The organism is Desulfatibacillum aliphaticivorans DSM 15576 (assembly GCF_000429905.1).
In the GTDB taxonomy this organism is placed as follows: domain Bacteria; phylum Desulfobacterota; class Desulfobacteria; order Desulfobacterales; family Desulfatibacillaceae; genus Desulfatibacillum; species Desulfatibacillum aliphaticivorans.
The window spans coordinates 199,894-257,564 of the sequence record NZ_KE386982.1; the positions used below are offsets into that span (position 1 = coordinate 199,894).

Consider the following 57,671-nt stretch of genomic DNA (forward strand, 5'->3'; position numbering starts at 1 on the left):
CCCGATCCGAATTTCAGGTGGTGGGGGAGGCGGATAACGGGCTGGCGGCCATTGAGATGACCCGGAAGTGCAAGCCCGACCTCATCCTGCTGGACTTGTCCATGCCCAAGATGAACGGGCTGGCCACCATGCGCCAGTTGAAAAAGGAGCACCCGGAGGTCAAAATCCTGGTCATCACCATGCACGCTTCCCAGGACTACCTTATCCCCGCGCTCAAGGAAGGGGCGGACGGTTACCTGCTGAAGGGCGACGATCCCCAGGAGTTGTTCATGGCCATCCGGGCTATCATGGACGGCAAGGCTTATTTAAGCTCCGACCTCTCCGGGCAGTTGATCCACAGCGTGATCAACCCGGACACAAGAGAGGCCGCGGACCCCCTGGCAAGCCTGACTCAAAGGGAAAAAGAGGTTTTTCAACTGGTGGCCGAGGGCAACACCAACCAGCAAATCGCGGACCTGCTCTTCATCTCTCCCAAGACCGTGGACAAGCACCGGACCAACCTCATGAAAAAGCTGGACCTGCACAGCGCCAGGGAAGTATCCAACTTCGCCCTTAAAAACGGAATTATCCTCAATACATGACCCCCTGGTTTTATGCAGGGTCCCATAACGGTATTATGCAAACGCCCCCGACAAACGTTTCCCCCGAAGAATTCGAAAAGCTCATGGACTGCCTGCCCATGGCCTGCCGAATGTTTGAATTGAAACCCGACGGCCGCCTGTTTTTCGTCAAAGCCAACCCTGCCGCGGACGACCTTTTCCAGCGCAAGCACGCCTCCATCAGCGGGCTGCCCATGGAAGAGGCCTTTCCCGAGCTTAAAGAGTCCGTCATTCCCAGATCGTATAAGGAAGTTTTGGAAACGGGGAACAACTGGAGGTATCAGGGGGGATTCTTCCGGCAGAACGGGGCCTTTTTGGGATTGTTCAACGTCAATGTTTTCCGCATTAGCTCCAATCGGCTGGCGTCGTTCTCTTCACCCCATGACGGCCAGGAAACCGAAATCATCTTTCATCAAAAAAAGATGGATGTGGAAAAAATCAATATTTCCTATCCGAATGTTGAGCCCAAAAAAATCCTATCCGGCGACCTGCATGTGGACGCCATCCAAAACCTGCGCGCTCCCAGGATACCCGTCTTTGACGATCAGGCGGACGATGAACTGAACGGCCTGGATTTTGACTTCACCGATTTGTTCACCATCAACGAACTGGAAAAAATTCAGGACGCCTTCACCAACGTCACTAACGTGGCCTCCATCATCACCCTGCCCGACGGCCAGCCCATCACCCGGACCAGCAATTTTTGCCTGCTGTGCGACCTGATCCGGCAAACTCCCAAGGGCATGGCAAATTGCGTCCAGTCCGACGCCCTTATCGGCAAGCCCAATCCCCACGGCCCAACCCTTCGGCCCTGCCTGAGCGCAGGGCTCTGGGACGGCGGCGCAAGCATCATCATCGCCGGAAAGCACGTGGCCAACTGGCTGGTGGGGCAGGTGCGCCTTTCCCCCAAACCCAACACGGACAGGCTCATGCACTACGCCGAGGAAGTGGGGGCGGACCCCACGCAGCTTGTGGAGGCCTATGAATCCGTGCCGGTCATGCCCTTCGCTGAGTTCTACCGCGTCTGCCACTCCCTGTTTTTGTTCGCCAACCTCATCTCCGACATGGCCTATCAGAACCTGCGCCTGGTGCGGGCCCATATGATGCAGGAACAAACCGCCAAAGCCCTCCAGGCCTCGGAATCCCGGCTGCAAAACCTGTCGTCCAAGCTCATTCTCACTCAGGAGGAGGAGCGGCGCCAACTGGCCATCGAACTGCACGACGGCATCGGCCAGTCCCTCACCGCCGTCAAGTTCAGCGTGGACAACATCCTGTTGAATATAGACAACCCGGACCTGAATATCCGGGACATCACCAAGACAGCCAGCCAGATCATCAAGGCCAGCATCGCCGACGTACGGCGCATGCAGGTGGAGCTGCGTCCCAGAATCCTGGACGAACTGGGCATCATCGCCACCATCAACTGGTTCTGCCGGGAGTTCAAGTCCATCTACACCCACATCAATCTGAACATCAACGTGGACGTGGAGGAGGAGCAGGTCTCGCCTCAGCTTAAGCCGGCGGTGTTTCGGATCATCCAGGAGGCGTTCAACAACGCGGCCAAGTATTTTGAAGGGGATGAGATTTCCTTGTCGTTCACGGAAAAGGGCGGACGCCTGCATTTGGAGATTAAGGATAACGGCATCGGTTTCGACCTGGACGAGGTGCTGTCCTCACGGGAGCTGAACCGCGGCCTGGGACTCGATTCCATGCGGGAGCGAGCGGAACTCTGCAACGGCGTCCTGGAGATCATCAGCTCCGAAGGCCAGGGCGCAACCATCAAAGCCTCCTGGCCGGCGGCGTAGACTTGCTCCCAACCAGTCGCAGTTTTATAGAGGGTAGTTTTTGAAGAGATTTCTGCGATTGGAAAAGTGGCGCCATTATTTTAACGTGTTCTGCAAAGACCTCCTGATTATGATCTCAAAGCCAGAAAGCAAAATTAAAAAAGACCTTGCAATATTATGACGAAAAAAGTATTTAAATACCACTATTATTGGTTACTCACTTGTTTTTCATAAAGTTCTCTCAATTGGCCTTTCAAAGCATTTACATGCTGTAGCGTTTTTTCTCTCCTAAACGGGAGAATGGCAATATGTATGTTCTTGCGGGGTAAATCCCCTTCGCTTTGCCGCGTTCTACGTTAAATATGAAGAAGAGAGTCGCCACGGGGCCAACAAGAACCAGGTTCATAAGTTAGAATTATACATCAATAAATGAGGCGAAAATTAGCATAAATTGTAATTACGTTAGAACCGTTACGAGTGGTTTGATGTTGTTATAACAGTGTATCGGGGAGGCTTCATACCTATGAAAGATGAAGATGTAGGTGGTGAAACTAAAGTATACGGTGATTTAGTTGCAGGGATAGTTCTTTTGGGCATAGCTGTCTTGGCACATATTGCATTTTCTTATATCAGTGTGCCTTATGCCCATGTCATCCTGTTAGCATTATACTTTTCGGGGCTGTCTTGTACTTTTTACGGCCTGATTATTGTTATTCCCTTTAATACTCTCGGGGAGATAGTCAGAAAGAAGTGTCTAAATTGGTTCGGCGGGATAACTAAGCACATAATTTTGCCCGTAATTTTGACGATTGTATTTACGTTTTTTTTAGGTCCCAAAATATGGGATTGGTACAAAGGAAGGAATTTAATAAAAAAATCCCAGGATGTTTTAGTTGAGTTAGTCCTTCATGATGAGAACTATAATGTAAAAAAAGCTGCGGCTGTTTCCATCCTTGAGACAAATGAGCCCAAGCTGGTTGCAAGTTTGACTTCCGCCATAGTTAGGGAGCCAAATTTGTCAAGGTTTATTCAAAAGATTATTGTGAAAAAGAATGATCCCATAAAAATGGATGAACGTCAGATTGAAAGGGAACTTACCAAGATCCACACCGATAATACATTAAAAACAAAGGATATCGTTTATAAGATTTCCAAAATTGATACGGAAGTTGCCAGCAACTTGAGAAAAGTTAAGAAATGGATAGAGGAAGGGAATTTAACAAAATCTGAATATGAATTGATAACAGAAATTGGATTTACTGAAAACCTTGACAGTTCAATAGCAAAACTTGAGTCAGTTCGGATCATGTTTTCGGATGATAAATACCAAGCAAACAGTTTTGAGGATTCGATTAGGATATTCAACAGGGTTTTGACTGAATTCAACAATGAAACATTGATATCGAATGATGAGTCTAAAAAGAATGCATTAGGATTGTTAACTGATTTTGAAGAAAAAACAACAAAGTGTTCTGATGGCCTATTAACTGGTTCAGATAAGTATTGCAGAAATGAAATCGATATGTTCAATGCTTTAATACTAGCTTTGGCAAAATCCCAGGATCACAAGTTTGCCAAGCAACATTTGGTATTAATTGCAAGTAATACTAATACTGCAAATTCAATACGATGTGAAGCTATAAGGGGGCTGGGAATTATAGGAGATGAAGAGGATTTGGAACACCTTTTACAGTATTGTTCCAGCGATGATCCAGATATTAGAGAGGTGGCCATTTTGTCGATAGGGTTGTTGCTAGCAAATCAGAAATCGGAAGAGAGGGCGGAGCGATACGCAGACTATGGCGGGGGGAAGAAGAACAGTGGAAATGTGTCAAATTAAATAATAACAGTTATATATTAAGGTGTTGCTGCCTATCCCCTCGCACGCAAAGCGCCATTGAAAAGTTCTTTGCGGAGCTTTCTTTCAAGAAAGCGACTCGCCGAAGGCAGTCTTTTTGTATTTCATCGCCGAAGGCAAGTCCTTTGCAGTTTGCCGCCGGAGGCTGCTGTTTCGCAGTTTTTCCTCCGGCGGATGTCTTGTATTATTTAGGGATGATCGTCGCCGATGTCGGTATGGCATTGGCCGCAGAACATTTTTCCCCGGGTGTTTTCCACGTCGCCGCCCCTGTCGTGGCAGGCGCGGCATTCCTGAACTTCCTCGGGCAGGGGATGGATTACGGTGAACACGCCGTCGGCCTGTCGATTCAACTGGATGACCGTGTTTTGGGGGACGTCTCTCAAAAACTCAATGTTTTGGGGGACGTCTCTCAAAAACTCAATAACTTTCTTTCTTGCTCAGTACTTCTGAAAAAACAACAAATGGCTTTTCGGTCGGGGCCTTCGTCCGCCAGGCGCCTGGGGTTTTGATAACCTTTTCAGGTCGCACCTTTTGTTGCTTACGCAATCCAGGCATCAAACTGCGATGCCTGGGCCACCCGTTGGAGGGCGAAATGCTCGCCCAGCCTGTTCATAGACATGTCAGCCAGGAGGCAACAATTTTCATCGTAGCTGCGCCCCCCTGTGGGCGCCGATGGAACGCGCAAAGCGCGTTCATGGCAGGCGCCGGGGGCCTGCACTACATTAACCCAAAAGGGCGGATACTTCCATGTGAAGCGCAAGACGGTTAAGAAGAGGCTACGGGTCACTTTGGCCAGGATTAAGAAAGCGCTGCGTGCACGAATGCACGACCCCATTGGCGAAACCGGCGCCTGGATACGGAAAGTGGTGCTGGGGTATTATCGGTTCCACGCAATATCGGCAACATGAAGGCAATGTGTCTGCTGCATGATGAAATCGCCCGTTTCTGGTTGAAGACTCTGCGGCGGCGCGGTCAAAAGCGCCTGATAAACTGGGCGCGATTCGGACCCATCGCCAAAATGTGGATTCCTGCACCAAAAGTCTATCATCCGTACCCTAACGTACGCTTTTACGCCAAACACCCGGGGTAGGAGCCCGGTGCGGTAGTTCCGCTCGCCGGGATCTGTGCGGGGGGACGCCCGAAAGGGCGTTCTCTACCGCGACCTTTGGAAGGAAGTTTCGAAGAATACTCCATGGGAAGGTTGCAGGATACAGTGAATGAGTTTAGATCCGAATTGCCAGATATAGAACGGCTTTTATTTAGTATGCGGCCAAGTAGGAAAGAGCGAACAGCGAAAGAAGGATACGTATATAAGACAGATGCTCTATTAAAAAAGATTTCGAATATTTGTGAAAATGGGAAATTTCATTTTGCTGGAGGAAAGGAAGCCTCCACCAAGGATTTAGCCGCATTTCTATACAAGATTAATTTTTTAACAGCAAGAAAAGAAACTCCTGTTGGACCCAATAGAAAATATTTCGAGGAGAGCCGCTATTTGTCGGTAAACTTTATGGATTTTGGATTTGATTGGGAAGTCCATCCTGCATATAGATGGGCTTTACAGCCTGAAGGAATTACTCGTATTTTTAGATCATTAGAGTTAGATGTAAATGAAAAGTGATGGCGAAAAACTGCATGGGGGAAAGTGCGCTTTCCCCAAATCAAGGTTTTACCGAACTCCCCCAATAGACTCTTTCTTTCATATTTGTTTACTTTTTTTTACTTAACTTGGCGATCAAGTCCTTGGCGCCCATGATGGTGAGCACGTGGTGGGGTTCGATGCTGGTGGTGGGCTCGGGGGGGGTCAGGGTCAGGCCGGTTTGGGTGTCCCGGACGGCCAGGACCTGGCAGTTGTAACGGTTGCGAAAGTCCAGCTCTATGAGGTTTTTGTAGTGCATCTCTTGAAGCGGGCTCATTTCGATGATGGACAAATCCTTGCCGATGGGCAGATAGTCCATAATATGCACGCCCTGGAGGCTGGCGGCGATGCGTTCGCCCATGTCCCGCTCCAGGAAGACCACCTTGTGCACGCCGATGCGCTCCAGGATCTTTACATGGTCGTCGGACACGGCTTTGGCCACGATGTTCTTGACGTTCAAGTCCAGAAGGTGCATGGCCACCAGGATGCTGGCGTCCAGCTTGGAGCCCAGGCTCAGGACCACGGCGTCCATCTGGGACATGTTCAATTCCCGCAGCACGGTTTTATCCGTGGCGTCGGCCACCACCGCTTTGGAGACGTAGGTTTTAATCCGGTCGATAATGGCTTCCTGCTGGTCCATGGCCAGGACTTCGTTGCCGTTTTTCGTCAAGGATTTGGCCACATGAAATCCAAAGCTGTTCATTCCGATAACCGCGATTTGCGCCATTTTTTCATCCTCATTTTTGCCGTATATTTAGAGGGTTGACTCTCAAACGTCAAACGTAGATTTGACCCCATCTACATCTATCCGATCATGATTTTTTCTTCCGGGAACTGCATGCGCACCGGCTCCCGGCGGCTTTCCATGGCGTAGACCAGGGTGAATGGCCCCAAGCGGCCTATGAACATGGCGAAGATAACCAGCAGCCTGCCCGTGGGAGTCAGGCTCGGGGTGACCCCGGTGGTCAGTCCCACGGTGCCGAAGGCGGAAACGCTTTCAAAAAGCAATTCCAAAAACAGCCCGCGGCTGTGCGTATGGGCGGCGCCTCCCAACTCGGTGATGAGCAGAAGCATGGTGATAAGCCCCACCAGGGCGCCGGACAACAAAATCAGCACCAAAGCCCTTTCCAGATCCGCGCGGGACAAGGACCTGCCCGCCCAGGATGCTTTTTGCATTCCCTGAAGACGGGAGCGCACGGCGATCACCAGCACGGAAGCCGCCGTAACCTTGATTCCGCCCGCCGTAGATCCCGGCGCTCCGCCTATAAACATAAGCATGATCAGCAAAAACAGGCTGGCGTTGGCAAGCTCGGGGATTTCCATGGTGTTGAACCCGGCGGTGCGGGCTGTAACGGACTGGAACAAAGACCGCATAATGCTTTGATGCAGGGAAAGCCCCTGGAGATTGTGGTTATGCTCTATGGCCCACAAGGCGAGGGCGCCAAAGAAAATCAGAAACAACGTCGCGGTCAGGACGATTCGGGAATGAAAGCTCAGGCGCCTGCCGGGTCTGAATCGGCTTCTGGCGCAGACCCAAAAGTCGATCATGACGAAAAAGCCGATGCCGCCGCAGATGATCAAGGCCATGATTACCCCGTTGATCAGTGGATCGCCCACATAGCCAGAGAGGCTGTCCGGAAACAGGGAGAACCCCGCATTGCAGAACGCTGACACCGAATGGAAGATCGCCAGCCACAGGGCCTTGCCGGGCGAAAAATCCACGGCCCAGCGGGCGAATAGAATGACGGCCGCCGTCAGTTCAAAAAGAAAGGTCCAGGCCAGGGTGATTTTTATCATGCCGCCCATGCTGATATGCCTGGCCGGCAAAAAAGCGCCGCTCACGCCGTCGCTCAGGGTGAGGGAGAGCCGCTTGCCCAGCATAAACAAAATGGAGGAGGTCAGGATCATTATCCCCAGGCCGCCGGCCTGGATCAGAATCAGGATAACAGCCTGGCCGAATCCGGTGAAGTGGGTTCCCGTGTCCACCACGGTCAGACCCGTCACGCAGACGGCCGAAGTAGCCGTGAACAAGGCGTCAAGCAAGTTCAGGCTTTCCCCCCGTGAGGAGATGGGAAGCATGAGGAGCAGGGCTCCGAGGACAATCAGGCCCATAAACCCCATGACCGCAAGTTGGTTGGCGTTGGGCCTGAATGGATGAACGCTTTTTTCGGGATTGGATTGCATGGCGCATGCAACCGGCCGCGCTGCTAATGGTCGGTCAAGATCTCCGTAATCAGAATGTGGGGCCGCCTGACCGGCGGCTCAGTTTCAGTTTCAGCCGCACCCGCCGCCTCCACTCCCGCCTCGGTTTCCGCCGCGGCTTCTGTCGGGATTGATAATGACCCGGTTGCTTTCATGAACCAGCACCACGGCGGGGAGTACCAAACGCCCACCGGGACGCCTTGGCTGTTGAATATCCGGGCGGCCTCCAGCCTCTTTGCAGGGTCGGCTGTGATGGACATGGTTTCAACCCATTCCTGCAGCAGGCCGGGCGTCATGTTCACCGGCGCCCAGGATATGGCGTGGAAATCTCCTAATTGTCAGGCGCTCATTACCGCAGCGTTTTCGGCAAGTTGAATTTGGACCGTTTATCCGGGCGGACAACCACCGTCATTTTTTCCGGATCCACTAACACCATGCCGCGCCGCCATTCGGAGTAGAAAACCCCCACAATATTTTTTTGGGCGTCCAGGACATTGGAGCCCACATAGCGGCAGGCGTTCGGAGCGCCCAGGTTCACCAGATAGACTATGGACTTCAGTTTTTCGGATGTCATGTCCGTCGCCGTCCAGGCGGAGGAGTCCAGGGTGTATTTTTTGTCCACTCCCAGCACGGCTTTGGGCTGGGCGCCCGACCCCTTGGTGTAATACTTGTAATCGGGGTTGACTTTGAATTCCTTGAAACTTTGCGTCACGGCGTCGCTGGGCCTGATGCTTCCGTAAGTGGAATTGGCGGCGCAGGAAGCCGTCAGGCAAAGCATAGCCGCCAAAGCCGCCGCCCAAAGCACACGATTCAGTTGGTTCATTTTTTCCCCTCCTCGGAAGCCTCCGCCTTTTCTTCCGCCTGGGCGAAGGGCATTTCCAGAGTAATTTCACCGCCGTCAAAACAGGATTTAAGATTGGGATAGCGTTTTTCAAAAACCCGGAGCATGGGGATGTTGTCCCGAATGACCGTGGCCACAAATCCCTTGTATCCGTTTTCCCGGGCGATGCGTTCCAGCACTTCTATGATGTAGGATGCGATTCCCTGCTTCTGGTAGGACTCGCTGGTGACAAAAGCCACTTCCGCGAAACCGTTTTCCGATTCCGCATAAGAGCCGATGGCGATAATCTCCTTGTATCCGCCTTTGGGTCCCAGGCCGATAATGGACATGTTTTTGCGATAGTCCACAGCGGCCCATTGCTTTTGAACCACCTCGTGGGAGAAAGTCTTTTTGTTATGGAAGAAGCGGTAATAGATGGTTTCTTCCTTCAGGGAATAGAAAAAGTTCCGGTAGTCGATTTCGTCCGAAGGCAATAATGGCCTGAATTCCACCACCTTTCCGTTGGGCAGCAGGCGGCTGGACTTGTATTGCTCCAGAAACAGGAGGTCGTCCTCCGGCGGAGGAAGCTGGTCGGCGAAGATGTAACGCCGCTCCTTGGCCATTTCAATAAGCTCCTTGCGGAACTTGGGGTGGGCGATCTGGGCCAGTTCCATGACCCTCTGGTAAATGCTTTGCCCCTGGAGTTCTGCAATGCCGTATTCGGTCACCACAAAATTGACGTCGCCGCGGGTGGTGGCCACGCCGGCGCCCTCGGAAAGCTGAGGCACAATCCTGGAAACCTTGCCGCCCTTGGCCGTGGAGGGCAGGGCTACAATGGAAAATCCGCCGTTGGACATGGCGCTGCCCCTGAGGAAATCAACCTGGTCGCCGATGCCGCTGTAAAATATCCGGCCGGCCGAGTCGCTGCAGACCTGGCCCGTGAGGTCCACTTCCAGGGCCGAGGAAATGGATACCAGGTTGTCGTTCCGGGCGATGACCACGGGATCGTTTACGAACTCCGAGCCCCGGAAGTAAAATAAAGGATTGTTGTCCACCTGGCGATAGAGCTTTTCCGACCCCATGCACAGGGAGGCCACGATTTTATCGGGCAGATAATTTTTTTTGCGGTTGGTGATGGCGCCTTGCTCGATCAAGGGCAGAAAAGCGTCCGTGATGACCTGGGTGTGAATGCCCAGATCCTTTTTGTCTTTCAAATGGCTTAAAATGGCGTTGGGAAGGCGGCCGAAGCCTATCTGCAGCGTGGCGCCGTCCTCCACAAGCTGGGAAACGTACATGCCGATGCGGCGCGCCACTTCCGAATCCTTGATGTTGGCGCCCCAGTTGACCAGGGGTTCATCCTGCAGGACCATGTAGTCGATGTCGTTGACATGAATGAAGCAGTCTCCCCAGGTGCGCGGCATTTGGTGGTTTATCTGGGCGATGACCATGTGGGCGTTTTTCGCCCCGGACCTGGTGACGTCCACGGAAACCCCCAGGCTGCAATACCCGTATCTGTCCGGGGGGGAAACCTGGATAAGAGCCACGTCAATGCCCAGCCGCTGGCTTTCGAACAAGCGGGGAATCTGGGACAAATAGGCGGGCACATAGTCGATTTTGCCTTCATACGTGGCTTTTCGCATGCTTTCGCTCACGAAAAAGGCTTTGACGGAAAAGCGCCTTAGGAAACTGGGGTCGTCCACATACAGGGACAAGGTCAGGGACAGCATTTGGTGAATGCTCACGTCCTGTATGGAGGGATCGGCCACCATGGCGTGGATGAGCGCCTGGGGCTCTCCGCAGCCCGTGCCGATAAAAACACGGCTTCCCCGTTTGATATGACTGACGGCTTCGGCCGGCGAAACCACCTTTCTTTGGTAGTTTTGCTCGGTCAGCCATTTGAAGTGATCCATCATGGTTTTTTGCCTCCACACGTTTAATAACGCAGCCCGCCCCTTATTTTCTCCAGTATGCAAGGCCGGTTTGTCCGGCAAAAAAGGCTCGTTGGAAAAACACGGCTATGGCCTCATCATACCCGGAAACTTTTTTCAATGCCAGCATATTGTTTTCTGAGCTTGGGCTTTTCTATCTTGCCCGTGGGGTTGCGCGGCACGTCTCCGAAAAAGAATCTCCTGGGTCGTTTGTACCTGGGCAGTTCCTGACAATATTCGGCCAGTTGCTCTTTGGTCAACTCCCTGCCCGGCTTTAATTTGACGACAGCGGCGGGCAGCTCGCCCAGACGCAGGCTGGGAACCCCGATGACGGCGGCGTCCGCCACGTCAGGGTGGGCCTGGAGAAAATCTTCGATTTCCACGGGATAGATGTTCTCGCCCCCGGTGATGATCACATCCTTTTTTCGGTCCACAAGCCAGATGAACCCGTCTTCGTCCACTTTGGCCACGTCGCCCGTGGCCAGCCAGCCGTTGATGAGGGTTTCTTGGGTGGCCTGGGCGTTCTTGTAATACTCCTGCATCATTCCGGGGCCGCGCACCATGAGTTCGCCCGGGCTTCCCTGGGGAACCGGGTTCCTTTCCGCGTCCACGATGGCATACTCCCAGTCAAAACCCGGCTTGCCGATGGAGCCCACCTTATGGAGATTACCCAGGCCAAGATGCACGCAGCCGGGCCCGGTGGACTCGGTAAGGCCGTAATTGGTGTCGTATTGATGATGGGGGAACACGTTGAGCCATTCCTTGATCAAGCTGGGGGGCACGGGCTGAGCGCCGATGTGCATAAGCCGCCACTGGTCAAGCTCATAGTTTTTCAGCTTCACCTCGCCGGACTCGATGGCGAACAAGATGTCCAAGGCCCAGGGAACCAGCAGCCAGACAATGGTGACCTTTTCTTCGGAAACCGCCTCCAGGATCCATTCGCTGGTCACGCCTTTGAGTATCACCGCCTTGGCGCCCACTATAAAGTTGCCGAACCAGTGCATCTTGGCGCCCGTATGGTACAAGGGCGGGATGCACAAGAAATTGTCTTCGTGGGTCTGGTTGTGGTGGCGGTTTTCCAGGTAGCAGGCGAATTCCAGGTTGCGATGGTTCAAAAGGGTCGCCTTGGGCGTGCCTGTTGTGCCGGACGTGAAATAGATGGCTGCGTCATCCCGCAGGAAAAGGTCCACCTTGGGGGCGCGCGCCTGGGCTTTTTCCACAAAAAGGGAGGCGTGGATCGCAAAGTCCGGGCAGGCCTCTTTGGGGCCGTAAAAAATGTAGGTCCCAACCGTCTTGTCCAGGCTTCCCTTGATTTTTGCGATGCGCTCCACAAACTCAGGGCCGAAGATGAACACCTTGGCCTCGGCGATGTCGCAGCATAAGGCGATGTCCTCGCCGGTGAACCTGAAGTTCAAAGGAACGGCCACGGCGCCGGACGAAAGAATGCCGAAATAGACAGGCAGCCATTCCAGACAATTGGTCATGAGCTGGACGACCTTGTCCCCTTTGGAAACGCCGGCCATGGCTAAGGCGCACGCCAGGGTGTCGGCGTCCTCCTTAAAATGATTCCATGTGATTTCCCGGCGGCTCCGTTTTTCCGGCTCCCTTTCCACCAGAGCCGTTTCTTTCCCGTACATTCGGGCGTTTCTGGCGAGTATTTCAGTTATGATCACAACGATATTCCTTTCATGAATGGCGCAAAAAGCGCCGTGTTGTTGGTTAGATACATGGAAAGGAGCATGGGGTCAAGTATGACGAATCTCAGTAGATTTTTCGCTTGGAAAAGCCGGAGCCCAAAACGTTGAAGGTGTTTTCCACAATAAAAATGGCGTCGGGGTCCGCACAAAAGACGATTTCCTCCAGCCTTTTCAGCCTCACATTGTTGGTGATGGTCATCAGGATGTCTTTTTCCTGCCCGGTGTAGGCGCCCTTGCCTTTCAGATAGGTGGCCCCAATGCCGAGGCTCATGACGGTTTCGGCGATTTGCGGGTTTTGCTCCGAAATAATGAAAACCAGCTTTCTCTGGTTGAAGAGGGAAAGCACATAGTCCAGAACCACGGACGTCACAAAGACGACGATGAGGCTGGCGATGACCTGGTCGATGTCCAGAAATATGGAGGCCGCGCTGAACAGCACCAGGTTGAATGCAAAATAAAACTTGCCGATGCCCAGGTTGAATTTTTGGTTCAGAATGACGGCCATGATGTCCAGTCCGCCGTTGGAGCCAAGGCTGCGCAGCACCAATCCGCATCCTGCGCCGTTAATGCCTCCGCAGGCAATGGCCGCATAAATCTGCTGCTTGATATGAAAATCCCAGGGCATATACTCAAAAGCCAGGGTGGCGACCACAACCGCGTATATCGTATAAAATATGAACCTGCGGCTGACGTACAGCCAGCCAAGAATGAACAAGGGGATGTTCAACAAGAAGTATCCGTAGCCGGGGGATAGCAGGCCCGTTGCGTAATCGAACAAAAGGGCTGTGCCGAAAATGCCCCCGGAGACGAAATTGTGCGGCACGGCAATGGCCTTCAATCCCATGGCCACCACCAGACTGCCTACGGTAATCAGCAGGACGTTCCAGGCCCATGCATACGCGCCTCCGCCATCCTGCGTCGCGCACTCCAACTGCTGCTTTATTGTCATGACGCCAAACTCCGGATGTATCAGGCGATAGTTTTGGCCAGCTCACGAACGTGGGCCATGGCTTGTTTTATATCAATGGTCAGGACCCTGCGGTCCTCCATAACCAGTTTTCCATGGATGATGGAATGGCGCACGTCGCCTCCTCTTGCTGAATACACGACATGGGACATGGGATTGTACATGGGCACGAGATGGGGCCGGTTGACGTCAAGAATAATGATGTCCGCCAGCTTTCCTTGTTCCATGACTCCGCACAGTCCGTCCATCCCTAAAGCGGAAGCGCCGTTTTTTGTGGCCATTGTCAAAACCGTCTTTGCGTCCATGACCGTCGGATCCAAGGCCGCCGCCTTGTGGATTTTCGCCGCTGCATCCATTTCCGCCATCATGTCCAGATTGTTGTTGCTGGCGCATCCGTCCGTGCCCAGGGAAACGCATACTCCCGCTTCCAGGAGGGCCGGAACCGGCGCAATGCCGGAAGCCAGCTTCATATTGCTTTCCGGGTTGTGCACCGCCTTCACCTTATTGTCCGCCAGCAGGCTGATATCGTTGTCGGTCAGAACCACGCAGTGGTCGGCCATAAGCCTGGGGCATAAAAAACCGATCTTGGCCAGATGCTCCATGGGCGTGCATCCGTATTTCTCCTTTATCTGTGCAACCTCATTTTCCGATTCGGATGCGTGAATCACCAAAGGCGCGTTCCATTCCTCGGCAATTTCCCGGGCCTTCTTTAATAAATCCGGAGCGCAAAGATAAGGGGAATGAGGCTCCACCGCAATGCGGACCCGGTCGTGCCCCTTGTATTCCTCCAACAAGTCCCGGGTGTAGGCGAATCCGTTTTCCAGAGGGCCGTAATTGGGGGAGGGGAAGTCGTACAACACTTCGCCCACAACAGCCCGCATTCCCGAGTCATGGGCGGCCTTTGCCACGGCGCCCTCAAACAGGTACATGTCGCAAAAGCTGGTGGTCCCGGATAGAATCATTTCGGCGCAGGCCAGTAAAGCGCCTTTGTAAACCATGTCTTCGGTCAGCTTGGCTTCCGCAGGAAAAATATGATCGTTCAGCCACGTCATGAGAGGCAGGTCGTCAGCAAGCCCCCTGAAGCAGGTCATGGAGGCGTGGGTATGGGCGTTGATGAGGCCCGGCATAATGATTCCGCCTTCCGCATCCAGAACTTTTGCCGCTTGAATTTCGCCGGTTTGATCGTCAGGCCCGATCCAGGCGATGAGGGAGTCTTTGACGGCGACCGCGCCTTTATCCACAACGGCGCCATGGTCATTCATGGTCAGTACGATTCCATTTTTTATAAGAATATCCGCGTTCATGGCACTTTTCCTTAAAGGCATATTTTTCGCATCTGTTAGAGATTTTGCAGGACCTGGTTGATTATCGCCCCCACCCGGGGGGAGGCGGCGTCCGCCACGGCTACGATTTCATCGATGGATGCCGGGGTGAGCATGCCGGGAACATTGACGTTGGTGATGATGGCAAAGCCCAGGACTTTCATGCCTCCGTGCACTGCGGCGATTACCTCGTTGACGGTGGAAAGGCCCACGGCGTCCGCTCCGATGGCGCGTAAAAAGCGCATTTCCGCGGGAGTTTCCAAAGAGGGGCCCTTCAAACCCACGTAGACTCCTCGGCGCAACGGAATATCCAGCTTTTCCGAAGCGCTTTGCGCCTTTTGGATAAGCCCGTTATCATAAGCCTCAAACATTTCGGGAAAACGAACCCCCCAGGCGTCGACATTTTCGCCCACCAACGGGTTTTCCCCCGACAGATTGATGTGGTCCTCCACAATCATTATGTCTCCGGGAGTGAACTCCGGATTGAGGCCGCCCACCGCACTGGCGAAGATCAGGGTTTTCACCCCCAGTTCCTGCATGACCCGGATGGGAAAGGTAATTTGCTTGGCGGAATATCCCTCATACAAATGGAAACGCCCCTGGAGGGCGACAAAGGCATGGTCCCCTGCGGTCCCGCATAAAAGGCGCCCCTCGTGGCTCTGGACCGTGGACACGGGAAAATTGGGAATGTCGGCGTAGTCCAGGCTTGTCTCCGCTTTCAGGGTTTGCACGCTGGCCCCAAGGCCCGTCCCGAAGATGAATCCTAAAGCCGGGGCGCGGCCGAAACGCTCCCGAATCCAGGCCGCCGCCTGTTCCGCTTGCTCTTTGTAAACCGTCATGCATAAACCTCCGTTATGTGGTAAGGTCTCCCTCTGACGGGAAACAAAACACCATTACCCAAAACAGCCGGAAAATCAACAACGCATCCACTGTAAAAAGCAATCCTTCAATAGGCCCTCGCACTCTTCTTGGCGGCGTCTCAGTCTGGTTGTGCATGCATTTTGCATAAATCATATCGCCCCCAAAGGGCCTAACTCAAAAGGCGGAAGGAGCGGGCTTGTGACCAGGTTTCAAAGATTTTTTACGCTTGTTGTCGTCATGCTTTTATTTCAACCGTTTGCGTGCAATCGGAAAAATGCTGTAGAGACTCCCTTGCGAATCGGCGTGCTTTTTCCCATGAGCGGCTCGTTGGAAGAGGCGGGGCTTCCCAATCTTCAGGCTATTCGCCTAGCCGTTGAAAAGATCAACTCCGGCGGCGGCGTCCGTTCCATGGGCGGGCGCCCTCTGGAGTTGGTTTACGGCGACACCCGGGGGCAAAGCCTGATAGCCGCCCGGGAGGCCGAACGCCTGATTACTGAAGAAGGGGTTTTGGCCATTATAGGAGCCTATCAAAGCAGCGCGGCCGATGCGGCGGCCAAGGTTTGCGAGAGGCTGGGCGCGCCCATAATTGTCAGCTCCGGCATGGCGGATATTATTACGGATCGAGGGTTCCATTACACCTTTAGGCTTATGGCGAAGGCGGAGCATTTCGGCCGGGATATGGTGTCATTTCTCTTGGATTTTTCTTGCTTGATAAACCATCCCATAAACAAAGCGGCGCTATTGTATGAAAACACGGCTTATGGCACATCCTCCGCGTTGGCCTTGAAAAAACGCCTGATGAGCACGGAGCTGGAAATTGCCGGGGAAGTGAGCTACCGCGCCGCCGGGGCGGTGGATATGACACAAGAGGTCGGAAAGGCGCTGGACGCCAAACCGGACGCCATCCTGACGGCCATGTACGACCACGACAGCCTGTTGGCCGCTCGGGCCATGGAGGCGAGGGGGATGGACATTCCCCTTGTCAATATGGGGGCTACAATGATTTCCCGCCAATTTATCGAAGAGTTGGGGCCTGCCGTGGAAAAATATTTCGGCATGACGGATTACTCCAAGCTGGCCCCGTACGCCAAGGATATCAATCAGGAGTTTAAGGACCGATTCCACAAGGAACTGCCCGGAGAATGCGCATTGGCCTATCAAAGCGTTTGGGTCATTAAGGACGCCCTGGAGCGAACCGGAACAGCGGATAAGAAGCAAATTCGGGACGCCCTGGCCGCGACTTATATGCTCCCCGGACCTGACATGATCTTATCAGTTCCGGCGCTCTTTTTTGAACCCAGCGGGCAGGTCGCCCACTCCGGCTCCTTTGTCGTGCAGGTGCAGGATGGCGAGACGGCGCCTGTCTGGCCGCCGGAATATACGCCGTTGGGAATACGGTGGAAAGGAAGTCGTCACTTTTTTACAAGCAACAAGGAGACGCCGGGCGGCGTTCACTAAAGGAGTTTTGATTACTATGCAATTCAGGCAAAGGACGAAACGGCATTTACCATGGATCGTGGTCGTTGCGGTTTTCGTGGCATGTATGTCGGCATTGCTTTTTCCTGACCCCTCACCCCCCCGTCCTGCAACGGCGCGGGTGGGAGTTCTTTTTCCCCTTACCGGCCCCTCCGCCGAGACAGGGATGGTATGCCGCGATGCGGCCGCCTATGCGGCGGAAACGATAAATGCAGCCGGAGGCGTTCAATCCTTGGGAGGATGCACTCTGGAACTGGTGTACGGAGACACCCGGAGCGACCCCCGGACAGGCGCCCGGGAGGTGGAGAGGCTCATAACCCAGGAGGGCGTGTGCGCCGTCATCGGGGTGTACCACAGCAATGTGGGCCAGAGGGTTACGGAGGCGGCCGAAAGATTGGAAACGCCTGTATTGCTGAGTTCGGGAATTGCCGACGGCCTGACCGAGAGGGGGTTTCTGTATACTTTTCGCATTGGCCCCAAAGCCCGATACTACGGAAGGGATCAGGTCCGTTTTCTGCTGGACCTGAACAGGCTCATTGGCTATTCTGTTCGTAGAGTGGCTTTAATTCATGAAAATTCCGCCTACGGTACATCGTCGGCTTTGGCCCAAAAGCGGGCCTTGCAAAACGCAGGCGTGATTCTGGCGGCGGAGGAAAGCTATCGTTATGATTCAGTCAAGGACATGGCCCCCATTGTTGCAAAGGTTCTTGAGGCGAAACCGGACGCGATTTTGATGGCAGCCTACATTGACGACAGTATTCTTATCGCCAAAGCCCTGAGACAGGCAGGGGCGGACATTCCAGTTATTGGCACTGCGGGCGGCATGGTTTCCAGTCAATTCATAAAAGCTCTTGGAACGGACGCAAACGGCTTATTCACCGTGGCGGAACACTCCGGTTTTCTGCTTGAAGGCCGAAAAATTTATGAGGCCTTTTCCGAACGATATAACAGGGACCTGACCGGAGACGGCGTTTTGGCTTATCAGTGCATTTTTGTTCTCCAAGACGCCTTGGAACGGGCCGGGTCCCTCAATAAAAAACGCTTAAGAAAGGCCCTATCCGAAACGGACATGCCCTTCGGCAAAAACATGATCCTTCCAGCCCCTCGCCTATCCTTTGATTCAACCGGTCAAAACATCTACTATGATTTGCTTATCCTGCAAATAATTCAGGGACGGCGCATTCCTGTATGGCCGGAGAATTTTGCGCAGGCTAAGGTGAGTGATTGGACGGCTTTTTCAGGGGCGGGCGGGGGCGTGCACCCCACAGAGGGCGACAATTGAAAAGGAGAAGGGGAGCCTTTTAGTGACATTCCACAGCCAAACAACCTCCCGAACCATCCCCTGGCGTAAACGGCTCGGGACCAAGCTGGGATGGACGCTTTCCCTGGCCATGGTATTAACCTTGGTGGCCGTGGGAACAGGGCTGATTTATATAGCCCAGGACAACCAGAAAAACCTCATCCGGGAATTGCAGATGCGCAATGCCAAAGAGGTCGCCAGGCTGATTTCCGAACATGTGGAGAATGCAGTCTCCAATTTGCTTTTTTATGCGGATCTGGTTTCCCTCCGTGAAATAGATCGTCAAAAACAAAAACGCGCCCTGGAATACATCCTGATAAACCGGCCCGGGGCCTTTAACGAACTGACGCTCCTGGACAGCGATGGGCTGGAAATCGTCAAGGTCGCCAAGACCTACACCTACTTGCATGATGAACTGGGCGATCTTTCCGCAACGGAAATGTTCGGGGCGGTGAAAACCGGCAACGTGTATATCGGTTCCTTTCATGAGTCCAAAGGCAGCGGCCGTTTGTCCATTCCAATAGCCATCCCTCTTAAATCCATCGATGGGAAGGTGAAGAACATTTTGTTGGGGGATTTGAACGCCGCCCGGCTTTGGAAGGCGATTTCCCAGGTTGAGATTGGCAGGACCGGCTACGCCTATATTGTAAACTCCAAGGGGCGCCTGGTGGCTCATCAGAACCCGGCTCGAATACTGGAACAGCACGGACGGGATCTCGGTTCTTTTCCTCCCGTGGCCAAATATTTAGGCCTTCTCCAATACACGCAACGCCCGGAACCTGTTTACCACGGACTGGATGGCGAGAAAGTCGTCGGCGAGTACACGTCCATTCCGGGGACGAAGTGGGCGGTTGTGGTGGAACTGCCCGCCAAGGAGGCTTTTGCTTCGCTTCGGCTCATGGAGTACTATCTGGCCGGATTGGTCCTAATCGGCGTCCTGGCTACCATCGCCCTGATTTTTTTAGCCATGAAGCGCCCCATACGGGCCATCAACAAGTTGAGCGCCAACGCCAATGCCATTTCCAAGGGCGACCTGGACTCTGTCGTTGCCATTGAGGGCGATGATGAAATCAGCGTTCTGGCCAATGCGTTTAACAGCATGACCAGCCAGTTGAGGGACTTGATCAGGAACTTGCAGCAAAAAATTGAACAACAAAGGGAAACGGAGCGGGCTTTGCGCTCCAGTGAAGAGCGATTCCGCGACCTTGCCGACTCTCTGCCGCAAATTGTTTTTGAGGCTGACTTGGACGGCACACTGACCTTCATCAACAAAAATGTCAGCCAGGTTTTGGGGTACGCCCAGGAGGATGCTTATTCCGGAGTTCAAGCATTGAACTTTTTGGCGCCGGAAGACAGGGAGCGGGCCGCGGCCAACATACAAAGAGTGTTGTCCGGGCAGTATATCGGCGGGCAGGAGTACGCGGCCATAAAAAAAAACGGGGACCGGGCGCCTGTCATGATCCATTCCTCCCGTGTCATCAAAAACGGGATTCCCTCCGGGTTTCGGGGCATTCTCATTGATTTGACCGAGCAAAAGGCCAGTGAAAGGAAGCTGGCCAACGCCTTGGCTTTTAATGAGAAAATTGTCCATGAATCTCCTGTTGGAATCCTTTTGTACGACCCCGGCGGACAGTGCATTACCGCCAATCAGGCCGCGGCCGACCTGGTGGGCGCCCCTATAGAGCAGGTGCTGTCTTTGAATTATCATAAAATCGTGTCTTGGAAAGAGACCGGCCTGTACCAGGTGGCTTTAAAAGTGGTGAAGGATAGAATGCCTATGCGCCACACCATGATGGGCGTTTCCACTTTCGGAAAAACGATTATTATGGACGCCCAGTTGGTTCCCTTTGTCATGGAGGAAAAGCCCCATTTGCTGTTGATGCTGAGCGACATGCGGGAGCAGGAGAAAGCGCAGGAAGAAGTCCGGCGGCTGCGGAACCTTTTGTCCAATATTGTAAACTCCATGCCTTCCGTGCTTGTTGGAGTGGATCCAGAGGGAAAGGTCACCCAATGGAACATGGAGGCCGAAAAGGTTACCGGCATCAGCGCAGAGCAAGCCCAAAACCGGCTTCTCATGGATGTGTTCCCCCAATTGGCCCGTGAAATGGGCAAGGTTCGGCAGGCCATAGCCCAAAGAGCCCCTAAAACGGAAGCCCGTATACCCACCGGTCAGGTGGAGGGCGAGGTGCGCTATTCCGATGTGACGGTTTTTCCGCTCGTCGCAAACGGAATCCAGGGCGCGGTCATCCGCATGGACGACGTAACCGATCGCGTCCGCATCGAAGAGATGATGATTCAGTCCGAAAAAATGCTTTCCGTGGGAGGCCTTGCCGCCGGCATGGCGCATGAAATCAACAACCCGTTGGCCGGCATTATTCAAAACGCCCAGGTCCTGAAAAACAGAACCATTGAATTGACTCCGAAAAACCAGCGGGCGGCGGAAGAATGCGGCGTCACCATGGACGTTATCCGCAGTTATATGGAAAAACGCAATCTGGTGCGGATGATCGATTCCATCCATAGCTCCGGGGTGAGGGCGGGCCAGATTGTGGCCAATATGCTTAGCTTCAGCAGAAAAAGCGAAGCGGACGGAACCGTACAGCCCATTAACGAGATCCTGGAAAAGACCGTGGAACTGGCTTCCAGCGATTACGACCTGAAAAAGAAATTCGATTTCAAACGGATTAAAATTATCAGGGAGTACGATGCATCCAATCCCGAAGCCTGGTGCCAGGCCAGCAAGATTCAGCAGGTTATCTTGAACCTGTTGCGTAACGCCGCCTACGCCATGGCTGAAGACCCGAACAACTCCGCCCCCTCGATCACGCTGAGGACCGCCCAGGAAAGCCGCATGGTCCGCATTGAAGTGGAGGACAACGGCCCCGGCATGAATGAAAACACGCGAAAAAGGGTTTTTGAGCCCTTCTTCACCACAAAAAGCGTGGGAGCAGGCACCGGCCTTGGCCTGTCCGTCTCCTACTTCATCGTTACGGAAGATCACGGCGGCGCCATGACCGTGGACTCAAAACCCGGCCAGGGCGCCCGGTTCATCATTCGACTTCCCCTGAAGCCTCCCCCGGTGCATGCTTTGAGCTCTTCCTGAGTCAATTAGCCAAGCGCCTGCCGATCCTCCAAACCCTGCACCTGAATCTTGATTAAAACATCCAGAATGTCCTTGCGGGAAAAGCGGCCCTCCAAATACATCCTGACCGCGGAAAAGGCCATGTCCTGAATCAACGCCGCAGCTATTTCTTCATGAATGTCCTTACGCAAAATCCCCAAATCCTGCTGTTCGCCGATTCTCCGGGCCGAATCCAGAACCAACTTTTCGATCAGCCCGTCTATATGCTCCTTCAACTCCTCGTTGCCGATTTCCCGAATCATGGCCGTGAAGCCGGCCTTGTTTTGCTCCACATAATCAAACAACATGCCGTAACCCTGTTCCACGCTCTCCTTGTAGGTGGGAGCGTGGTAAAAGCCCTTTTCCACTTCCTCCACCAAAGCGGCGCCCAGGGTCTCTATAAGATGAACGGCGATTTCCTTCTTGTTCTTGAAATAATGGTACAGGATGCCCACGGAAACCCCGGCTTCCTGGGATATATCCTTTGGCGAAACCATGTGATACCCACGCTCTGCGCACAGGTCCAGGGTCGCCTGGACAATCTTCTGGCGCGTGGCCTTTCTTCTTTCTTCATTGCTTTTTTTGTCTCGGCCCATCTTGAAAAATATCCTTGCGCAATTTTTGTCGTTTCCCGCTTAAATGCCTTGACAAGCATATCCGATCCCTTTACATTGCATTTATTGAATGATTATTCAATCAAAAAAACGCCGGCCGCAACACTCATCAAACGCGCCCGGTTTTTCCCAATATCACACAAAGGCGGGAGAACGGCCTTGATTGCTTCCCGCCGTACGGGGCGATTTTCGGCCCCATGAATTTCTGCATCAGCCATAAAAAACAGCCTGCATAAAACATGCGGGCTGACGCATCCATAAAACCTTCGTCAGGAGGATTCACCCAAAAACCGGCAATAAAAATAAGGAGGCAGTCATGCAAGGCATCTACGGCGGGCATCTGGTCGCAAGACACCTGAAGGAGACTGAGGGGATTGACACGGTTTTTTCATTATCCGGGGGGCATATCGACCGGATTTACGACGGATTTCTGGAGTACGGCGTCAGGCTGATAGACGTGCGCCACGAGCAGGCTGCCGCCATGGCCGCCCACGCGTGGTCCATTTTTTCGGGCAAGCCCGGGATATGCATCGCCACGGCCGGCCCCGGCTTTACCAACACGCTCACGGGCCTGGTGAACGCGGCCTTGGAAAACGCGCCTTTGGTGCTTATTTCGGGCGCTACGGCGGTCCGTGACTGGCAAAAAGGAGCGCTTCAGGAAATGGAGCAGACCGCCATGGTCAGGCCCTTTGTCAAATGGGCGGCCACTTGCCATGATGTAAAGCGTGTACCCGAGTATATCTCCGCCGCCATCCGGCATGCCGTTTCCGGCAGGCCGGGGCCCGTCTTTCTGGAGCTGCCGCCGGACGTTTTGAACGTCAGCGCACAGGAAAACGAAATCGTTCCGGCAGGCAGCGGCGCAGTTGTTTACAAATCCGGTCCCGATCCCGCGGCCGTGGCCAAGGCGGCGGAAATGATCAATCAGGCGAAAAAGCCCATGCTCCTGGCCGGTTCGGGAATCGCCACGGATCAGGCGGCCGAACTCCTGACCGAACTGGTGGAAAAAGCCGGCATTCCCTGCGGTCTCACCAACAACGGAAGAGGGGCGGTCAGCGACTTAAATCCTCTTTCCTTGTGGGACGGCGGCCAGATGGGTTTGATGGCCGGCATGCCCCAGGCGGACTTGGTCATCGCCCTGGGCATCCGCTTCAATTGGCTGCTTTTATTCGGGGAGGGATTTCCCCAGGCCTGCGTCATCCGGGCGGATATCGACAGCTCGGAATTGAGCCGAAACCGAGCCTGCGACGTGGGGTTGGCCGGGGATATGGAAATGACCCTGAAAGCCCTTTTGCCCCTGGTGGAAAACAAGGACCGCTCCCAGTGGCTTGGCGAGTTGAAAGAGTCCTACCTTCCTCTGGACGCGGCGGAAGAAGCGGCCAGAACCACGGCATCGGATCCCATTCATCCCGCACGTCTTGCCTATCAGGTGCGCCAGGCGGTCGGGGACGACGCCATTTACATCATGGACGGCGGCGACACGGCGTATTTCGGCCTGACCTCGTTTAAGGCGACCCAACGCGCCCATGTACTGGCCGCTTCCGGCGGGCTGCTGGGATGCCTGGGCACGGGCCTGCCTTTCGCCATGGGCGCCAAGGCTGCATTGCCTCATAAAAAGGTGGTTGTTTTTAACGGCGACGGCTCCTTCGGCTTCAATGCCATGGAGTTCGACACCTTCAAACGCCATGATCTGCCCATTTTATGCGTGGTCAACAACGATCAGGCCTGGGGCATGATCAAGCACGGACAGGAAATCTGCTATGGCGGAGAACGCGTTATCGGGTCCGAACTGGGCGTGGTTCATTACGAGCAGGTGGCCATGGCCCTGGGCGGATACGGCGAGTTTGTGGATAAGGACGATCAGATCATCCCGGCCGTCCAGCGCGCCCTGGAGTCGGGCAAACCCGCTTGCATCAACGCCCTCACCGATCCGTGCGTGACCAGCCCGGCCACCTTGCTTTTCTCGGAATCTTTAAAGATGGAATAGGAAATGAAAGCATTTAATAAGAACTTGGCTATTGTAACGGGCGGGGGCTCCGGCATAGGCCGCTCCCTCGCCCTGGCCCTGGCGAAACAAGGCGCCAGCGTGGCTGTCACGGACGTTAACGAGCAGAGAGCCAATGAGGTGGCCGGCGAGATCCGGGGCATGGGCAACGACGCCTGGGGCATTGCCGTGGATCACAGCGACAAGGAGGCGGTTAAAAAGTTCGCCGACCGCTTTATAAAAGAGCACGGATGCCCGGACGTCATGTGCCTGAACGCCGGGGTGGGGCACAGCGCGCCTTTGGAGCGCATCACCCTGGAGGACTGGGAGTGGGTCCTGGGCGTCAACCTGTGGGGCGTCATTTACATGCTGCATTTTTTCACTCCGGAAATGATCAAACGCCAGAGCGGAAAAATCCTGATAACCTCCAGCCTGGCGGGAATCACGCCCATACCCGGCATGGCCCCCTATTGCACCAGCAAGTTCGCTCTGGTGGGGCTGACGGAATCCCTTTCGTCCGAACTGGCGGCCCATAACATCACTGTTAGCGCCATATGCCCGGGTTATATCAATACAAACATCGTCAGGGACGGAAAAATCGACCTGCGGGACGGCAAGGGCGCCAGCAAGGCGGAGGAAGCCGTGAAGTTTTATGCGACCAAAGGGGTTTCGCCGGACATAGTCGCCCGGGACGGGCTGCGGGCCTTGCGCCGGAAAATCAGCATCATGCCCACGCCGCTTCACGCCTGGCCCCAATATTTATTGCACAGGATGTCTCCGTCGTTTTACGTCTGGGCCTTTAAACAAGGCTGGAAGCGGGGATTGCCCTTTGGGCGGTAATCACAGTGTTGGAAATTGATTACAGGGGGGCATGACCTTTATGTAGGGTCGTTTGGATAAGCGTCGTGTCTCCCTGCCTTAAAAGAATTCTTCTGATCTGGCCGGAAGCTCAACTGTCGCCCCTTGAACTACCGCCAGCCATTACGGACCGTATCCGTTTCTATTCCCCCTGCTGCAAAATCCTCGTGGCCTTCCGCACCAAGTGCCGGGTGAACCGCTCCAACAGGGCTGAGGACAAGTTCCAGCAATGCCAATACAAATGCACCGGCACAATGTGGGAGGGCGCCAGGTCAACCAGTAGGCCGGCTTCCAAAAGCTCCTTGCTTTGCTGGTCCGGCAGCATTCCGTAGCCCAAACCCGCTTCTATAAACGATACAAACTGCTCGGACGACGGCAGGTAATGGGCGGGCAGGGGGGTGGGGACCTCTCCCAAGGCCAGGGGGAACATCTTGTAGTGCAAGTGGTCCTTCCTGTTGAATATGAAAAACGGCGCCTTGGAAGCCGATTCCAGGTTCATTCCTTCAGGAAACCATTTGGCCGCGTATTCCGGCGAAGCGATCAGCCTATAATCCATCCGGCCCAGATACTCCATCAGGCATCCCTGCATGGGCCGATCCTGCACGCTGATGCACCCGATAACCTCGCCGTCCCGCAACATCTTATGGGTCTCGTCCTGGTCGTCCCCCCGAAGATCCAGAAGCAGGCGCTCCCTGATCAAAAAGTCGCGCACCGCCGGTAAAAACCAGGTGGATAGGCTGTCTCCGTTGATGCCTAAAGCCAAGGTCGTGAATACATCCTGGCCGGTCAGGTCCAAGGATTCTTTCAAATCTTCCTCCAACCGGTTCACTTGCAGATAATGCTTGATCATCTGCCGCCCCGCGGGCGTGGCCCGGGGAGGGGACGTCCGCACCATCAGCACCTGGCCGGCTTGATCCTCCAGCAGCTTGACCCGCTGCGACACCGCAGACTGGGTGATGTGCAGCCTGGCCGCCGCTTTTTCAAAACCGCCTTCCTGCACCACCGCAGCCAAAGCCTCCAGCAATTTGTAATCCAGCATTATTCTTCTCCCTGCCAGCAATGGGGTCAAATCTACGTTTGACGTTTGAGACGCAACTCTCTAAATAATAAACGAAAAACCGGCCTGTTTTTGGGTGGTGTCAGGGCGGATCAAGTACGTGTGCGCCGTCCCTTATTTGTCAATCCCAAGTGTTGTGATGGGAAATCCAGGGGGCTTTATTTTTCTAAAATATTTCATTAGCAAAATTTATGATCATTAAAAACAATTAATTTTACTTTTGCATCGCCGGACCCTATTTTAGCCCCGCAACCGGTTGAAATATTCAGCACTATTTGGGAGGAGCATCATGGGATCGGAAGCATTGGCCATAGCCTACGGGGTGGGTTCGGCCCTCACCTGGGGCGCGGCGGATTTTAGCGGAGGCATGGCTTCCAAACGGGGAAACGTCTATGCCGTGGTATTGTTTTCCCAGTTTGTGGGCCTGTTTTTTATACTGGCTTTATTGGGCGCCACCGGCGAGGAATACCCGGGCGCGTCGACTTTGATTTACGGCGGATTGGCCGGCCTTTCCGGGGCGCTGGGCCTTATCTGTTTGTATAAAGGGCTGGCAAGAAGCCCCATGGCCGTGGTGGCGCCCGTCTCCGCAGTGGTGACGGCTTTGCTGCCGGTGCTGGTTGCAGTCATCCTGCACGGGCTGCCGCCGGTATTGCAGATTGCCGGATTCTTCCTGGCTTTGGTTTCCATCTGCCTGGTTTCCTGGACAAGGCAATCCGTGCGGATAAGACAAGAGGACATGCTATTGCCGGTCCTGGCCGGGATGGGCTTCGGCGGCTTTTTTGTGGGGATTCATTACGCCGGATACAGCGGATTCGCCTGGCCCTTGCTGTCTGCGAAAATTGTGGGGCTCACCGTTTTATCCCTGGTATTGGGCTTTAAACTCCGAGGACAGTCCCTGGGACATACTCCCTGGAGGTGGATTTTGTGGGCGGGCATCTTGGATGTGGCCGGCAACGGCCTTTTCATCCTGGCGTCCCAGACCGGCAGGCTGGACCTTGCGTCCGTCCTGGCGTCCTTATATCCTGCGTCCACGGTTTTATTGGCCTGGCGCATATTAAAGGAGCGCATGACCGGCGGTCAATGGGTGGGCATGGCTACGACGTTGGCTGCCTTGGCCTTGATTTCCATGGGATAGGAAAACCCCAGAAAGGACTGTCATGAAGATTCCGGTTTTTGACCTGGAACGATATTTCGCCAAGTACGAGTTTTCCACCAAATACCTTTTATCCTGTTCCGATTGCCAGACCATGTCCATGCACGAACTGGCCGCCATGGCTTCGGAGGCCGCCCGGCCTCTCTGGGACGGCCTGGAGCTTGGGTATACCGAAACCATGGGGCATCCGCTTTTGCGGCAGGCCATAGCCGATCTTTACCTGGGTCTGGCGGCTGACAATACTCTGGTCGCCGCGCCGGAAGAGGGCGTTTTTTTGTTCATGAACACCCTGCTTAAAGCCGGCGACCACGTGGTGTGCATCAGCCCGGCTTATCAGTCCCTGCATGAGGTGGCCAGGGCCATTGGCTGTGAGGTGTCGGATTGGGTTTTGGACGAACAAAACGGCTGGGCGCCGGATTTGGCGGACCTGGAAAAACTGCTCCGGCCGGAAACCCGGCTGGTGGTGATCAATTTTCCTCACAACCCCTCGGGCGCCGTTGTCAGTCAGGATTTTCTGGACTCCCTGTACGCCTTGTTGGATGCACGGGGGATTTATCTGCTGTCCGACGAGATGTACCGGTTTCTATATCATGACCAGGCCCAGCCCCCCAACCCGGCGTGCGGGGATTATCATCGGGCAGTGACCCTTGGAGGCCTGTCCAAAGCATTCGGCCTGCCAGGGCTGCGTTTGGGCTGGCTGGCGACGCAGGACATGGATTTGTTGGAAGAAATGAGCCGCTTCAAGGATTACACCACCATTTGCCACAGCGCGCCCAGCGAGATTTTGGGAATCATAGCCCTGGAGAACAGGGAGGCCATCCTTGATCGGCAAACAAGGCTGATCCGCAAAAACCTGGAAGTCCTGGAGGCGTTTTTGAAGGAGCATGACGCCCGCATCCGGTGCGTTCTTCCCAAGGGCGGCTCCATGTGCTTTCCCCGGCTGACTTTTACGGACAGCGCCCAGGCTTTTTGCGAGAATCTGGTCCGGGACACCGGCGTTATGCTGGTTCCGTCAACCATGTTCCGGTTCGGCGACCATCACGTGCGCATCGGGATAGGCCGCAGGGATTTCCCCAAGGTTCTTGAGGTCTTTTCCTCATACCTTGCGGCCGTAGTTTAGCGGCTGATAAACGGGCTCCCGGAGACTACTGTTTTTTCCGGGAGTGCGTGGAAATTCTTATCGGCCTTTCCAATGCCCAATTGGCCCTTTTGGTTGTCGCCCCAGGCCAGGACCGCGCCGTTTTCGGCCACCGCCAGGGAATGGTAACGCCCCGCAGCCAGGCAGATCACGCTGTGAAGGGAAGCCAGGGTCGGATGGTCTTCATGATTTTGGGCGCCTTGCCCAAGTTGTCCGCGATCGCCGGCTCCCCATGCGAGAACGGAGCCGTCGCCCATCAAAGCCAGGGAATGTCGGCCGTTGGCTGTAATGGCCCTCACTCCCTTTAATGGGACGCCGTTGGTCGATCTGACCGGCAAGGGATCTCGCACAAAACCATTATGCGGCCCCATGCCTAGCTGGCCCACGCCGTTGTTTCCCCATGCCCACACTTCCCCATCCCTGGTCAAAGCCAAAGAGAAGGCGTGTCCTGCAGCGATTGCGACAACATTGTCCAAAGGCTTGTCAACGGAATGCATTACCTGCACGGGGGCCTTGCGGTCATAATCGCTGCAGTCTCCCAACTGGCCGAATTCGTTGTCTCCCCACGCCCAAACGGTTCCGTCGACGCTCAAGGCCAGGGAGTGGGCGAAACCCGCCGCCACTGCCTTGACGCCGGCCAAAGGCTTTCCGAACCTCATCACCTGTCTTGGATTTTGCCTGTTTTTCAGGGTTCCGCCTCCAATCTGGCCGTCACTGTTGGAGCCCCACGCCCAAACGGTTCCATCGGAAGCGACCGCCAGGGAGTGTTCTCCCCCGCACGCAGCGCCCACGATATTTTCAAGCGGATTGGTCCTTATGTGCCTTACCTTTACGGGGGATCGGCGTTCATAAAAGAATCCGTCTCCGAGTTGGCCCATGGAATTTTCACCCCAGGTCCATACCTCGCCTTTGGCGGTCAGGGCCAATGAGTGATGCTCTCCCGCCGCAACCTTTAAAACGCCGTTTAATGGAGCGCCGGACTTATGCATTACCTGGACGGGAGAGAGGGAGGCCTTGTTCGTTCCAATCCCAAGCTGGCCCGAGGAATTGTCTCCCCACGCCCAAACGGTTCCGTCGTTTTTGACAACCAGGGAGTGATATCCTCCCCCTGCTGCAATTCCCCAAACAGGATGAGGCGCGTTTCGATGCCGGGCGCTGGTTCGGGCTTCCTCGGAGGGACGCGGCTGACTGGAAGTGCACGCCAGGCAGCCTAAAAGCAGGATCGTCACGACTATCGCCGGAATAAGGACGGGCTTCAGGGAGTGTTCGGAGGAGAGCATGGATTTAAGCATCGTGTGATTTTCTTTCTTTTTAGGGCGGTTTGCTTGGGAACTAATGCGTCGGCTCTGCTCCAGCGGCGATTTCGCCTTGACGGCATGGGAATCCGGGCCGAGGCCGAAAGCAGTAATTAACGCCAGTCAGGCAAATACTGATAAAAAATAGCATAAATCCAGTATTTGCTGCAAATAAAGATTCGAGACTACCCTATCAACCATAAAGATGTTTCAGTTGCATAAGGTATGGGCAATATCCGAAAAGCCTCTGAAAGCCCTAATATGCGGCCGTTTTGAGGCGCCCTCACCTTTTCTGGGGAAAGCTGGTTATCCCCACGATTTTGCCATGTTTTTTCGCTGAGGTGGACATGTCCCCCCGTCCTCTGTATAATGATTCCGCATGATTTATACATACCGGCATGTTCGGCGGCGCTTCATCAATATAGGAGCAGCCGATCCGCTCTATCGCGTACGCATGACAAAAGGAGAATGCAATGCAACGGGGACGTCTTGGCGAACTCCTGGGAATTGAATATCCAATTATTCAGGGCGGCATGGTTTGGGTTTCCCATTGGCAATTGGCGGCGGCCTGTTCCAACGCGGGCATCCTTGGGACTTTGGGCAGCGGGTCCATGTCCCTGGATGAGGTTAAGGAAAACATAACCAAAATGCAGGAAAACACGGACAAGCCTTTTGCCGTGAACATTCCCATGCTGCGGCCCGACGCTGTGGAAATCGGTCAAATCGCTTTGGACATGGGCGTGAAGATTCTCATCACCTCGGCCGGCAACCCGGCCAAAATCGTTCCCGTCCTGAAGCGGGACGACACCTTGCTCATTCATGTGGTTCCTTCGGTGCGCGGCGCTGTCAAGGCGCAGGAGACCGGCGTGGACGCCATTGTATGCGAAGGCTACGAGGCGGGAGGCCATAACAGCCCCTACGAAACCACCACCCTGGCCCTCACTCCCCAGGTTGCCGACGCCGTGGACATCCCCGTGGTCGCCGCGGGCGGCATCGCCGACGGCAGGGGGATCGCTGCGGTCATGGCATTGGGCGCGGACGGCGCGCAACTGGGCACCCGCTTCATCGCCACCACCGAGTGCAACGCCCACGCCAAATACAAAGACCTCATCGTGGACACGCCCGACACCGGCACATGCATTATCGGCCGCAAGCTCTCGCTTTTGCGGGTGATCCGCAATGATTTCGCCCAACGGATTGAAGACGCGGAAAAACAGGGCGCCGACAAGGACGGCCTGCTCAAGGTTATCGGAAACGAATTCAACAGAAATCGGGCCGCAGCCGTGGACGGGGACCTGGCCGAAGGCGCGTTTCAAGCCGGTCAGTCTTCGGGGATGGTCAAGGACGTGGTTCCCGTGGCGGAATTGGTCAAGAGGCTTGTTGCGGAGTTTGAAGCCGCCAAGCAAGTTCTTTCTAATATGTAATCAAACCAATAAAAAGATACGTAAACAACCCGTGGAGGACCTGAATGAAAAAGTGGAAATGCTTGGTTTGCGGATACATCCATGAAGGCGATGAACCGCCTGAGAAATGCCCGGTTTGCGGCGCCGACGCCAGCCAGTTTGAAGAGTTGATCGAAGAGGACGCCCCGGCTGAGGAAGCGCCTGCTGAGGCTGAACCCGCTGAAGCAGCGCCTGTAGAAGCAGCGCCTGTGGAAGAACCTGCGGCTGAAGAAGCGGCCGTCGAAGAGGCTAAGGAAGAAGAGGCCTCCCCGGAGCCCGCCCCGGAGGAAGAAGCTCCCAAGGCGGAGGAATCCGTCCAGGAGGCTCCTGCGGAGGAGGCGCCGGTGAAAAAGTGGCGCTGCACGGTTTGCAATTACATCCATGAAGGCCCTGAGCCGCCTGAAATCTGCCCGGTTTGCGGCGCGGACAAGAGCAAGTTCGTGGAATTCAAGGACGGGGACGAAATACCGTCCAGGAAGAAAAAAGCCGCCCCCAAAGAGGAAGACAAGCCGGCGGAGGAAATCAAGGAAACTTACAAAGTGGAGGAGTCCATTGGCCGGGATTCGACTCCGGAGCCCGAGCCTTTGTCCTTTATTGAAAAATATGACGCATGGCTGTCCCTGCTCACTCAGCATCACGCCCATCCCATTGCCGTGCACATTCCCAACGGCCTGGTTCCCATCGCCGTGATTTTCATGGTGCTGTCCATGCTGTTCCATTCCCAATCCCTGGGCCAAGCCTATTTTTACAACATGATCGCCGTGCTTCTGGCCATGCCCTGGGTGCTTTTCACCGGGTATGTGGATTGGCAGCGGGTGTATAACGGGGCCAGCACTTCGGTTTTTAACTCGAAAATAGTATGCGGCCTGATAGTAGCAGGCATCGCTTTCATTGTAGTGGTCTGGAGACTGTTTCAGCCTGACATTCTCATGCCTGGCGCCTCCGGCCGTTTTTTCTTTGCGCTTCTTAATTTCATCATGGTGGGGGCTGCAGGATATGCCGGATTCCAGGGCGGAAAGCTGGTTTTCAACAAATAGGCGAATAGGAATGCCGGGAGTTGTGATCCTGGCTTTGGTTATTATGGCGTGTGCGGGAGCCTTTACGGCCCCCGCTGCGCTCGCCAAAGAGGTTCGGCTCATTCCGCAGTGGGTCCCGCAGGCTCAATTCGCCGGATATTATATGGGCCTTAAAAAAGGCTTTTATAAAAAAAGGGGCATTGACCTGACGATTATCTCCGGAGGGCCGTTAAGGCAGTCTTCCGAGTATCTGGCTTCGGGACAGGCGGAATTCGCCACGTTATGGCTGGCCTCGGGAATACAAATGCGGGACCACGCCGTGCCGGTGGTGAACATCGCCCAGATGGTTAGGCGCAGCGCACTCATGCTGGTGGCCAAAAAGAGCAGCGGCATCATTTCCCCCCAGGACATGAACGGAAAAAAGATCGGGCTTTGGGAACCGGTTTTTCAGATTCAGCCTTCGGCCTTTATCGAAAAATACGACCTGGACGTCACTACGATTCGCCAGTCCTATTCCGTCAATCTGTTTTTAAGGGGAGGCGTGGATGTGGCCTCGGCCATGTGGTATAACGAGTACCATACCATCTTAAACGCCGGCCTGAATCCCGACGAACTGGTCACCTTCTTTTTCTACGACCACGGCCTGAATTTTCCCGAAGACGGCATTTACGTCCTGGAAGACACCCTTAATCAGGATCCGGACCTGTGCAAGGCGTTCGTGGCCGCCTCCATTGAAGGATGGGATTACGCCTTCGCCCATCCCGAGGAAACCATCGACCTGGTCATGGCCAACCTGGAGGATGAGCACATTCCCGCCACCCGGGTCCATCAAAGGTGGATGCTTGATCGGATGAAGGACCTCATGTATCCCCTAAGCGGGGGGGGCATATCCGCTGAACTGAAATACGACGACTTTGCCAGAGTGGCGTATTCCTTAAAGGATTTCGGCCTGATAGACTCCATCCCGGAGTATAATGCCTTTTACCGAAAGTGCTATGATGAAAACCACCAATAGGGGCATTGCCTTTAAACTCAATTTGTGGATCCTGACGAGTGTGACCCTGATTTTCGCGGTCATATTCACCTACACGTATTTGTTCACGCGGGACATGCTCATCGCGAAAATCGAGCAAAGCGCTCTTGATTTGGCTCGGGCCACTTCCGAGGATATTGACGCCGTTTTGCTTTCCGTGGAAAAAACCCCGGAAAACATAGCCGTCGCCATGGAGCAGTTTCGTCCCCAAAGCGGAGCTTTTACGGGCCTGATTCAGGAAACCATCAAGCGCAGCCCGGAAATCTACGGCGCCACGGTGGCTTTCGAACCCTGGGAGTACAGTACAAACATTCGGTACTTCGCCCCCTATTACTATAAAGGCAGGGACGGCAAGGTCGAATTCACCTACATCCCCTATGACTACATTTACGAAGATTGGTACCAGATCCCCAAAGAACTGGACGAGCCGGTGTGGAGCGAGCCCTATTTTGACGAAGGCGCGGGCAATATCCTCATGTCCACCTATTCGGTTCCCTTTTACGACCTGAACAGCCCTGAAAAGAAGTTATGGGGCGTTACCACGGCGGACATCTCCCTGGCTTGGCTCCAGGAAATCGTCCAGGCAATTAAAATCGGAGAGACCGGATACGGCTTTCTCATCACTAAAAACGGAACCTTTGTCACGCATCCAAACTCCCGCCTGATTATGAACGAAACCATTTTCAGCCTGGCCGAGGGCAAAGGCGACGCGCGGCTGCGCGAGATCGGCCGGCGCATGATTGCAGGCGAGACCGGGTTCGTGTCCCTGAACTGCGAATTTTCAGGCAAGCCCTGCTGGCTGGTCTACAACCCCTTGTCTTCCAATGAATGGTCCCTGGGCGTCATGTTTCCCAAAGAAGAACTCATGGCTGACGTGTTCCGCCTGAATAAAATCGTCATCGGCCTGGGCGCCGCCGGCTTCATTTTGATCATGTTTCTTATCGCCGCCATTTCAGGAACCATTACGCGCCCCCTCAGGGCCTTGACCAGAGTGGCCGAGGACGTGGCCACCGGAAACCTGGACGCGGAAATGCCCGAAGTCAAATCCCGGGACGAGGTGGCCAGCCTGGCCCACTCCCTGGATAACATGAAAACCTCCCTCAAGGATTACATTCGGGATCTCACGGACCTTACCGCCGCCAAGGAAAGAATCGAAAGCGAACTTCAGATCGCCCGGGACATCCAGATGGGCATCCTGCCCAAGGTCTTTCCGCCCTTCCCGGAGCGGGACGACTTCGCCCTCTACGCCGATGTGGAGCCCGCCAAGGAAGTAGGCGGCGATTTGTACGACTTTTTTTTCATCGACGAGGAGCGCCTGTGCGTCACCCTGGGAGACGTGTCCGGCAAGGGCGTGCCTGCGGCGCTCTTCATGACCATCACCCAGACCCTCATTAAAACCCGGGCCACGCAAAATCTTTCCGCGGGAGAAGTGATTGCATGGGTGAACCACGACCTGGCCCAGGAAAACCCCTCCTTTATGTTTGTGACCATGTTCTTCGGGATTTTCAACGTGAAGACCGGAGACCTGGATTACGTCATTGCAGGACACAACCCGCCTTACATCGTCCGCGCCAACGGAGACCTGGAAATGATGCCCTCCACCAAAGGCATGGCCCTGGGCATCCGGGAGGAGGCCCAGTACTCCGCGGCCAAGGTTACGCTTAGCCAGGGGGACATGCTTTTCCTGTACACCGACGGCGTCACCGAAGCCATGGATCCCCACAACGACCTTTTCTCCGAGGAGCGCCTGGAGAATATCCTCAAGGAGCACGGACTAATGAAGGTGGGAGACCTCATCAAGCACATCTTTGCCGAGGTGCATTCATTTGCCGACACCGCTCCCCAGGCCGACGACATCACCATGCTGGCCCTTCGCTACACGCCGGAGTAGGGAGGCCGTGGCAGGATGCTTGTCGGGTCGCTTCGCTCTGGATTTTTGGCTTTCCTATCTCTTGCGCCAGATCAAACGCCTCCGGATCCCAAATATATCCTGAATCGCTCCGCGTGACCCCACCTGTATTTGCCAATAAAGATAGTTGGTTATATCGCAGGTCGGGTCACGCGAAGCTCTTAAATTGCATTTGAATCCCAAAGATGTCGTTTCGCCGCATCCGAATCAAAAACATAATAAGCTCGTGCGCAACGACCCGACATTTTCCTGCCTTGCCAGTGCCACCCAAAAAAACAAGCCCCGCGCCAATATCGACGCCGCACCGGCGCCGCCCCTCCTCAAAAAAAAACGCAGAGCAAGCCCTGACCTGTATTGTTTAGCAAATCCTCAAACGTCAAACGTAGATTTGACCCCATGTTTATTCGAACTTGCCCTTGACAGGGGCGTTTAAAGCGGACAAGATTAATTTTTACGATCGTGTAAAGAAGCCGGATTTTTGTTTGACGACTCAAGGGATATTATGACAATTCCGCCCCCTTCTTCGGCGGATTAAACAAGGAGAAAAAGATGATTGATGCACTGTTTTCCATGAAAGGCAAGATTTGCCTGGTCACCGGCGGGTCCAGGGGGCTTGGCTATTACATGGCTCAGGGATTTTTGGAAGCCGGGGCCGCCCGCGTATATATTACGGCCAGGAAAGCGCCTGCCTGCCTGGAGGCGGCGGAGGAGCTCTCAAAGTTCGGCGAGTGCATCGCCATCCCCGGAGACGTGGGCGGGCTGGAAGGCATCCAGGCTCTGGCCGCCCGAATTTCCGAAAAGGAAGACAGCCTGGACGTGCTGGTAAATAATGCCGGCGCGGCCTGGGGCGCGCCTATTGACGCCTTCCCGGAAAAAGGTTGGGACAAGGTGATGGACCTGAACGTCAAGTCTCCGTTTTTCATGACACAGGCCTTTTTGGCCTTGCTCAAAAAGGGAAAAAACGCGGAAAACACCGCCAGCGTCGTCAATATCGGCTCCATAGCCGGGATTGTGGGCGACAGCCTTTCCAGTTACAGCTACGGACCGAGCAAGGCAGCCATCCACCAATTGACGCGGAACCTGGCAAAGGATTTGGCGGATGACCACATCCGGGTTAACGCCATTGCGCCGGGCCGGTTTTTCTCCAAAATGACCGAATACGTCAGCAAGGACAAAGCGGCCTACGAGGCGGAGTGCAAGGAAATTCCTCTGCACCGCTGGGGAAGCGCCGAGGACATCGCCGGGGTGGCCGTCATGCTTTGCAGCAGGGCTGGGGCCTATATGACCGGCCAGATCGTCCCCATCGACGGCGGCAGCTCTCTGTGAGGATAGATACGTTTTTATTGCTGTATAAAAATCCCCGGACGGCATGGCCGTCCGGGGATTAAAAATCATTACAGGTTGTTAGATGGCCAGGGTATTGTAGATATCCATGACTTCCTCAGACAGGTTATATAGGGCTTCCTGGATAGCTTCCTTGGGCGCCTTTTTTTTCAGCAGTTTGTTCAGGGCCTCCACCTGGCTCCGCGCCGCCTCGATGCGGGGCAGGAGGTCCGGGCGATCCTGCTTTCCGGCCTGCTCTTCGCAAGTATTGAGGCGACGATTCAGGGTGTCGGAATTGCGCCTGGCCTGCAGAGGGTACACGCGGCCCAGGGTCCACTCCTCCTGATTGTAAGGCATCTTGGAGGGGGTGTAATCCTCCTGCTCCTCATCCGCGCCCATTCCGGAAGCTCCGATCATGTCTTCGTCAATCCGGGCGCCCACCTGAGCTCGGGGCTGTATGCCGGTCTGCACCCCGGGCGGAACTCCGGCCCCGGAAAAGGTCTCATTTGCCGGGGCTGCAGCCTGGGCGGGGGATTCCTTGGGAACGACGCCTGCCTGCTTCAATTGATCCGCAGTCGCCTGCAGTTGCGCCATGCCCTGAGCCTGGGCCGCAGCGGCCTGGGCCTGGATGGCCTGAACGTCAGGAACGGATGATCCTGCAGCTTGCTCCACGGTTGCGGAAGATGAAGGCGGCGCCTCCGGAGCTTCGGATGTTTCGGGCTGCTGAGGAGCGTCAAAATCCACGGTTTTGCGAACGGTTTCCCCGGCTTTGATCTCCACCTTAAAGGTTCTCTTGGATTTGTCGCCCCAATCGTCCCGTATTTCTATGGAATAAACGCCAGGCAGGACTTCAAACTTGGACGGCGCGTTTTCCGTGCTGTCATCCCGGACCACCTCTCCGTCCGGCTTGGTCAACTCCACGGCGGCGTAAAAGAGTTTTCCGTTTCTAATGGGAGAGACCTCCAGGACGCCGGACTCAAAGGAAACCTCCTTTTTAATTGTTTGGCTCGAGAGAATTTCGATTTCACCCAGGTCCATAACGGCCTTGGTTCCCCATTCGTCCGAGATCTGGACGGAGTATTTTCCCGGGGGCAGTTCAAACTTGGCTGGCGTGCTTGAGGTGCTGTACTTCATCAGGCTTTTGCCTTGCAGGGTCTTGGTCTTTACGGCAGCGTCAAACAGTTCTCCTTTTTTCCGGGGATAAACCTCCAGAAAGCCGGACTCGAAGGCCGCTTCCTTTTTCACCGTCTGGCCCGGGATAATCGTAACTTCGCCAAGGTCAATAATGGCGTCGGTTCCCCAAGCGTCCCGCACCGTGATGGAATATTGGCCGGGGAGCAGTTCGAACTTGGCGGGCCTGGTTTCGGTGCTGTTGTCGCTTTTCTCTTCCCCTTGCGGAGTCTTGACTATCACAGCCGCGCTAAACAGTTTCCCCTGCTTCATTGGGAATAATTGCAGGAAGCCGGTCTCGAAGACGGCTTCCTTTTTGACCGTCTCGCCAGGGACAACGATGACCTCGCCCAGATCAATAATAGAGTCGGTTCCCCAGGCGTCCCTGACTGAGACCGTGTAGGCGCCCTCTTCCAGATCGAATGCGGCGGTCCTTGTTTCAGTGCTGTTATCGCGAAAATCCTGGCCGTTGGAACCTTTGACTTCCACGGCGGCGGAAAACAGCATGCCTTCTTTGATAGGGGAGACCTCCAGCCTGCCGGCGCCGAATTTCGCGGTGATCTCCGTGACGTCATTTTCCGTGACCTCCACGGCCTTGAACAGCTTGTGGGGATGAGAATCCTGGACCCATGCATCAATGACTTTGACGTCGTACACCCCGGGCGGCAGGGCGAAACTCGCCGGGCGGGTTTTCGTGGACTGGCCCTGCATCACTTCTTCGCCGGTTTGCGGGTTTAAGACCACGACCTGCACATCCAGCGGCTTTCCGTTAAGCAGGGCGGATACTTTGAGGTTTTTTTCCACGGTTTTTTCAATGACCGTGGTCAGAGCCTCCTTGAGTTTGTCTGCATTGGAAGCCGGAAAATACTCCCCGTCCCCTGCGGCGGCCATGCACTTCAGTTCCTCCTCGGTCTCACCTCCCACGTCAAAGCCCACCACATGCATGACAAAGTTAATTCCCAGTTTTTTGAGTTCAGCCACAAAGGCGCAGGGTTCGGGATCGCAGGTTTCCTTGCCGTCGGAAACAAGCAGGATGGTGGTTTCGTCCTCCAGATGCTTGATGGCCTCGGCGGTCAGGCGGATGGACCGCAGCATGGGCGTCTTGCCCTTGGGATTGATGGCCTTGATCTTTTCAATAAAGGCCTGTTTGTCTATGGGGCCTAAAGGGATGAGGGTTTCCAGGTCGTCGCAATCCCCTTTGCGGCGGTGGCCGTAGACCGTAAGCCCGACATTGATGTCGTCGGGCAAATCGTTGACTATGCCTTCCATGACTTCTTTAGCAATGGTGATTTTTGCCTTGCCCTCTATTTGCCCCCACATGCTGCCTGAAGCATCGAAAATCAAAATAAGGTTGCTTCCAGGAGACGCAGCATTTGCCAAATTTAATTCCATGGGAAAAACAAATGCTAACAATAAAACCAATAAAATTAAACTCTTTAAGGATTTTTTCATACGCATGAGAACCTTTCCGACAGTAAAAAATTCTTGTCCCAAGCAATACGCGGCATAAAGCCCGCCCATTGCACAAATCTAGCCTGAACGCTAGCCAGGAAACCCCGATCCCCTCAAATCGAGCCTGCCGAGAGATGGCAGTATAGCGGTCTAATGGTGTAAACCGCAGGCGAAATTTTTAAAACGGTGTCTTTTACTTAATGATCGGGAATTAATTCAGATATTTTAGACAAAGGCAAGCCCTTTTTTGTAATATAAGAGACCTTACAAAACGCAAAGAGCGGCGCTTCCGGTTAAGGAAACGCCGCCCGAGTATTTCTGACGTTGGCTTTTTCTATCTGTTTCTACGGCGAAAGCCGAAAAAAAAACATCCAGCCGATTCTTAGGCCAGGTCAAACCGGTCCAGGCTCATGACCTTATCCCAGGCCGCAACAAAGTCCTGCACGAATTTTTCCTGGCCGTCCTCGCATCCGTATACCTCGGAAATGGCCCGAAGCTGGGAGTTGGAGCCGAAAACAAGGTCCACGCGGGTTCCGGTCCACTTGAGCGCGCCGGTCTTGCGGTCGGAGCCTTCAAAGACATCTTCGTCATTGGCGCTGGGCTTCCAAACCGTACTCATGTCCAGCAGGTTCACGAAAAAGTCGTTGGAAAGGGTCTCCTGTTTGTCGGTGAAAACGCCGTGCTTGGACTCTCCGTAGTTGACGCCGAGCATGCGCAGACCGCCGACAAGGACCGTCATCTCCGGCGCGGTCAGGGTCAGGAGTTGGGCCTTATCCACCAGCAATTCTTCCAACTTGACCGAGAACTTGGCTTTTTGATAGTTGCGAAAACCGTCCGCCTTGGGTTCCAGCACGGAAAAGGAGTCTCCGTCCGTCTGCTCTTCCAGGGCGTCCATGCGGCCCGGCGCAAAGGGGACCGCCGCGTCGGCGCCTGCATTTTGAGCCGCCTTTTCCACGCCTGCACATCCGCCAAGAACGATCAGGTCGGCCAGGGAAACCTTTTTGCCGCCCGACTGGCCGGCGTTGAAATCCTTTTGGATTCCTTCCAAGGTTTGCAACACTTTTTGAAGCTCCGCCGGCTGGTTGACCTGCCAATCCTTTTGCGGGGCGAAGCGAATGCGTGCGCCGTTGGCGCCGCCGCGCTTGTCCGAACCCCGGAACGTAGAGGCCGAGGCCCATGCGGTCGTAACCAGTTGGGAAACGGACAGGCCGGAGGCCAAAATTTTTGCCTTAAGGTCCGCAATGTCCTTATCATCGATCAGTTCATGATCCACGGCGGGAATCGGGTCCTGCCAGATCAGGTCTTCTTCCGGAACTTCAGGGCCGAGGTAGCGAGCGCGCGGGCCCATGTCGCGGTGGGTCAGCTTGAACCACGCCCGGGCGAAGGCGTCCGCAAACTCTTCGGGGTTTTCCAGGTAGCGCCTTGCAATGGGCTCGTAAATGGGGTCGAACTTAAGGGACAGGTCGGCTGTGGTCATCATGGGGCGGTGCTTTTTGTCGGGATCATGGGCGTCAACCACCATATCCTCGTCGTCCACGTCCTTGGCCAGCCATTGGTTGGCGCCGGCCGGGCTCTTGACCAGTTCCCAGTCGTATTTGAACAACACCTTCAGGTAGCCCATGTCCCAGGTTGTGGGACGAGGCTTCCAGGCGCCTTCGATGCCGCTGCTAATGGTGTCGCCGCCTTTGCCTCTGCCGTGGCTGCTTTTCCAGCCCAGGCCCATTTCCTCAAGGGGTGCAGCTTCCGGCTCAGGCCCCACTAGTGCCGCGTCGCCTGCGCCGTGGCACTTGCCGAAGGTATGGCCGCCAGCCACGAGCGCCACCGTTTCTTCGTCGTTCATGGCCATGCGGGCGAAGGTTTCGCGTACGTCTTTGCCTGAGGCGATGGGGTCCGGGTTGCCGTCAGGACCTTCGGGGTTGACGTAAATCAGGCCCATCTGCACGGCGGCCAGGGGATTTTCCAGGTCCCGTTCCCCGGAGTAGCGGCTTTTGGGCTTGTCGCTGGTAGCCAGCCACTCTTCTTCCGAGCCCCAGTAAACGTCCTGCTCCGGCTCCCAAACGTCTTCACGCCCCCCGGCGAAGCCGAAGGTGGGCAAGCCCATGGACTCAATGGCGCAATTGCCAGCCAGGACCATGAGGTCGGCCCAGGATATCCTTTTTCCGTATTTTTGCTTGATGGGCCAAAGCAGACGCCTGGCCTTGTCCAGATTCACGTTGTCCGGCCAACTGTTCAAAGGCGCCAGACGCTGGCTGCCGGATCCTGCGCCTCCCCGGCCGTCGCCCATGCGATAGGTGCCTGCACTGTGCCAGGCCATGCGGATAAAGAGAGGGCCGTAATGGCCGTAATCCGCCGGCCACCATTCCTGAGAATCGGTCATCAATGTATACAGGTCTTCCTTGACCGCTTTTAAGTCGAGCTTTTTGAATTCCTCGGCGTAATTGAAATCGCCGCCCATGGGGTTGCTTTTGGATGATTGTTGATGAAGAATATTAAGGTTCAACTGGTTGGGCCACCAGTCTTGATTGGACGTTCCGCCGCCGGCGACGGGTTTGCTGGTTTTGCCTGTTACAGGGCACTTGCCGTTTTCACTCATGACGTGTCCTCCTTTTGGGCTATAGGGTTAGGCTTGGCTGCGCATTGCTTGCATATTCCAACGACTTCCAAATGGGCTCTGTTTATGGAACCAAAGTCTTTGACGGATTCGGGGATCTTTATCCCATCCAACTCCTCGCTGTAAAAATCCCGCGTCAAACCGCAACGGGAACAAACAAAATGATGGTGGTTTTCCATGTTGGCGTCAAACCGGGTCCTGTCCCGGGATGCTCCAAGGGTGGAGATCAAACCCAAATCAAGAAGCATCCACATGGTCCTGTACACCGTATCCAGCGACACCGTCGGAAGGCGTTCGCGCACTCGCTCATAAACCGTTTCGACATCCGGGTGATCAACGGACGAAGCAATCTCCCGGAAAATCTCCAACCGCTGGATGGTTTTTTTGACCCCGGCCTCGCTGATGGCTTTTTCAAAACGGGCCATTCGTTCATTTGTTTCCCTGAACGATATCTCCATATTTGAATCCTTCTGCAATTGATAATCGGTCTTATTTAAGAATATATTCTGATTAGAGTGGTGTCAAGATAAGTTTCGTTGGTTTTTCATTAAAATCATGTTGCATTTTGTTTTAACTGATAAAGTATTAAGTTAACGTGCAAATGCGCCCGTAACCCGTAATGGATTCCATGGGGGGCGCCTGAAGGCCGCGTCCATTTTTTAACCGATTTGCCCACCAGTTTCTCTTTTTCGCAGGGCGGAGGTAAAGCGTTTTTTTTAGCTTTTCAATATGTCTGAGAGGCGTTATTTCGGCCCTAAATTTTGGCAAGCCACGGGCATTGGGGGAAGTTTTTCCAATAAGTCCTTGCAGATCGGGGCTTTTTTCGGCATGACTTAGGATGCAGCATGGACCTGCGCACTTTTAACGCCTTTTTTGAAAGGAATAGACAAGAGAGTTTTACATGCCGAAAAAGAAGAAATCCCCCGGACCAACATCCCGACTGGTATTTCCCCAAGACGAACAAAAACACGACTGGCTTTCCCTTCTGTTGGAAGGCTACTTCATAACGGACCAAGGGGTGGCCAAAGGCATTGAGCTCATGGAAAAGCAGGGCGCGAAACTGGCCTGCGCCAAAGGGTGTTCGCACTGCTGCGCCACGCACAGGTCCATTCCCGCCTATCCCCTGGAGCTGATCGGCATCACCTGGTATTGCACGGAAAAGCTGGAGGAGCCTTTTCGCACTCCCTTGTTGACCCAACTCATGGAGCACAAACACGGAGACGCCTGCGCTTTTCTGATCGACGGGGTTTGCTCCATCCACCCGTTGCGGCCCATGGCGTGCCGGCAGTTCAACGTATTCAACAAGCCTTGCGAGATTGACGAGGACGCCTATTACACCCGCCGCAAGGACGTTATGAACCCCATCAAAAAATACACCAACAAGGCGTTTTCCGTTATGATGCCGTTTTACGGAGTGACGGACCGGGCTCAAAAGCGCCATGTGGTGGAAAACGGCCTCATGCACAACATGGCCAAGGACATGCAAAACCTCAACTGGGCCAGCCTCGCCCGCAAGATGATGGAGTTTGACGCGCAAAGCTAGTTGAGATATAATTACTTATATTTGTCAATATTTCATATTTTTATAGAAATTGGAAAAGGCGATGAGCAATCATAAATGGAAGCCTATTGAGGATCTGCAGGATGATTGGAGAGAACTTGCTTCCCATGAGTTGGCAGCCTTTTTTCCTATTTGGGCGGAAAGAAAGGTTCGGCTGGGCGACTCCATGGCCTTCGACCTATTCAACAAAAAATTGATTCGACAATGGGCCATAGAAACAGGGATTATAGAAGGCCTTTATACCATCGACAGAGGCGTCACCCAGGTGCTGATCGAAGAAGGCATCAAGGCAAGCCTGATTCCCCATGGCAGCCTGAATAAACCTGTTTCCGAGGTGGCGCCATTAATTAAGGATCAGGAAAATGTAGTGGAGGGGCTTTTTGATTTCGTTTCCCAAAAACGTCAATTGTCCACTTCTTATATCAAACAGATACACCAAGCCCTAACTATCCACCAAGACTATGTAGACGGAATGGATTCTCTCGGATCCCCTGTTCGTATGAAACTTCTTAAGGGCGAATGGAAAACCCTGGAAAACAACCCGTCCAGGCCTAACGGCAGCCTTCACCAATATTGCCCGCCGGAGCATGCCGCAGCGGAAATGGATCGGCTTGTTTCGTTGCACCACCAGCACAGCGAAATGAATGTGCCGCCCGAGATTGAGGCGGCCTGGCTGCACCATCGTTTCACGCAGATTCATCCATTCCAGGACGGCAACGGACGGGTGGCCCGCGCTTTGGCGTCCCTGGTCTTCATCAGGGCGGGATGGTTTCCGTTGGTCCTGATTAGCGAGGAGCATAGGACGGAATACATTGAAGCCCTGGAACATGCGGACGCTGGGGATCTCGCCCCGCTTGTGAATATGTTCGCCCGGATACAAAGGAAAGCCTTCATCAAGGCCTTAGGCATTTCCGAAGATGTATTGACGGAAAAGACGACCATGGACGCCATGCTTCAATCCATTTCCGAGAAATTGCAGGATCGTACAAAGGCTTCTTCTATGGAAGCAAGCGAAAAACAGAAAGTTTTTGAGTATTCCAAAGAATTGGAGTCGATCGCTAATGACAAGTTCGTGGGGTTGCGGGACAGACTCTCTGCGATACTGGCGGATTCCGCAAAGGACGTGTCCGTCTCTGTGCTTCCAAGCAAACCAAGCGTCAACAATATCTTTAGAAATCAAATTCTCAAGGCTGCGGAAGAACTTGATTATTTTGCCGACACTCTAACATATCACGCTTGGGTGCGGCTGCTGATTGACGACAAGCCGGAGACCCGCTTTGTTTTGTCCTTTCATTCTTTGGGCTCAGAGTTTGCCGGCGTGCTGGCTTGTTCTGCATTTTTGGATCAACGGGAATTTGGAGAAAACGGAGAGGTTGATGTACAAGGGCCTGTCGTTATTTGCCCAGACCCTTTTCAGTTCTCGTACAATCAGGAGTTGCCTCAAATCATCTCTTCCTTTGAGAAATGGCTCGACCAAGCACTTCTTTACGGCCTCGCACAATGGAAACAAAGCCTTTAACGCAAAGGCATTATTCCGTCCTGATGATTTCCACCTTGGAGACGGCGTTCAGGCTGTAGAGGTCCGGCCGGCGGTCGTGCAGGGGCCGGACCGTGGCCACGTGCCGCTGTTGGGCCAAAGCCGAAAGCGTCAGCTCCGAAACCACCGCCGCCTCCACGTTGGGATCGGCCTCGCCTTCCACGCCTTTTTCCGGGAATGAAAAATCGCTGGGCGTCAGGATGGCGGACTGGCTGTAATTCAGGAACGATCCCGCCCGAGTCTGCATGTTTCCCACGTTGCCGGTCATGACCACGTAGGCGAAATTCTCCACAGCCCTGGCCTGGGAGCACAAGCGCACCCTGAAGTAAGCCTTTTTTTCCTCCGTATAATAGGGCACGAAAAAGACCTCGGCGCCCGCCAAAGTCAGGAGCCTGGAGGTCTCGGGAAACTCGATGTCGTAGCAAATCTGGATGGCCACCCTGGCGTACGGCGTTTGAAAAAGGCGAATGGCCCTGCCTGGCTGGATGTTGGCCTCCTCCCTTTCCGCCGGGGTGATGTGCAGCTTCTCCTGGGTGTACACATGGCCCGTGGGCGTGAACAAATGGGCCGTGTTGTATATGGAGTCCCCGTCCAGGACGGGCTGGGATCCGCCCACAATATACAGGTTGTATTTCCGGGCCAGCCCTTGGAACATTTCCACGTACCTATCCGTGTACTCGGTGAGTTTGCGCACCATGTCTCCGTAGGTCGTTTCTTTCATGCAACTGAACATCTGGAAGGTGAAATACTCGGGAAACACCAGAAAATGGCAATGATAGGAGCTGCTGAAGTCGGCGAAAAAGCCCACGTTCCTTTCAATCTCCTCCCAGGACGCCACGGGCTTCATGGCGTATTGAGCCGCGCACACGCGGATGCGCCGCGCCGGATGCTTGACGGAGAAGGAGGAGGCGATGCGCTTTTTGGCCTCGTTGAAATCCGGGTTGGGCATTTCCAGATAGGTGCTGTAATTGAGGCTGGCCTTGTCAATGGTGATGTCCAGCTGGACCTTTTTAACCTGATAACCGGCCTTGAGATGGGCGTTCAGCGCTTGATCCCGCAGATCTCCATTGACTACCTTTTGCACGTATTGCTCGGCGCTCATTTTGCCTGCGTGCTCCTGGTATCCGGGAATGCGGCCGTAGGCGATCATGCGGCGCAGGTTGTAGCGCTTAAGCAAGGCCCTCCTGCGTTGATACAAAAGCATGGCCACGCCTTTTCTGCGGTATTCGGGATGCACCCCGATGTCCGCTCCGTAAAGCGTATCCCCGTCCTGATTATGGGTGCTGAAGGTGCCTGCGCCCGTAATTTCGTCCACGTCGTACCAGAAGTCGTCGTCGATGTTGACGATGATGGCCGTACAATATCCCACAATGCGGTCTTTATGGACGGCCACGAACTGTCCGTCGGGAAAGGCCTTGAACTGCATTTCGTATTGACGTTGATTGTATATGAATTCAGGAGGATAGTCGTTGTAGATGGCCCGGCTGCATTCGATAATCCGGGGAATGTCCGACTCACGCCAACGGCGGGTGGTTATTTTCAGGCGTTTTTCTTTCATTGCAGGCGTCCTTTGTGCCCAAAAAGAAATTAGCGCCGAAGAACGCGGCCCGGCTGGCCATGGCGCTTTCGGCTATAAAAGTCGCCCTGTACAGCCCCCAAACGAATTAATCAACAAAATTTATGGCGTGAAAAGATCCAAAAACAAAAAAAGGCGGCCAGAGGGCGGGCCGCCTTTTTAATCGTTTGAAATTGCTTTAGATCCTGCAAAGGCGCAAGACAAGCTACTCCACGTAAATCTTGTCTCCGGAGTAGATGGGTTCGTGCTCTTTCAGGTTGTTCAGCTTGCGCAGGGCGTCCAGGGAAACCCCGTACCTTTTGTGGATGCTGTACAAGGTGTCGCCGGCCTGAACCACGTGGTATTTCCGGTCAGCGCTCTTTGCGGGGGCCGCAGTACGGGTTGGAGCCGGCGCAGGAGCCGGGGCCGGGCGCGATACAGCCGGTGCGGGACGGGAGCTTGCCTGTCTTCTAAGCTCCTCAATCTTGGCCGAAAGTTTCATGCTTTCTTCCACGGCCGTCTGCGCGTTCTGATCGATCCGGTCCAGTTTGATGTTCCAGGCGGCTAAATTGGATTCCAATTTGGTCAGGCGGCTTTCTATGTCCTTCACCTGCTTGGAAACTCCGGAGTAGTCGCCCGTAGGCTCGGAGCCGCCGCCCAGGAAAAAGAACAGGACGGCGATAATCACCAGAACCGCCACAGCTCCGCCGATCCAATAAAGCATTTGGCGGCCAGTGCTGTCTTCCAGAAAGGATTCGTCATCCTCCCATTCGTCCTCGGTTTTGGCTTCTTCGGTAAAACCCGGGTTGGAGAAGCCGCTTTCCACGGGTTCCGTTTCCATGAATTGCTCTTCAGGCGACTTTGCTTTGAATTGATCGTCCATGTGCTGCTGCTCCTGTTCGGACATGTGTTCCCCCTTGTTTTTGGCCACTCTGTTCGTGGATTGCCTCCGCCTTTTGGAGTCCCCCATCTTACTGTCCCCTTCAACGGTTGTCAAATGTCCAGGATCCGGCTTTATTGTTTATGGGATATTTTCAGGCCCTTCCACCAATCGGAAGGGGCGGCGTCTATCGCAGCCTGTGCGATTTCGCGGGCCGCCTCCGTGTGAAGCCCGGCCAGGTTGTTTTCTATCCAATCCTGGACTGGAAACCCCCGCTGCAAGTATTCTTTTGCCGTCAGCAGGCATTCCAGATGATCGGCGTCCGCGACAATTTTGGCCTCCAGGCTGGATTCGTCGAAAAGCTCCCTGGCCAGCTCCGCCATTTCCCTTCCCAATTCCGAAGGAAGGCTGTCCGCCTGATCTTCGGCGGCCCTGACATTGGCCGTGGGGCAGTCAAAGTAACGCTGGGCGACTTTATGGAGGTCGTTGATGCGGGCCTCGGGGATGTCGTGATACAAGGCCATGGTCAGAACCTTTTCCCGATTGGCGCCAATGATTTTGGCCAGCATGCCCGCCAGAACGGCCGTGCGAAAGCTGTGCTCTGCCACGCTTTCCGGGGCGTCCACGCCCGCCACCCACCAGCCGGAGCGATCCACTCTCCTCAACTGTCCTGCTTCGTACAGGAATCGGGCGATTTTTTCAGCGCGGCCCTTATCCATTAGCTTAGCTCCAACTCGTCCGGGCTGATGCCGTATAGCCGGCACGTATTATTGAAGACCTGATCCGCCAGGGATTCCACGTCCTGGGACCGGACTTCCGCGGTTTTTTCAAGCACCCGCCTGACAAAGGCCGGCTCGTTGCGCCGGAACTTGTTTCTCTCCGGCGAAGGCGTCAAATAGGGCGCGTCGGTTTCCACAAGAATCCGGTCGTCCGGGATTTCCGGCGCCATAGCCCGCAATTCCTCGCCCCTGGCCTTATGGGTGATTACCCCGGTGATGCCAATATGGAATCCCATGTCCAGATAGGCGTGCATCTCCTCCCTGGTTCCGGAAAAGCAATGCACCACCCCGCCCTGGCCCGGCTGAACTTCAGCCCGAAGGATTTCCAACAGCCTGCCGTTGGTGTCCCGCTCATGGATGATCAGGGGCAGGCCGGTTTCACGGGCCATTTGAATCTGGCGGATGAACCATTTTTCCTGGACGTCCTGGGGCGAAAACATGCGGTTGAAGTCCAGGCCGGTTTCCCCCCAGGCCTTGACCTTGGGGCTTTTGGCCAGTTCCCGAAGCTCTTCCAGGACCTTTTCGCTGCACGACTTGGCGTCGTGAGGATGCACCCCCACCGAAGTAAAGCAGTTTGCCGAGGCTTCGCACAAGGGCACGGCCTTGCGGCAGGTTTTCAGGGTGATGCCCACAATCATGCAGGCGATCACCCTGTTATCTTTGGCGCGATCCAGGGTTTCCTGGAAATCGTCGTCGTAGGACTTGTCGTCAATGTGACAGTGGCTGTCAAAAATACGCATTACAAAGTTGCTCTAACCAAGCCTTTCCTTGCTTATGCGGCGGCTTCAAAACCCAAATCAAAGGCCTTGAGGTTGGATTCCAAAAACGCCTGTTTGGTGTTGTCCTTGATGGCCTGCTTGGCCGTGTCCGCCGAAATAGGAATGATCCCCGAGCGAATCAGGGCGCCCAAAAGCACCATGTTCAATCCCAGGGGATTGTTGGCTTCGTGGGCCAGCTTAAGAGCGTCAAAAGCCTTGAGGCTGGCGGTCTTGGCCGAAATCAGGTCCAGCATCCGGTCCAGGGGCGGATACACGCCCTTGCCGATGGCCGCAGTAAACGGGGGCAGGGGGCTGGTGTTGGTGATCACCGCCGTATTCTTGTTGCACCGGTTCAGGGCGCGAAGCGTCTCGGCGGGCTCAAATCCCAAAAGGACGTCCGCCTCGGAGTCGGAAATAATGGAGCTTTGGGCGTCGCCGAACACAATGGAAGACTCCACCACGCCGCCCCTCTGGGCCATGCCGTGGATCTCGCTCATATGAACGGGAATGCCGGACGCCAGGGCCGCCTCGCCCAGGACGCGAGCGGTGAGCAGGTTGCCTTGTCCTCCCACGGCCACTATGATCAGTCTTACAGGGTCCATGTCTTATATCCTTTCTTACGAGGGAAAGCGCCCCGCAAAAGGCGCTCCCTTATAATTCATTAATCCCTGATGGGAACGATTGCGTGTTCCGGGCAAACCTGGGCGCAAACCGCGCAGCCGATGCATTGCTCCGCATTGATGGCCACCTTGTTGTTTTCCACGTACATGGCCGGACAGCCAAGGGCGTCCACGCACAGCCTGTGGTCCTTGCATTTTTCCATATCAATGCGGAAAGGCTTTTTGGCAGGCCGCTTGAGCGCCTTGGCGTACAGGGGGCAAAGCTCCTGGGCGATGATGACGGATACGCCCTGGTAGGCCAGGGCTTCCTTGATGGCGTCCACGCTCTTTTGCACCTTGTACGGCTTGATCACCGTCACGCTTTCCACGCCCAGGCCTTTCACCACGTTTTCAATGGAAATCCGGTTGTAGCCTTCCTGGCCCATGGCGTCGCGGTCCACGCCGGGATTGGGTTGATGCCCGGTCATGGCCGTGGTTCCGTTGTCCAGGATGACCATGGTCACGTTGTGGTTGTTATGCACCGCGTTGATCAGGCCGGGCACGCCGGAATGGAAAAACGTGGAGTCGCCGATGTAGGTGACCACCTTTTGGTCGATGAACTTGGAGAATCCGCAGCCCGTGCTGATGGAGGAGCCCATGCAGATCAAAAAGTCCGCCGAGGACAGGGGCGGCAAAACCCCAAGGGTGTAGCATCCGATGTCCGTGGGATGCATGATTTCCATATCCTCCGCAGCCTTTTTGACTTCGTAGAACACGGCCCGGTGGGTGCAGCCGGCGCACAGGTTGGGCGGCCTGGCCGGAATTTCCGGCAGGTCGGAAAGATCCAGGGACGCGGCAGGCGCCAGGTCCACGCCAAAGAATCCTGCGATGGCCTTTCTCACGCCGGCGGGATCGAATTCCCCTTCCCGGGAGAAAAGCTCGGGGCCCTTGCCCTTGATCGGAATGGTGCACCCAACTTCCTGGGCCATGGAGCGCATGGCTTCTTCCATAAAAGGCTCGCCTTCTTCCGCGACCAGGATTTTTTCCTTGCCCTTTAAAAACTCGGTTACCTTTGCAACCGGCATGGGATTGGAAAAGCCGATCCTCAAGATGCTGACTTTGTCCGCAACGCCCAGATCGTTCAATGCGTCGCACACGTAATTGTAACTCACGCCGTTGCACACAATGCCCCAGGCGCCTTCGCCCTGGACATAGTTGAAATCAGTCTGATCCGTGATTTTTTCCGCTTCCGCCAGCCGTTGAAGCAAACGGGTGTGAAGCCTGCGGGAAACCGCCGGGATTGCCACCAGATTGAAAGGATCCTTGGTAAAGGAGCCCTTGATGTTGGGCTTTACAAGCTCGCCCAGGGTGATGGCGCCCGTGGAGTGGTTGATCCGTGTGGTGGTGCGCAGAATTACGGGCTCGCCCAGCTTTTCGGAAAGTTCAAAGGCGTAGGTCGCCATTGCCTTGGCTTCAGGCAGGGAAGAAGGCTCCAGCACGCACAATCCGGCCATTTTGCCGTAATACCGGTTGTCCTGCTCGTTCTGGCTGGAAAACATAAAAGGATCGTCCGCCGTCAAGAGCACCATGCCGGCTTTTACGCCGATGTACGCCAGGGTCATGAGAGCGTCGGCCGCCACATTCACCCCAACATGCTTCATTACGCACATGCTGCGGATGCCCGCGTTTGCGGCCGCGGCCGCTACTTCCAGAGCCACCTTTTCGTTGGTGGAATATTCAAAATACAGGTCGCTTTCCTTGGACATTTGAAAAAAGGCCAGGGAAAGCTCCGAAGAAGGCGTACCCGGATAGGTTGTGGCGCAGGCCACACCGGCCTCCACCGCGCCTCTGGCGATGGCCTCGTTTCCCAGAACAAGCATTTCCTTTCCTGGTTGGTCTAACAACAGCTTGTGCATGGCAGATTCCTTTTTAAGGTTTGTTGGTTTTTTATTTCCTAAGACGATATTTGACGCCCGGACCTTAACCCCGGGCATATTTACGAAAAATCCTCACGCTTCAGAGCATGGTGCGCGTTGATTTAAACCTTATTTTCATATACGAGGATATACAGCCTGTAAAGGCTTTTCCATGGAGAGGCCCCGGCGGGGCGAGCCGCAAAAAAAAACGCCGGGCGTTAAAAAATTCGCGGCTATAAGGCCAGAGAGACTTCGATTGCGGCCAAATATTGCCTAAAAGCTCTAAATAGTGTAACTCAAAAAGATATTTTAAGATTCATTGTAAGGAGGCAGCATATGACCACCCCTAAGACGACTTTGGTTCTTGCCACGCGCAATAAAGGAAAAACCCGGGAAATCATGGAAATCCTGAAAGGATACCCGGTCATCATTAAGAATCTGGACGATTTCGGCCCCATTCCGGAAGTGGAGGAAGACGGCGAAACCTTTGACGACAACGCATACAAAAAGGCCAGCATCACCGCGCGGATGCTGGGATTCCCCGCCCTGGCCGACGACTCCGGCCTGGTGGTGAACGCTTTGAACGGCGCTCCCGGCGTATACAGCGCCCGCTATGGCGGCGAGGACCTGGACGACGCAGGCCGTTGCGACTTGATTTTAAAGGAGTTGGAAGGCAAGGAAGACCGCTCCGCAGCCTTTGAGTGCGTCATATCCCTGGCCGTGCCCACGGGCGCCGCCCTGACCTACGAGGGCAGGGTGGAAGGCGTCATCACGGAGACCAAGGCCGGAGACAACGGGTTTGGCTACGATCCGGTTTTCTATTATGAACCCTTTGGCAAAACATTCGCCCAATCCACGTCCGAAGAAAAAAATCAAGTCAGCCACCGCGGCAAGGCCCTCAGCGAAATGGCCGCCGAGTTTGACAAGGTTCTGATCTGGATCGGCCAGCAGTTGCGAAACACCCCCGGCCAAGGGGGGCAGTGCCTAAGCGGTGAGTAAGCTGTAAAGCCGGGAGCTTTTTCCCGGCTTTGTTTTTCAGCGAAAAATGTTCTCGTTCGGGAGGTGCATCATGAAAACAAGGTTCATTGTTTTAACGCTGCTCGCAACCCTGGCGTTTTGCTTTTCCGCCTACGCCGGCCAAAGCATGTTTTTTGACGCCAACGGAAACCCCATAACCGAGCAGGAATATAAAAAGCAACAGGAGGCCAACCGCGCCAGGCAGGCGGCGCATCTGGAAGAAGTCCGCAGGGACCAGGTGGAGCGTGAAAAGGCCAAGGCGCGCAAACGCCAGGAAAAATGGGCCGCCAAGGAGGCTAAAAAGCAGGCCCGGCAGGCCGCCCAGGCAGAAAAACAGGCGGCCAAAGCCAATTCCGGCGCCGCAGCCTCCTCCCTGGATCAGATTATTTCAAGCCAGAGTACCGGGGCCGGCGTTTCCGCGCCCGGCCAATCCGCTCTGAATACCTTCGACTGCTATACATACAGCGAAATGTACGCCCAGGCGGAAGACATGTATGTGGAATATATATCCGGGAGATCCGTGATTCAAAAAGTCCTTATGAACGGCGTCTGGCGCAATGTGGAGCCGTGCGGAGACGGAGGCTTTAGGGTGGGCCAACGCCTTCCCAATCTCAAGGATATTCAATGGAGCCACAACAAACTTAATCCCGACAAAAAAACCGGCGGCCATAAGGGCGATTAGTCTGAGACGTTATTGAATATCGATCTGTCGTATTATTAAAAATATAGATGGATTGGGCGGCCTTTGCAGCCCCATCCGGCATAGGCGATCCGCATTTCACGTGGATTCTGTTGCAGCTGTTCAGAAAGGAGCGCCATGAAGGTTAAGATTTTAGCCCTTACATTATTCCTGGGCATGTGTTTGGTTTTTGTTGCGAACGCCGGACAAGATTTTTATTTTGATCCTTATGGAAATCAGGTTTCGGAAAAGGACTATTACGACATAGTCCGAATCATCAGGGAGCAGACGAGGGCAAGCCGGGAGGAGGCCGAGAGCGCCAGGCTGGAGCGTGAAAAGGCCATGGCCCGCGCCCGGCACGAAAAATGGGCCGCCGAAAAAGCCGCGAAGCAGGCGGAGGATGCGGACCAGGATGCGCAGCAGGGCGCAGATGATGAAACCGGGGCGGTCAAAAAGAAGCAAACCCTTGCCGGGCTTGATTCAAACGGAAAAAAGAAGGCTCGCAGCTATTCCGATATAGATTTTCCCGCCGCAAAAAATGCAGAGCAAAAGCCTCCGGCCGTTCAGGGGCGGCATGACGGAGGCGACGCTTTCCAGGATTTTCCCTCTAATCGGCAGGAGCCTCAGGCTGCGGGGGCTGAAGACTCGCTTCCTCCCGGTTCGCTTCTTAATCTTACCGATTGTTATACATTGGAAGAGTTAGAGGCCAAAGCTCGAAGGGTTTGGACGCAAGGTATGGGCGACGACATAGCTCCGGAGGAAGTTCTGATAGGAAAACAGTGGCGGGCGGTCATCCCCTGCGCAGCAGGCGAGTATAGACTCGGGAGAGTTTTGCCTAAAATTAATCTGAATCCTAACGGCTTTGAAGAATATTAATGCAAAGACGGCATGCGCCCGGCCGCAATCGCCGTTCATTGTCAGGCTCTGAAAATGATTCATGCGCCTGTTAGAGACGTCCATATGCCAGAAACCCAGGTTCCTGAAAAAATAAAAGAACGGCTTTATCCCGTGGTTCTGGACCTGTTTTCCTCCCAGGACTTCCATCAAGTGAATATGCGGGAAATCAGCCGCCGCACCGGGTTGAGCTCCAGCACCCTATATCGCTACTACCGGTCCAAGGAGACCATGGTCTTCGCCATTCTGGAAGACAAGATCTCCCAGATCAGCGACGGCGTGCAGGAGCATATCAAGGGATTGGAAAGCGCCCGGGAGATGATCCGGAAGAGCTTTTGGATCACCTTTGACTTTTATGATAACAATCCCGGCGTGGCCGTCACCGCGTTCATCACCGTGCCCATGCGCACCTGGATGCAGACCCCGGGGTACCGCAGCGAATCCACCAAGGATATCATCACGCAAATTATCGAACACGGAAAAGCCCGGGGTGAAATCCTGTCCGACGTCACGGTCTCCCAGGCCCTGGACCTGTATTACATGTTCTGTTACCGCCAGATCCACAAATGGTATTTTCACGGCCGCAAATGGAAGCTGGTGGACGCCATTCCCCGTTTTTTCGATTTGTTCTGGAGAGCCGTTTCCGGCGATTAGCTTGTTTATCCCAAATAGTCCAACAGGAATTGTTTTTGCGCGGGGGACAGGGCGGTGATGGGCCGGAGGGACCGGACCCGCCGGATGGCGGCCTCGCCGTCCAGGTTTTCCTTGCGGGCCAGCCAGGCGGCCAGGACCGTTCCTGTGCGGCCTCGGCCTTCCAGGCAATGGGCGGCGACGCCCACGCCCTGATCCAGGCAGTGGTCAATAAAATTCACGGCCAGTTCCAGGGTTTTCCTGCCTGGGGCTTCGTAATCGTCAATGGGGGCGTGCAGATGGAGAAATCCCGCGGCTGTATACTCCAGGCCCAGATAGTCTTCCTCCGTAAGGGTGAGTACGGCGCCGACGCCTTTTTCCCTCAAGGCGGCCAATGTGTCCTGAATTTTGGATTTCCAGGGTTCGCCCATGCCCGCTACGGGATAAGGCCCCAAAAGGCCGAACAGGATTTGATCCAGCAAAGGATGGGGCTGGCGAATCACTCCCATTCGTCCGCATCCATGACCCGGTACATGTCGTGCCCTTCACCGTCGGACAGGATTTTTATTACGATGTTTTTTGCTTCCAGAATTTTGTGAGCGTTGGTCAATTCGTCGGGCGTCCCATTCCACATTCCGATAATGTTCTTGGCGGACACGGTGGCGCCTCCGTCCACCAGGCCGCAGCACAACAAATACAGGGAGACAGCCTCCACCGGCAAATCCAGGGAAAAAATCCGCTGGTCCATGGTGCGGGAACTGTTTCCGGAATCCATATAAAACCTCCTGCAATGCATCCAAAAAGAGAATGATGGTTCAATTACGGTTCTTGACTTGCTTCCTGGCAACTATTATACATTTTTCGGCTTATGTCATGATTTTTTTTTAATATAACTCCTGAAAGGAGCCCTTGATTGATCGGCATATTCGACTCAGGAATCGGCGGCCTGACTGTGGCCAGGGCCGTCATGGAACTCTTTCCCCATCTTAACATCTGTTATTTCGGGGACACGGCGCGCACGCCTTACGGAACCAAAAGCAAGGATACGGTGACCCGCTACGCCGTGGAAAACACCCGCTTCCTGTTGGATCAAGGGGCCAAGATCATCGTGGTCGCCTGCAACACGGCCTCCGCCGTGGCCGTTCCCACGCTGCGGGAGCGATTCGACGTTCCGATTTTTGAGGTGATTTCTCCGGCCGTGGACATGGCCCTTTCCCTTGCCAAGGCCAAACGCATCGGCGTGATCGGCACCCGCGGGACCATCAACAGCGGCATTTACGAAAGGCTGATCAAGGAGCGCGACCCTGAACGCAAGGTTTTCAGCGAACCCTGCCCCTTGCTGGTATCCCTGGTGGAGGAGGGATGGCTCAAAAAACCGGAAACCCGCATGATTGTCAAAAAGTATCTCCACCCCCTCAAGGCGCAGCAAATCCAGTCCCTGATCCTGGGCTGCACCCACTATCCCATCCTTAAGCAACTCATCGCCCGCAAGATCGGCAAACGGGTGAAGATTGTGGACTCCTCCGAGGCCGTGAGCGTCAGCCTGAAGCGCTACCTGGACGACAACCCCCGGGTGATGGACGGCCTGTCAAAAGGGGGCGAGTCCGTGTTTCACGTTTCCGACGTCACCGCCCAGTTCGCCAAGACGGCTCAGCTCATCCTCAACAGACGGGTGGATTTGCAGCACGCCACGCCCTTGGAATGCTGATCGCCTATATAACCCATAGAAATTAAAATATATTTATAAGTATTTCGAAAAATATCTTTTTCTTCGCCATAGTGTCGCCTCATTCAAATAATTGCATTTCTGAATACGGAAACTTAGCTTTCTACATTTTTGTTAGTCGCCTTTGGCGCGTATATTGCATCTTTTCTCCGCGGAAATCAGGGAGGCCCTCCGCCCGGTATCGCCGAAGCAAAGTCCCCAATGATCCCGTGTTAATAAACACGAAACCTCTCATGTTGTCTTGTTGTTAAGTCATCCCTATCGGCGAGGTTAGAGCGAAGAGCTTTGTCAGTTGAAGTTTTGCACAAGAAACTTGAATTGAAACTTTGGCGACGAATGACAGGTTAGGAGAAAAAGATGACGGAAACTTTTGTTTACAAAGATGTTATTCTTCCGAAAAGACTGCAGGGCATCATCAATTGTATGGCTGACGTTGAAAGCTGCCGCGAAGAACTGGGTAAGTTAGGAAGTCAATGGGATTTATTGACTATTTTGGGGCAGATGGGCGGAACCCGCACCGACATGACCGGCATTCGCATGGCATTTCAGGATCTCACCGTGGAATTGCTTAGCCAGCTCGGTCTGGAGTCGCTTAAAAAGACAGTTCAGGACATCAGCGCTAAAGCGCAGGTTGTGGTTGATATCGTCATCCGCAACTTATTTGAAAGAACGGCGGACATCGGCTTTCTGGCAACGGACGATGATATCAGGGATTTTCTAAGCGAAATCAAACTGTTTAAAGCAAAGGACGAGGGCGCCAGCCATGATCGGCGCAAGCACACCGCCGCTATTGTGAAACGCTTTGAGGAGTACGTCGCCAAATACTCCGTCTATTTTGACATCGTGCTGTTGGATACGGAAGGCCGAGTGGTCGCCCGCCTGGATGAAATGCAGAAGGTTGAGCAGTCAAAAGACCCTCTCATTCGCGAAGCCCTGTGTACAACCGGAGATTACGTGGAAATTTTTCGTGCGACGGACCTTCTTCCCAATGCCGGCGATTCACTTGTTTATGCGTACCGGGTGACGCAAAACAATGACGCGGGCTCACGGGCTCTTGGCGTGCTGGCGCTCTGCTTCCGGTTTCAAAATGAAATGGACGGCGTTTTTAAAAATTTAAAAAGCGAGGACGACTGGGCCGTCATAACGCTGTTGGACAAGGAAGGCAAGGTCATTGCTAGTTCGGATGGATGGCACGTCCCCATTGGGGCGACAATGGAATTGGCTTTGGACGCGGAATACCGCATTGTCCCTTTCGCCGGTCGTCAATATCTTGCCAAAACCTGTCAAACCAAAGGATATGAAGGATTCTTTGGGCTTGGCTGGCTGGGGCACGTCATGCTCCCCCTTGACCACGCTTTTGACCAGTCCGGCGATTCGGACCTGAAACAGCGTGTGGAAGAAACAATTCTTGAGGCCGTGATGAGCGACCCCCAGCTGTTTTCCGAGGAGCTCCGCGGCATTCCCATCCAGGCTGACCAAATACAGTCAGAGCTGGAGCGGACCGTATGGAACGG

Annotated in this window: 49 protein-coding genes (2 of these 49 only partly in view); 24 read left to right on the forward strand and 25 right to left on the reverse strand. The window is 54.5% G+C overall.

The annotated features are described in order from the left end of the window. The 3 genes from G491_RS0127060 to G491_RS0127070 all read left to right on the forward strand — a co-directional run. Positions 1–581, forward strand: partial view of a response regulator gene (locus G491_RS0127060; protein WP_028316762.1) — the 3' portion only. Its footprint begins 79 nt before the window's first position; only the last 581 of its 660 coding nucleotides appear in the window; the start codon falls outside the window, past its left edge; the stop codon is at positions 579–581. Positions 582–616: 35 nt separating this feature from the next. After that, positions 617–2,404 carry a PocR ligand-binding domain-containing protein gene (locus G491_RS34735; protein WP_169829532.1) on the forward strand — a complete coding sequence of 596 codons (1,788 nt, stop codon included), beginning with the start codon at positions 617–619 and terminating at the stop codon, positions 2,402–2,404. A gap of 502 nt (positions 2,405–2,906) precedes the next feature. Next, entirely contained in the window at positions 2,907–4,223 is a 1,317-nt protein-coding gene (locus G491_RS0127070; protein ID WP_028316764.1) for a HEAT repeat domain-containing protein, read from the forward strand. Between the two features lie 206 nt (positions 4,224–4,429). Here the strand turns inward: G491_RS0127070 and G491_RS0127075 are convergent, their stop codons facing one another. Next, the gene (locus tag G491_RS0127075) at positions 4,430–4,654 is read right to left on the reverse strand and encodes a hypothetical protein (protein WP_028316765.1); all 225 of its coding nucleotides are present in this window, start codon (positions 4,652–4,654) and stop codon (positions 4,430–4,432) included. 779 nt (positions 4,655–5,433) lie between these two features. Between G491_RS0127075 and G491_RS0127085 the strand changes: the two genes are divergently transcribed. After that, positions 5,434–5,862, forward strand: a complete 429-nt coding sequence (locus G491_RS0127085) for a hypothetical protein (RefSeq protein ID WP_028316767.1) — start codon at positions 5,434–5,436, stop codon at positions 5,860–5,862. Positions 5,863–5,950: 88 nt separating this feature from the next. Here G491_RS0127085 and G491_RS0127090 read toward each other — a convergent pair whose 3' ends face one another. From G491_RS0127090 to G491_RS0127130, 9 genes are all read right to left on the reverse strand, one after another. After that, entirely contained in the window at positions 5,951–6,607 is a 657-nt protein-coding gene (locus tag G491_RS0127090) for a potassium channel family protein (RefSeq protein WP_015949715.1), read from the reverse strand. A gap of 77 nt (positions 6,608–6,684) precedes the next feature. Then, positions 6,685–8,064: a TrkH family potassium uptake protein gene (locus tag G491_RS0127095; protein ID WP_028316768.1), complete on the reverse strand. Its 1,380-nt coding sequence runs from the start codon at positions 8,062–8,064 to the stop codon at positions 6,685–6,687. Between the two features lie 23 nt (positions 8,065–8,087). Further along, positions 8,088–8,378, reverse strand: coding sequence for a hypothetical protein (locus G491_RS0127100; RefSeq protein WP_015949717.1), 291 nt, complete (start codon positions 8,376–8,378; stop codon positions 8,088–8,090). 53 nt (positions 8,379–8,431) lie between these two features. Further along, a complete protein-coding gene (locus tag G491_RS0127105) occupies positions 8,432–8,905 on the reverse strand; it encodes a hypothetical protein (RefSeq protein ID WP_015949718.1) in 474 nt (157 codons plus the stop codon). Further along, entirely contained in the window at positions 8,902–10,815 is a 1,914-nt protein-coding gene (locus tag G491_RS0127110) for a bifunctional acetyl-CoA hydrolase/transferase family protein/GNAT family N-acetyltransferase (RefSeq protein WP_015949719.1), read from the reverse strand. The genes G491_RS0127105 and G491_RS0127110 overlap by 4 nt, the downstream gene beginning before the upstream one ends. Before the next feature lie 113 nt (positions 10,816–10,928). Then, a complete protein-coding gene (locus G491_RS0127115; protein ID WP_015949720.1) occupies positions 10,929–12,503 on the reverse strand; it encodes a class I adenylate-forming enzyme family protein in 1,575 nt (524 codons plus the stop codon). Positions 12,504–12,591: 88 nt separating this feature from the next. After that, positions 12,592–13,476: a YitT family protein gene (locus tag G491_RS0127120; protein WP_035220383.1), complete on the reverse strand. Its 885-nt coding sequence runs from the start codon at positions 13,474–13,476 to the stop codon at positions 12,592–12,594. A 20-nt stretch (positions 13,477–13,496) separates the two neighbouring features. Continuing rightward, entirely contained in the window at positions 13,497–14,798 is a 1,302-nt protein-coding gene (locus G491_RS0127125) for an amidohydrolase (protein ID WP_028316770.1), read from the reverse strand. Between the two features lie 35 nt (positions 14,799–14,833). Then, positions 14,834–15,655 (reverse strand): purine-nucleoside phosphorylase, encoded by an 822-nt coding sequence (locus G491_RS0127130; protein WP_028316771.1) that lies wholly within the window; start codon positions 15,653–15,655, stop codon positions 14,834–14,836. 220 nt (positions 15,656–15,875) lie between these two features. Here G491_RS0127130 and G491_RS0127135 point away from each other — a divergent pair, with 220 nt between their 5' ends. From G491_RS0127135 to G491_RS34740, 3 genes are all read left to right on the forward strand, one after another. Continuing rightward, positions 15,876–17,135 carry an ABC transporter substrate-binding protein gene (locus G491_RS0127135; protein ID WP_028316772.1) on the forward strand — a complete coding sequence of 420 codons (1,260 nt, stop codon included), beginning with the start codon at positions 15,876–15,878 and terminating at the stop codon, positions 17,133–17,135. A gap of 85 nt (positions 17,136–17,220) precedes the next feature. Continuing rightward, entirely contained in the window at positions 17,221–18,435 is a 1,215-nt protein-coding gene (locus G491_RS0127140; protein WP_282706010.1) for an ABC transporter substrate-binding protein, read from the forward strand. 22 nt (positions 18,436–18,457) lie between these two features. Continuing rightward, the gene (locus G491_RS34740; RefSeq protein ID WP_051327553.1) at positions 18,458–21,556 is read left to right on the forward strand and encodes a PAS domain S-box protein; all 3,099 of its coding nucleotides are present in this window, start codon (positions 18,458–18,460) and stop codon (positions 21,554–21,556) included. A gap of 5 nt (positions 21,557–21,561) precedes the next feature. Here the strand turns inward: G491_RS34740 and G491_RS0127150 are convergent, their stop codons facing one another. Next, complete coding sequence (locus tag G491_RS0127150) at positions 21,562–22,170, reverse strand: TetR/AcrR family transcriptional regulator (protein ID WP_028316774.1); 609 nt, start codon at positions 22,168–22,170, stop codon at positions 21,562–21,564. Positions 22,171–22,262: 92 nt separating this feature from the next. Next, a complete protein-coding gene (locus G491_RS35770; protein ID WP_157468642.1) occupies positions 22,263–22,406 on the reverse strand; it encodes a hypothetical protein in 144 nt (47 codons plus the stop codon). A gap of 98 nt (positions 22,407–22,504) precedes the next feature. Between G491_RS35770 and G491_RS0127155 the strand changes: the two genes are divergently transcribed. Next, on the forward strand, positions 22,505–24,172 hold the full coding sequence (locus tag G491_RS0127155) for a thiamine pyrophosphate-binding protein (protein WP_028316775.1): 1,668 nt from the start codon (positions 22,505–22,507) through the stop codon (positions 24,170–24,172). 3 nt (positions 24,173–24,175) lie between these two features. Next, the gene (locus G491_RS32825; protein ID WP_015949728.1) at positions 24,176–25,009 is read left to right on the forward strand and encodes an SDR family NAD(P)-dependent oxidoreductase; all 834 of its coding nucleotides are present in this window, start codon (positions 24,176–24,178) and stop codon (positions 25,007–25,009) included. Positions 25,010–25,169: 160 nt separating this feature from the next. Here the strand turns inward: G491_RS32825 and G491_RS0127165 are convergent, their stop codons facing one another. After that, entirely contained in the window at positions 25,170–26,066 is an 897-nt protein-coding gene (locus G491_RS0127165; RefSeq protein WP_028316776.1) for a LysR family transcriptional regulator ArgP, read from the reverse strand. 307 nt (positions 26,067–26,373) lie between these two features. On the opposite strand from G491_RS0127165, the gene G491_RS0127170 reads away from it, so the two are divergent. Continuing rightward, positions 26,374–27,219: a DMT family transporter gene (locus tag G491_RS0127170; protein WP_015949730.1), complete on the forward strand. Its 846-nt coding sequence runs from the start codon at positions 26,374–26,376 to the stop codon at positions 27,217–27,219. Between the two features lie 22 nt (positions 27,220–27,241). Continuing rightward, a complete protein-coding gene (locus G491_RS0127175) occupies positions 27,242–28,357 on the forward strand; it encodes an aminotransferase class I/II-fold pyridoxal phosphate-dependent enzyme (RefSeq protein ID WP_028316778.1) in 1,116 nt (371 codons plus the stop codon). Here G491_RS0127175 and G491_RS32830 read toward each other — a convergent pair. After that, positions 28,354–29,667 (reverse strand): RCC1 domain-containing protein, encoded by a 1,314-nt coding sequence (locus tag G491_RS32830; RefSeq protein WP_051327554.1) that lies wholly within the window; start codon positions 29,665–29,667, stop codon positions 28,354–28,356. The genes G491_RS0127175 and G491_RS32830 overlap by 4 nt on opposite strands. A 476-nt stretch (positions 29,668–30,143) precedes the next feature. Between G491_RS32830 and G491_RS0127185 the strand changes: the two genes are divergently transcribed. From G491_RS0127185 to G491_RS0127205, 5 genes are all read left to right on the forward strand, one after another. Then, a complete protein-coding gene (locus G491_RS0127185) occupies positions 30,144–31,094 on the forward strand; it encodes an NAD(P)H-dependent flavin oxidoreductase (protein WP_015949733.1) in 951 nt (316 codons plus the stop codon). Positions 31,095–31,138: 44 nt separating this feature from the next. After that, the gene (locus tag G491_RS36625) at positions 31,139–32,149 is read left to right on the forward strand and encodes a rubredoxin-like domain-containing protein (protein ID WP_051327555.1); all 1,011 of its coding nucleotides are present in this window, start codon (positions 31,139–31,141) and stop codon (positions 32,147–32,149) included. A 10-nt stretch (positions 32,150–32,159) separates the two neighbouring features. Further along, positions 32,160–33,143, forward strand: a complete 984-nt coding sequence (locus tag G491_RS32835; RefSeq protein WP_035220387.1) for an ABC transporter substrate-binding protein — start codon at positions 32,160–32,162, stop codon at positions 33,141–33,143. Continuing rightward, positions 33,124–35,052 (forward strand): SpoIIE family protein phosphatase, encoded by a 1,929-nt coding sequence (locus G491_RS0127200; protein WP_169829533.1) that lies wholly within the window; start codon positions 33,124–33,126, stop codon positions 35,050–35,052. Before G491_RS32835 ends, G491_RS0127200 begins: the two co-directional genes overlap by 20 nt. A gap of 567 nt (positions 35,053–35,619) precedes the next feature. Beyond that, a complete protein-coding gene (locus G491_RS0127205; RefSeq protein ID WP_028316781.1) occupies positions 35,620–36,396 on the forward strand; it encodes a RhlG family 3-oxoacyl-ACP reductase in 777 nt (258 codons plus the stop codon). Positions 36,397–36,474: 78 nt separating this feature from the next. Here the strand turns inward: G491_RS0127205 and G491_RS34745 are convergent, their stop codons facing one another. From G491_RS34745 to G491_RS0127220, 3 genes are all read right to left on the reverse strand, one after another. Beyond that, positions 36,475–38,907 (reverse strand): vWA domain-containing protein, encoded by a 2,433-nt coding sequence (locus G491_RS34745; protein ID WP_169829534.1) that lies wholly within the window; start codon positions 38,905–38,907, stop codon positions 36,475–36,477. 490 nt (positions 38,908–39,397) lie between these two features. Continuing rightward, a complete protein-coding gene (katG, locus tag G491_RS0127215; RefSeq protein WP_028316782.1) occupies positions 39,398–41,608 on the reverse strand; it encodes a catalase/peroxidase HPI in 2,211 nt (736 codons plus the stop codon). Continuing rightward, positions 41,605–42,084: a Fur family transcriptional regulator gene (locus G491_RS0127220; RefSeq protein ID WP_028316783.1), complete on the reverse strand. Its 480-nt coding sequence runs from the start codon at positions 42,082–42,084 to the stop codon at positions 41,605–41,607. The genes katG and G491_RS0127220 overlap by 4 nt, the downstream gene beginning before the upstream one ends. A gap of 443 nt (positions 42,085–42,527) precedes the next feature. Between G491_RS0127220 and G491_RS0127225 the strand changes: the two genes are divergently transcribed. Further along, positions 42,528–43,169 (forward strand): YkgJ family cysteine cluster protein, encoded by a 642-nt coding sequence (locus G491_RS0127225; RefSeq protein ID WP_028316784.1) that lies wholly within the window; start codon positions 42,528–42,530, stop codon positions 43,167–43,169. 61 nt (positions 43,170–43,230) lie between these two features. Then, the gene (locus G491_RS35165; protein WP_035220390.1) at positions 43,231–44,706 is read left to right on the forward strand and encodes a Fic family protein; all 1,476 of its coding nucleotides are present in this window, start codon (positions 43,231–43,233) and stop codon (positions 44,704–44,706) included. Positions 44,707–44,716: 10 nt separating this feature from the next. On the opposite strand, the gene G491_RS0127235 is transcribed toward G491_RS35165, so the two are convergent. The 6 genes from G491_RS0127235 to iorA all read right to left on the reverse strand — a co-directional run bounded on the left by G491_RS0127235 (position 44,717) and on the right by iorA (position 51,211). Further along, the gene (locus tag G491_RS0127235; protein WP_028316786.1) at positions 44,717–46,282 is read right to left on the reverse strand and encodes a bifunctional GNAT family N-acetyltransferase/carbon-nitrogen hydrolase family protein; all 1,566 of its coding nucleotides are present in this window, start codon (positions 46,280–46,282) and stop codon (positions 44,717–44,719) included. Positions 46,283–46,505: 223 nt separating this feature from the next. Beyond that, positions 46,506–47,186, reverse strand: coding sequence for a LysM peptidoglycan-binding domain-containing protein (locus G491_RS32845; RefSeq protein ID WP_168161248.1), 681 nt, complete (start codon positions 47,184–47,186; stop codon positions 46,506–46,508). Between the two features lie 107 nt (positions 47,187–47,293). Then, positions 47,294–47,878 (reverse strand): HD domain-containing protein, encoded by a 585-nt coding sequence (locus G491_RS32850; protein WP_051327558.1) that lies wholly within the window; start codon positions 47,876–47,878, stop codon positions 47,294–47,296. After that, positions 47,878–48,678, reverse strand: a complete 801-nt coding sequence (locus G491_RS0127255; protein WP_028316787.1) for a TatD family hydrolase — start codon at positions 48,676–48,678, stop codon at positions 47,878–47,880. The genes G491_RS32850 and G491_RS0127255 overlap by 1 nt, the downstream gene beginning before the upstream one ends. A gap of 32 nt (positions 48,679–48,710) precedes the next feature. Next, on the reverse strand, positions 48,711–49,298 hold the full coding sequence (locus G491_RS0127260; protein ID WP_028316788.1) for an indolepyruvate oxidoreductase subunit beta: 588 nt from the start codon (positions 49,296–49,298) through the stop codon (positions 48,711–48,713). 59 nt (positions 49,299–49,357) lie between these two features. Beyond that, positions 49,358–51,211 (reverse strand): indolepyruvate ferredoxin oxidoreductase subunit alpha, encoded by a 1,854-nt coding sequence (gene iorA, locus G491_RS0127265; RefSeq protein ID WP_028316789.1) that lies wholly within the window; start codon positions 51,209–51,211, stop codon positions 49,358–49,360. Between the two features lie 336 nt (positions 51,212–51,547). On the opposite strand from iorA, the gene G491_RS32855 reads away from it, so the two are divergent. The 4 genes from G491_RS32855 to G491_RS0127285 all read left to right on the forward strand — a co-directional run bounded on the left by G491_RS32855 (position 51,548) and on the right by G491_RS0127285 (position 54,455). Then, the gene (locus tag G491_RS32855; RefSeq protein WP_015949748.1) at positions 51,548–52,210 is read left to right on the forward strand and encodes an XTP/dITP diphosphatase; all 663 of its coding nucleotides are present in this window, start codon (positions 51,548–51,550) and stop codon (positions 52,208–52,210) included. Between the two features lie 70 nt (positions 52,211–52,280). Beyond that, complete coding sequence (locus G491_RS0127275; protein ID WP_028316790.1) at positions 52,281–52,910, forward strand: hypothetical protein; 630 nt, start codon at positions 52,281–52,283, stop codon at positions 52,908–52,910. A 135-nt stretch (positions 52,911–53,045) separates the two neighbouring features. After that, complete coding sequence (locus G491_RS0127280; RefSeq protein ID WP_028316791.1) at positions 53,046–53,783, forward strand: hypothetical protein; 738 nt, start codon at positions 53,046–53,048, stop codon at positions 53,781–53,783. A gap of 84 nt (positions 53,784–53,867) precedes the next feature. Next, positions 53,868–54,455: a TetR/AcrR family transcriptional regulator gene (locus tag G491_RS0127285; RefSeq protein ID WP_028316792.1), complete on the forward strand. Its 588-nt coding sequence runs from the start codon at positions 53,868–53,870 to the stop codon at positions 54,453–54,455. Between the two features lie 5 nt (positions 54,456–54,460). On the opposite strand, the gene G491_RS34755 is transcribed toward G491_RS0127285, so the two are convergent. Together G491_RS34755 and G491_RS0127295 are read right to left on the reverse strand one after the other, a co-directional pair. Next, entirely contained in the window at positions 54,461–54,940 is a 480-nt protein-coding gene (locus G491_RS34755; RefSeq protein ID WP_051327559.1) for a protein-tyrosine phosphatase family protein, read from the reverse strand. Next, complete coding sequence (locus G491_RS0127295; protein WP_015949753.1) at positions 54,931–55,206, reverse strand: hypothetical protein; 276 nt, start codon at positions 55,204–55,206, stop codon at positions 54,931–54,933. The genes G491_RS34755 and G491_RS0127295 overlap by 10 nt, the downstream gene beginning before the upstream one ends. 138 nt (positions 55,207–55,344) lie before the next feature. On the opposite strand from G491_RS0127295, the gene murI reads away from it, so the two are divergent. Both murI and G491_RS0127305 read left to right on the forward strand, forming a co-directional pair. Further along, entirely contained in the window at positions 55,345–56,139 is a 795-nt protein-coding gene (gene murI / locus G491_RS0127300; RefSeq protein ID WP_028316793.1) for a glutamate racemase, read from the forward strand. A 375-nt stretch (positions 56,140–56,514) separates the two neighbouring features. Further along, a protein-coding gene (locus G491_RS0127305; RefSeq protein ID WP_028316794.1) for a chemotaxis protein CheW crosses the window boundary here: on the forward strand, positions 56,515–57,671 show its 5' end (the start). The gene runs 1,498 nt beyond the window's last position; 1,157 of the gene's 2,655 nt are visible here — the first part of the coding sequence; the start codon lies at positions 56,515–56,517; its stop codon lies off the right edge, out of view.

Coding starts and splice junctions, on each gene's coding strand:
- G491_RS0127110 (WP_015949719.1), bottom strand. CDS start 10,815: ATGATGGATCACTTCAAATGGCTGACCGAGCAAAACTACCAAAGAAAG.
- G491_RS0127150 (WP_028316774.1), bottom strand. CDS start 22,170: ATGGGCCGAGACAAAAAAAGCAATGAAGAAAGAAGAAAGGCCACGCGC.
- G491_RS0127185 (WP_015949733.1), top strand. CDS start 30,144: ATGCAACGGGGACGTCTTGGCGAACTCCTGGGAATTGAATATCCAATT.
- G491_RS36625 (WP_051327555.1), top strand. CDS start 31,139: ATGAAAAAGTGGAAATGCTTGGTTTGCGGATACATCCATGAAGGCGAT.
- G491_RS0127200 (WP_169829533.1), top strand. CDS start 33,124: ATGATGAAAACCACCAATAGGGGCATTGCCTTTAAACTCAATTTGTGG.
- G491_RS0127095 (WP_028316768.1), bottom strand. CDS start 8,064: ATGCAATCCAATCCCGAAAAAAGCGTTCATCCATTCAGGCCCAACGCC.
- G491_RS0127125 (WP_028316770.1), bottom strand. CDS start 14,798: ATGAACGCGGATATTCTTATAAAAAATGGAATCGTACTGACCATGAAT.
- G491_RS0127225 (WP_028316784.1), top strand. CDS start 42,528: ATGCCGAAAAAGAAGAAATCCCCCGGACCAACATCCCGACTGGTATTT.
- G491_RS0127140 (WP_282706010.1), top strand. CDS start 17,221: ATGTCGGCATTGCTTTTTCCTGACCCCTCACCCCCCCGTCCTGCAACG.
- G491_RS0127255 (WP_028316787.1), bottom strand. CDS start 48,678: ATGCGTATTTTTGACAGCCACTGTCACATTGACGACAAGTCCTACGAC.
- G491_RS0127130 (WP_028316771.1), bottom strand. CDS start 15,655: ATGACGGTTTACAAAGAGCAAGCGGAACAGGCGGCGGCCTGGATTCGG.
- G491_RS0127155 (WP_028316775.1), top strand. CDS start 22,505: ATGCAAGGCATCTACGGCGGGCATCTGGTCGCAAGACACCTGAAGGAG.
- G491_RS0127105 (WP_015949718.1), bottom strand. CDS start 8,905: ATGAACCAACTGAATCGTGTGCTTTGGGCGGCGGCTTTGGCGGCTATG.
- G491_RS0127295 (WP_015949753.1), bottom strand. CDS start 55,206: ATGGATTCCGGAAACAGTTCCCGCACCATGGACCAGCGGATTTTTTCC.
- G491_RS0127090 (WP_015949715.1), bottom strand. CDS start 6,607: ATGGCGCAAATCGCGGTTATCGGAATGAACAGCTTTGGATTTCATGTG.
- G491_RS0127235 (WP_028316786.1), bottom strand. CDS start 46,282: ATGAAAGAAAAACGCCTGAAAATAACCACCCGCCGTTGGCGTGAGTCG.
- G491_RS0127260 (WP_028316788.1), bottom strand. CDS start 49,298: ATGGACCCTGTAAGACTGATCATAGTGGCCGTGGGAGGACAAGGCAAC.
- G491_RS0127070 (WP_028316764.1), top strand. CDS start 2,907: ATGAAAGATGAAGATGTAGGTGGTGAAACTAAAGTATACGGTGATTTA.
- G491_RS0127205 (WP_028316781.1), top strand. CDS start 35,620: ATGATTGATGCACTGTTTTCCATGAAAGGCAAGATTTGCCTGGTCACC.
- G491_RS0127175 (WP_028316778.1), top strand. CDS start 27,242: ATGAAGATTCCGGTTTTTGACCTGGAACGATATTTCGCCAAGTACGAG.
- iorA (WP_028316789.1), bottom strand. CDS start 51,211: ATGCACAAGCTGTTGTTAGACCAACCAGGAAAGGAAATGCTTGTTCTG.
- G491_RS32855 (WP_015949748.1), top strand. CDS start 51,548: ATGACCACCCCTAAGACGACTTTGGTTCTTGCCACGCGCAATAAAGGA.
- G491_RS0127220 (WP_028316783.1), bottom strand. CDS start 42,084: ATGGAGATATCGTTCAGGGAAACAAATGAACGAATGGCCCGTTTTGAA.
- G491_RS35770 (WP_157468642.1), bottom strand. CDS start 22,406: ATGGCTGATGCAGAAATTCATGGGGCCGAAAATCGCCCCGTACGGCGG.
- G491_RS34735 (WP_169829532.1), top strand. CDS start 617: ATGCAAACGCCCCCGACAAACGTTTCCCCCGAAGAATTCGAAAAGCTC.
- G491_RS0127280 (WP_028316791.1), top strand. CDS start 53,046: ATGAAGGTTAAGATTTTAGCCCTTACATTATTCCTGGGCATGTGTTTG.
- G491_RS0127170 (WP_015949730.1), top strand. CDS start 26,374: ATGGGATCGGAAGCATTGGCCATAGCCTACGGGGTGGGTTCGGCCCTC.
- G491_RS0127165 (WP_028316776.1), bottom strand. CDS start 26,066: ATGCTGGATTACAAATTGCTGGAGGCTTTGGCTGCGGTGGTGCAGGAA.
- G491_RS32825 (WP_015949728.1), top strand. CDS start 24,176: ATGAAAGCATTTAATAAGAACTTGGCTATTGTAACGGGCGGGGGCTCC.
- G491_RS0127285 (WP_028316792.1), top strand. CDS start 53,868: ATGCCAGAAACCCAGGTTCCTGAAAAAATAAAAGAACGGCTTTATCCC.
- G491_RS32835 (WP_035220387.1), top strand. CDS start 32,160: ATGCCGGGAGTTGTGATCCTGGCTTTGGTTATTATGGCGTGTGCGGGA.
- G491_RS34755 (WP_051327559.1), bottom strand. CDS start 54,940: ATGGGAGTGATTCGCCAGCCCCATCCTTTGCTGGATCAAATCCTGTTC.
- G491_RS0127120 (WP_035220383.1), bottom strand. CDS start 13,476: ATGACAATAAAGCAGCAGTTGGAGTGCGCGACGCAGGATGGCGGAGGC.
- G491_RS35165 (WP_035220390.1), top strand. CDS start 43,231: ATGAGCAATCATAAATGGAAGCCTATTGAGGATCTGCAGGATGATTGG.
- katG (WP_028316782.1), bottom strand. CDS start 41,608: ATGAGTGAAAACGGCAAGTGCCCTGTAACAGGCAAAACCAGCAAACCC.
- G491_RS0127085 (WP_028316767.1), top strand. CDS start 5,434: ATGGGAAGGTTGCAGGATACAGTGAATGAGTTTAGATCCGAATTGCCA.
- G491_RS32850 (WP_051327558.1), bottom strand. CDS start 47,878: ATGGATAAGGGCCGCGCTGAAAAAATCGCCCGATTCCTGTACGAAGCA.
- G491_RS32845 (WP_168161248.1), bottom strand. CDS start 47,186: ATGTCCGAACAGGAGCAGCAGCACATGGACGATCAATTCAAAGCAAAG.
- G491_RS0127100 (WP_015949717.1), bottom strand. CDS start 8,378: ATGACGCCCGGCCTGCTGCAGGAATGGGTTGAAACCATGTCCATCACA.
- G491_RS0127275 (WP_028316790.1), top strand. CDS start 52,281: ATGAAAACAAGGTTCATTGTTTTAACGCTGCTCGCAACCCTGGCGTTT.
- G491_RS32830 (WP_051327554.1), bottom strand. CDS start 29,667: ATGCTTAAATCCATGCTCTCCTCCGAACACTCCCTGAAGCCCGTCCTT.